This is a genomic window from Vibrio sp. 10N.222.52.B12 (assembly GCF_002875385.1).
GTDB classification, from domain to species: domain Bacteria; phylum Pseudomonadota; class Gammaproteobacteria; order Enterobacterales; family Vibrionaceae; genus Vibrio; species Vibrio jasicida.
This window is the reverse complement of the sequence record NZ_MDAW01000113.1, coordinates 1-57,671: the sequence shown is the minus strand read 5'-3', so window position 1 is coordinate 57,671 and position 57,671 is coordinate 1. Positions and strand designations below refer to the sequence as shown.

The following is a 57,671-nucleotide window of genomic DNA, read 5'->3' as shown; positions in this document are numbered from 1 at the left end:
TTCTTAGTGGCGAAATACGCAGGTTGGATGTAGTCATACCGCTTTAACAATCGACAGATAAACAAAAGGGATGCCATCATGGCATCCCTTTTTGGTGTTTACTTTTAGCGCTTGTTTGCGTTAACTTACTTCGCGAGATATTCGTTGATCGACTTCTCAATGCCCTTCGCGTCTAAGCCAAGTTCTTCATGAAGTTCGTCTTGTGTGCCTTGAGGAATAAAGCGATCAGGCAAGCCAAGATTTAGCACAGGCTTGATGATCTTATCTTGCATCATAAACTCAATCACACCCGCACCCGCACCGCCAGCAATTGCGTTTTCTTCTAGCGTGACTAATACATCGTGCTCAGACGCTAGCTGGCGAATCAATTCTTCATCAAGTGGTTTCACGAAGCGCATGTCTGCGACGGTTGCATCCAGATTTTCAGCCGCTTTTAGCGCGTTACCTAAGAAGGTGCCGAAGTTTAGAATCGCGACTTTTTCGCCTTTACGAAGCACACGGCCTTTACCAATCTCAAGTGCAGTAAATTCTGGCTCGATTTCTGTGCCCATGCCGCTGCCGCGAGGGTAGCGCACTGCACTTGGTCCAGTGTGTTTATGACCGGTGTACAGCATTTGACGACATTCGTTTTCATCACTTGGTGCCATGATCACCATGTTTGGGATACAACGCATGAAGCTAAGGTCGAACGCGCCTTGGTGAGTTTGACCATCTGCGCCAACCAGACCTGCACGGTCGATAGCGAACATGACAGGTAAATCCATGATCGCCACGTCGTGGATTAACTGATCGTAGCCACGCTGCAAGAAGGTTGAGTAGATAGCGACGATCGGGTGATCGCCGGCAATCGCCATGCCTGTTGCTAGCGTCACAGCATGCTGCTCTGCAATTGCAACATCAAAGTACTGTTCTGGGTACTCTTTCGAGAAACGAACCATGCCAGAGCCTTCACGCATCGCTGGCGTAATCGCCATTAGCTTAGGGTCTTGCGCGGCCATATCACATAGGAAGTCACCAAAGATCTTAGAGAAGGTCGGTTTACCGCCACTGCTCTTCGGCAAACTGTTATGTGATGGGTCGAATTTTGGAACTCCATGGTAGCCGATAGGATCTTTTTCTGCTGGTTCATAACCTTTGCCTTTCTTGGTCATGATGTGCAGGAATTGAGGACCTTTCAGCTCACGCATGTTTTTCAGCGTTTTGACTAACTCGTTAACATCGTGACCGTCGATAGGACCGATGTAGTTAAAACCAAGCTCTTCGAATAATGTACCAGGAACAACCATGCCTTTAAGGTGCTCTTCTGTACGACGAACCAACTCTTTAATTGGAGGAACGCCAGACAGCACTTTCTTCCCGCCTTCACGGATAGAGGTGTATAAGCTACCAGAAAGGACTTTAGCAAGGTGGTTGTTCAATGCGCCAACGTTTTCTGAAATCGACATTTCGTTGTCGTTTAGAATCACTAGCATATCAGGATGAACGTCACCAGCATGGTTCATGGCCTCGAATGCCATACCTGCTGTGATTGCACCATCACCAATAACACTTACCACCTTTCGACCTTCATCTTCTTTTTGTGCACTGATTGCCATACCGAGCGCTGCACTGATAGAAGTCGATGAGTGGCCAACAGATAGCGTGTCGTATTCGCTCTCTTCACGCCATGGGAATGGGTGAAGGCCGCCTTTTTGGCGGATGGTTGGCATTTGGTCACGACGGCCAGTAAGAATTTTGTGTGGATAAGCCTGATGACCCACGTCCCAGATCAATTGATCCACTGGGGTGTTGTAAACATAATGCAGAGCAACGGTTAGCTCTACTGTGCCTAAGCCAGACGCTAAATGTCCGCTAGACTGACTCACTGAATTTAGCAGATACGTGCGTAATTCATCGCACAAAGTTGGCAATGTTTCTTTCGGAAGAAGACGCAACTCTTCCGGTGTATTTGCTAACGCCAGTGTTGGGTACTTTGAAATATCAAGAGTCATATAAATGCGCGCTTATAGTGTTAGTTCTTGCGCTCGATGACATATCGGGCGAACTCTTCGAGTAACTGAGTATTGTATGGGATTGCCTCCAATGCTTGAAGTGCTTCTTGCAGCAGAGTGTGAGCTTTCTCCATAGCTCCCTCTAACCCCAGTAAAGATGGGTAAGTGCTCTTGTTTAGCTCTTGGTCTGAACCTTGAGGCTTACCCAATGTTTCTGTATCACTAATTATATCAAGAATATCGTCTTGAACCTGAAACGCCAGACCGATCGCTCTAGAGTAGCGCTCAAGGTGAGGCATAACCTCTAGGCCCTTATCGCCAGCGGCAAGTGCGCCTAGTTTTACGGCACAGTTAATCAGTGCACCAGTCTTATTGCGATGAATTTCTTCCAATTCTGCGAGAGACACTCGACGATTTTCTGCACCTAAGTCCAATGCTTGACCAACGCACATGCCATTCGCACCAGAACTTTGTGCAAGGGCTTGCACCATCTTTATACGGTGGCTTTCTGCGTTCGGATTCAGTTCGCCTTCTGCAAGGATCGTAAATGCGAGGGTTTGCAGTGCGTCACCGGTCAGAATGGCTGTCGCTTCATCAAATTTGATGTGGCAAGTCGGTTGTCCACGGCGCAGGTCGTCGTCATCCATAGCAGGTAGATCATCATGGATAAGAGAGTAGGCATGGATACACTCAATCGCAGAAGCCGGTGTATCTAGGTCTTCAGGTTCACAACCCAGCATTTGACCAGTGATGTAAACAAGGAAGGGACGAACACGTTTACCGCCGAGGAGTAGGCCGTATTTCATGGCTTGAATCAACGGCTGTTCTTGATGAGGTAATTGCTCAAGCCATTGATTTAACTGTTGGTTATTTCTTTGTTGATAAGACGTCAATGTCTCTTGCATCACATTGCTCACTACTGATTTATTATTCTGACTCAGGGTTGAAGTCACTCAGTGGTGCTTCATCATCTTCGCTTAGAAGAATGCTAACGCGATGTTCGGCGTCGCTCAGTTTCGTTTGACCAGCACGAGCGAGTGCAATGCCACGTTCAAATTTACGTAGAGCATCATCTAGAGCAAGGTCACCGTTCTCTAGTTGATCAACCAAGCTGTCTAGCTCATCGATGGTTGCTTCAAAGGTCATGTTTTCTGGTTTCTTAACCGCCATCTTTTATCTGCCTTAATCAAGCCTCTAATAGAATGCACGCAAGTTACCTTAGCCTAGTAACTTGGTCAAATTTAACCTTATATAATTGTCACAAATTTAGCGTTCAACGGGTCTGATGAGACGAAGACCATTAATAAGTTAAGGTATTAACGATCTTTTTGTGATGTATTAACCAAGATTTTTCTAAAAATTCTGCTCTAGTTGTCGATACAAGTAATAATTCGCCTGACTGGGCAATGTTTGAGTATAGCGTGAGGAGTGCTTTGTGGATTTAGCAACCCTAATAGGTTTGATTGGTGGTTTTGCATTCGTCATTATGGCGATGGTGCTTGGTGGCAGCATTGGCATGTTCGTAGACGTCACCTCAATCCTAATCGTCGTTGGTGGTTCAACGTTTGTAGTATTGATGAAGTTCACCATGGGGCAATTCTTCGGCGCGACCAAAATTGCGGGCAAAGCGTTCATGTTCAAATCGGACGAGCCAGAAGATCTGATTGCTAAGATCGTAGAAATGGCAGACGCAGCGCGTAAAGGTGGCTTCCTAGCATTGGAAGAGATGGAGATTAATAATAGCTTCATGCAAAAGGGCATCGACTTACTGGTGGATGGGCATGATGCGGATGTGGTGCGTGCTGCTTTGCAAAAAGACATTGCACTGACCGATGAGCGCCACTCGCAAGGCACGGGTGTTTTTCGAGCATTCGGTGATGTCGCTCCGGCAATGGGTATGATCGGTACCTTGGTTGGTTTGGTTGCCATGCTTTCAAATATGGATGATCCAAAAGCGATCGGCCCTGCGATGGCCGTTGCACTTTTAACCACTCTTTACGGTGCAATTCTTTCTAACATGGTGTTTTTCCCAATTGCGGACAAGCTTTCACTACGCCGCGATCAAGAAACACTCAACCGTCGTTTGATTATGGACGGTGTACTCGCAATTCAAGATGGTCAGAACCCACGTGTTATCGATAGCTATCTGAAGAACTACCTCAACGAGGGCAAACGCGTCCTTGAGATTGACGAGTAATCTGGAGGTCATCTAATGGATGAAGATAACAAATGTGATTGTCCGCCACCTGGCCTCCCCCAATGGATGGGGACGTTCGCTGACTTGATGTCCTTGTTGATGTGTTTCTTCGTATTGTTACTTTCGTTCTCGGAAATGGACGTACTGAAGTTCAAACAGATCGCTGGCTCTATGAAATTTGCTTTTGGTGTTCAGAACCAACTTGAGGTTAAGGACATACCTAAAGGCACCAGCATTATTGCGCAAGAGTTCAGACCAGGTCGCCCAGAGCCAACACCGATTGATGTCATCATGCAGCAGACCATGGACATCACTCAGCAGACGTTGGAGTTTCATGAAGGGGAATCTGACCGAGCTGGTGGCACTAAGCGTGACCAAGGGAAGTTAACCGGTGGTCAATCACCAGAAACGTCAACGCAAAACAACCAATCAGCGGAATCAGACATGCAACAACAGCAGTCTGAGCAAACCTCGCAAGAGATGGATACCTTGATGGAAAGTATCAAGAAAGCGTTGGAGCGTGAGATTGAGCAAGGAGCAATAGAGGTCGAAAACCTTGGCCAACAGATCGTGATTCGAATGCGAGAGAAAGGGGCATTCCCTGAAGGCTCTGCGTTCCTCCAGCCGAAGTTTAGACCGCTGGTGCGTCAGATTGCGGAGTTGGTGAAAGATGTACCGGGCATCGTACGAGTTTCTGGCCATACGGATAACCAACCGTTGGATTCTGAGCTGTATCGCTCCAATTGGGACCTGTCGTCGCAACGAGCGGTATCGGTTGCTCAAGAAATGGAGAAAGTACGAGGCTTCTCGCATCAACGCTTACGCGTGCGTGGTATGGCGGATACTGAGCCATTGGCACCAAATGATTCGGATGCGAACCGAGCGCTTAACCGCCGCGTCGAAATCAGCATCATGCAAGGTGAACCACTCTACAGCGAAGAAGTGCCGGTAATTCAATAACCGAGTATTTATTCTTATACTAAAGCGAGCGTCAAGCTCGCTTTTTTTGTCATTCCATTTCGCTTGGGTGTATAATCTTGCGCCTTTAAAAGTGAGCTCAAAAGTTTGAGTGTGACATGCGCGATATTTTTACGTATGAACACCTAGTGCGGAGTATCACTCATTGTTGATTGCGAAACTAACCTGCGAACTAGACTATGAAATTTATTGTAAAGCCCCATCCAGAAATTTTTGTAAAAAGTGAATCTGTGCGTAAGCGCTTCACAAAGATTTTAGAGTGCAACATTCGTAACATCGTTAAGAGCCGTACGGAATCTGTCGCGGTATTCAACCGTCGTGATCACATTGAAGTGACCTCTGAGAGTGACGAGTTTCACGCTGAAGTTTTAGAAGTTCTGACTCATACCCCTGGTATCCACCATGTTCTTGAGGTGAAGCAAACTGAGTTCAAAGACTTGCACGATATTTACGAGCAAGTGTTGGAGTTAAGCGGTTCACTGATCGAAGGTAAGACTTTCGTCGTGCGTGCTAAACGCCGTGGTAAACATGATTTTACTTCTATTGAACTAGAGCGTTACGTAGGTGGCGGTCTTAACCAAGCGGTAGAAAGTGCTCGTGTTAAGCTAAGCAAGCCAGACGTAACGATTAACGTTGAAGTAACCAATGACAAGCTAAACCAAGTGTTGGCTCGTCACAAAGGCCTAGGCGGCTTCCCTCTAGGTACACAAGAAGACGTACTAAGCCTGATCTCTGGTGGTTTCGACTCTGGTGTTTCAAGTTACCTGCACATCAAGCGTGGTTCAAAAGTTCACTACTGTTTCTTTAACCTAGGTGGTCCAGCACACGAGATCGGCGTTAAGCAGGTTTCTCATTACCTATGGAACAAATACGGTTCTTCTGCAAAAGTTCGCTTCATCTCTGTTGATTTCGAACCAGTAGTTGCTGAAATCCTAGAAAAAGTCGACGACGGCCAAATGGGCGTGATCTTGAAGCGCATGTTCATGCGTGCCGCTGGTATGGTGGCAGAGAAGTTTAAGATCGAAGCATTGGTTACGGGTGAAGCTCTAGGCCAAGTATCAAGCCAAACACTGACTAACTTGCGTCATATCGATAATGTGACTGACACCCTGATTCTTCGTCCGCTTATCAACTGGGATAAAGAAGACATCATCAACCTAGCGCGTGACATTGGTACTGAAGACTTCGCTAAGACGATGCCTGAGTACTGTGGTGTTATCTCTAAGAAGCCAACAGTGAAAGCGGTAAAGGGCAGACTGAACGCGGAAGAAGAGAAGTTTGACTTTGCGATTCTTGAGCAAGTTGTGCAAGAAGCTCGCGTGATGGACATTCGTGATATCGCAAAAGAGTCTGAGCAAGCAGCACCAGAAGTAGAGCAGGTTCAAGCTGTAGAAGAGCACGCTATCGTTTTGGATATTCGTAGTCCTGAAGAGGAAGACGATAATCCATTAGAAATCGATGGTGTGGACGTTAAGCACATTCCATTCTACAAGCTAGGTACTCAGTTCGGAGACTTAGACCAATCTAAGACTTACCTTCTGTACTGTGACCGCGGTGTGATGAGCCGTCTACAGGCATTGTACTTGCAGGAGCAAGGTTTCAACAACGTGAAGGTTTACCGCCCATAGAATCGTTGTAAAACAGAAGATCACAAAAGCGCAAATTGAGAAATCAGTTTGCGCTTTTTTCGTTTTAGCGCGCGCAAAATGGAGTGTATTAAAGTGGTAGTATTGCGTTAAATCACACGTTTCGAAATTTGTATTGATATAACGATAGATAATCCGAAGTGAGGATGAAAAGTGACGTTGATGCCAATTTTTTATAAAAGAAGAAATGTGGATGGTCTAGATAAAAAAACACCGCCTAATTAGGCGGTGCAAGAAATTTGACAGACAGGTCAAAATAAATACAGGAAGTATATGTTTTGTCACAGGGAGTGTGGACAAAACATCATGGTAGAATTCTACCGAACTCGAAATACGAGTTTGCAAACACAACATCGCAACAACGAAGCCAATTGATTCACAAATGGAATCAAGCCGTTCAGGCTCGTGTTGCGGGATGAAATATAGAATTTATCTGGCTGTTCGGCAACGGACATTTTATAATGTTTCAGATTAAAAAAACTAATCCTACTTGAGGTCCCATAATGTCTCGCAGATTGCCTCCGTTAAATTCGCTTCGCGTTTTTGAAGCGGCTGCTCGCCATCTTAGTTTTACCCGTGCTGCTGAAGAGTTGTTTGTTACTCAAGCCGCAGTGAGTCATCAAATTAAAGCGTTAGAAGAGTTCTTATCGCTGAAACTTTTCCGTCGTCGTAATCGTTCGTTATTACTGACGGAAGAAGGGCAAAGTTACTTTTTAGACATTAAAGATATCTTCACTTCCATTGCTGAAGCGACCGATAAGGTATTGGAACGTAGTGAAAAAGGTGCGTTAACCATCAGTTTGCCACCGAGTTTTGCCATCCAATGGCTAGTGCCTCGTTTAGCCGATTTTAACGCGCAAGAACCAGACATTGATGTGCGCATTAAAGCGGTGGATATGGATGAAGGTTCACTGACTGATGATGTTGATGTAGCTATCTATTATGGTCGTGGAAATTGGCCTGGTTTGCGTGCCGATAAACTCTACCAAGAGTTTTTGATCCCACTTTGTTCACCATCGTTACTTTTAGGTAACAAACCATTAGAATCTCTAAGTGACCTTAAATTACACACCTTGTTACACGATACTTCTCGTAAAGATTGGAAGCAGTTTGCTCGCCAACAAAATATCGAAGGTATCAACGTAAACCATGGTCCAATCTTCAGCCACTCAACCATGGTGTTGCAGGCGGCGGCGCATGGGCAAGGTGTTGCACTAGGAAACAACGTACTTGCTAAACCTGAAATGGAAGCGGGACGCTTGATTGCACCATTTGATGAGGTGCTGGTTTCTAAGAATGCCTTCTACGTGGTGTGTCACGAACAACAAGCGGATATGGGACGTATCGCGACGTTCAGGGATTGGATGTTGGCGACCGCACGAAAAGAACAAGAGGAAGTACTAGATGAGCCATTGGATAGCTGAAGGGCCTGAGAACGGACCACTGTTTATTTTTGCTCACGGCGCAGGTGCCGGTATGGAGCATGACTTCATGATTGCTGTAGCCAAAGGATTAGTTGAGCAAGGTATTCGTGTGGTGCGTTTTAATTTCCCTTATATGGTTAAGCGAGCAGAAGATGGTAAAAAACGTCCGCCAGATCGTGCGCCAAAGTTACTGGAAGCATATGAAGAAGTGATCACTCACTTTACTTCACAGCCTATTGTCATTGGTGGTAAATCGATGGGTGGCCGTATGTCGAGCCTGCTTGCAGACAATAACCTAGTAGCAGGCGTTGCGTGTCTGGGCTTTCCGTTCCATCCGCCAGGCAAACCTGAAAAGTACAAAGGTGAGCATCTCGCGACGATCAATAAGCCGACGCTTATTTTACAAGGGGAGCGAGATACCTTTGGCAAGCGAGAAGAATTCGATGGCTTTGCTCTTTCTGACCAAGTAACGGTGAGTTTCTTGCCCGATGGCGACCATGGATTCAAGCCTCGTAAACGTTCCGGCTTTACGGAAGAAGGCAATATTGCCTTGACGGTAGAGCAATTAGCGACATTTATTAAAGAGGTATCCAATGAAAAGTAAGTGGTTACTTTCTTTTACAGGACTTTCTGGTTTAACTTCTGTTGCGCTAGGAGCGTTTGCTGCTCATGGTTTAAAAGCAACGCTCTCGCCTTATTTACTCGGTGTGTTTGAGACCGGTGTTTTGTACCAATTCATCCATACTTTGGCTATCGCGCTTTGTGCCATTTTGCTCGTACTAAATTTGGGACAAAAAGCACAAAAGTATTTTTTCATCGCGGCGATTTGCTTTATCATCGGCATCTTTTGTTTTAGCGGCAGTCTTTACGCGCTGGCGCTGACAGGTATCAAGTGGTTTGGACCAATCACCCCTATGGGAGGATTCTTGTTCATGATCGGTTGGTGTTTGTTCTTTTTTGCTGCGTTTAATATCAAAGAGGTCTCCAAGTGAAACAACTAATGCTCTATTGCCGTTCTGGCTTTGAGAAAGAGTGTGCTGGTGAAATTCAGGACAAAGCAACAAAACTTGAAGTGTATGGCTTCCCTCGTGTGAAGAAAAATTCAGGTTATGTTGTCTTCGAGTGTTACCAAGATGGAGACGCAGATAAGCTAGCGAAAGGTCTAGATTTCAGCGCATTGATTTTTGCTCGCCAAATGTTTGCCGTTGCTGCTGAATTTGAAGCTCTGCCAAGCGAAGACCGTATCAGTCCAATTCTTGCTGAACTGTCTGAAATGGAAGAATTCCCACGTTGTGGTGATCTACGTATTGAAACCCCAGACACCAACGAAGCGAAAGAGCTATTGAAGTTCTGCCGTAAGTTCACGGTACCAATGCGTCAAGCGATGCGTGGTAAAGGTCTGATGTGGAACAAAGACAATGCGAAGAAGCCTGTGTTGCATATTTGCTTTGTGGCTCCTGGTCATTGTTACGTAGGTTACTCATACCCAGGTAACAACTCTCAGTTCTTCATGGGCATTCCTCGTTTGAAGTTCCCTGCAGATGCACCAAGTCGTTCTACTTTGAAGCTAGAAGAAGCGTTCCACGTGTTTATTCCTCGCGAAGAGTGGGATGAGCGTTTAGCACCAGGCATGTGGGGCGTAGATCTCGGTGCGTGTCCAGGCGGTTGGACTTACCAATTGGTGAAGCGTTCGATGTTCGTTCACTGTGTCGATAACGGCATGATGGCAGACAGTCTAATGGAAACGGGACAAATTAAGCACCACATGGTGGATGGCTTTAAGTTTGAACCAGACCGCAAGAACGTGACTTGGATTGTATGTGACATGATTGAGAAGCCAGCACGCGTTGCTCACTTGATGGGACAGTGGTTACTGAAAGGTTGGGCAAAAGAAGCCATCTTCAACCTGAAACTGCCAATGAAAGGTCGCTACGACGAAGTACTGCAAGATTTGGAAAACCTAAAAATGTTCCTGATTGAGAACAAGGTGAAGTTCAAGCTGCAAGCTAAGCACCTGTACCACGACCGTGAAGAAATCACGATTCACATTCAGTGCCTATCGAACATTTCTCCGCATTAATCTACGCGTTGATATGCGATAGAGTAGAAGCAAAAAAGCGCCTGCAATAGGCGCTTTTTTAGTGTTTGAAGTCGATGGCTATTCCGCTTTGTTTGGTCCGGTAAAGCGAATGTCTTGTAGGTTGAAACCTAGTTCAATATCGCATTTAAGTGCTGCTACACGTTTGCATAAGCGCGCCGACTCAATATGTTCATCAAACTTCTTACGATATTTCGGTACCAGTTCTTCGCTAGCGTAAGCGGCTTCAATGTCTTCGAATTGAGTTAAGATCTCTTTGGCTGCTTTAGGGCCAACACCCGGAATACCCGGAACTTGGCTTGAGCTGATTCCTGTCAAACCCCAATAATCCGCGAGCTGAGATGGTTTTACGCCAAACTCTTTTTCGATAAACGGTTCATCGAGCCAACGGTGTTGGAAGTAATCTCGGATCTGAAGAGTCGGGGAGAGCAGCTGGCAGTAGCCTTTGTCGGTCGAGACAATCGTGACCTTTTCGCCGTGGCTCGCCACTTTAGTTGCCAGTGTTGCGACTAAATCATCGGCCTCATCGCCTTCAGACAATAGTGAATCAATGCCTTCTTCCCACCAAGCTTGTTGGATGGCATCCAATCCCCGCATTAGCGGCTCTGGCATAGGTTTACGATTTTGCTTGTAGTTCGGAAGAATTTCAGCGCGCCAGCCTCTATCTTGCTCATGATGATCAAACACCGCGATGATGTGCGTAGGTTGAGCTTCAGAAAGGATGCGAGTTAGCGTTCGTCCTGTCGTCGTGATGGTTCTTGCTATGTCGGTCGGATCGGGTTGTGCAGAGTGCACGCGACGAATCAGGTTTAGGGCATCAATAATAACAAGATGAATAGACATAATGACTTAGCAATAAAAAAGGGGCGTAATGCCCCTAGTGTAACCAAAGCTGAGTTATCTATCGACCACCATTTTCCTGATGGGCAATTCGGTAACATGGCTCATAGGCCGTTCCGCCTGGTAGTTTCATGCGGTGTTGTTCAACAAAGTCTTTCAGTAACTTATCCAGCTTCTTCATTAGCACGGGATCGCCGTTGATGGTAAATGGACCATGACGTTCGATTTCTTGAATGCCTTCTGCTTTTACGTTACCCGCAACAATGCCAGAGAAAGCCTGACGTAAGCTCGCAGCCAGTACCTGTGGTTGCTGATTCAAGTGCAAATCTAGGCTTGCCATCGCATCGTGAGTTGGCTCAAAAGGCAATTGGAATTCTGGTTCGATCTTCATTGACCAGTTAAAGCTGTAGGCATCGCCTTTTTCTTTGCGGTGTTGACGAACATCCTCCATCGAACGCTTCATGATACGAGCGACTTCGGCCGGATCATCAATAACGATTTGATAGTGTTTCTGGCCTTCTTCACCCAGCGTATCTGCAATGAAAGCATCGATTGAGCGGAAGTAAGCTTCGCTTTCTTTTGGACCCGTTAGCACGATTGGCATTGGTTGGTCGGCGTTATCTGGGTGCATCATGATGCCCAAGATGTACAGCAACTCTTCTGCCGTACCCGGACCACCAGGGAAGATCACTATGCCGTGCGCCATACGTACAAAGGCTTCGAGACGCTTCTCGATGTCTGGCATGATCACCAGTTCATTCACGATAGGGTTTGGTGGCTCTGCAGCAATGATTGAAGGCTCTGTCAAACCAAGGTAGCGCTGCTCAGTGTAACGCTGTTTGGCGTGACCAATCGCTGCCCCTTTCATTGGTCCTTCCATTGCACCAGGGCCACAGCCTGTACAGATGTTCAGCTCACGAAGTCCAAGCTCGTTACCTACTTCGCGAGTGTATTGGTATTCGGTTGCATTGATTGAGTGGCCACCCCAACACACGACAAGATTTGGCTCGATGCCCGGAGTTAGGGCGCCCGCATTGCGCAGAATGCCAAATACAAGGTTGGTAATGTGCGTAGCATTGGTAAGATTAAGGCGTTGGTTGTCCGCTAAGTGCATGTTCACGTACACGATGTCACGTAGAACAGAGAATAGATGCTCTTGAATACCTTTAATGATTTCGCCATCGACAAATGCATGCTCAGGCGGATTCGCTAATTCAAGCTTGATGCCGCGCTCACGTCTAACCACGTTCACATCGAATGAAAGGTATTTGTCTAATAGCTCTTTTGAGTTATCGGTGTGGCTGCCGGAGTTGAGGACCGCGAGCGTGCAGTTACGATAGAGTTGGTATAACTCACTCGATGCGGTTTTCTTAAGACGTTCAACTTCCAGTTGGGATAGCAAATCCATGCTACCTGCGGGGCTTATATGGGTAATCATAAGGCCTCCTTGCTAATGCATTCTTTTGAGGGAAGAAACCAACTCACCTGTCAGTTTATACGTATCGTTTTACTCAGTGGTTGGCAGACTTTGTTTTATAGCGTTTAAACAGCTTAGCAGACTGATAAGGGAGAAACGTGATAACTCGTTGAAAATTTGAGGCAATATGACAAAACAGCACGTAAAAAGCGTTCGTTTGGTTGTTTTTTGAACGCTTTTTAGTTCCAGTTCACCTGACTGTTACCACGCTGCTTGGCATCTCTTAGCATGTTACCAAGACGATCTAAGACGTACTCAGGGTTGTCTGCTTCTTTGAAGGAAGTGGAAACCGCCGTCAGCGTAATCATGATGTTTTGTTCGCGGAACTTGAATGGCAACTTACTGATATCACGCTGAATGTGCTTCATCAATTCAAGCGTGTATTCTTCTGATTGCTCAGGGATAAGCATGATGAACTCTTCACCGCCAAATCGAGCGACGGTTTCGGTATCGGCGATGCGCTTGCTCATGGTGCGAGCAATAATCTTCAATGCTTTGTCGCCAGCAGTGTAGCCATAGCTGTCGTTAACGGCTTTGAAGTTATCGACATCAAACAGTACAACACGAAGGTTTTGTTGTGAGCGAATCCAACGACGATATTCTAACTCTAAACGATCATTAAAAGCCGCGCGGTTATATACCTTGGTCAATGGGTCTAGCAGCATGCGCTGTGCTTGATCTTCCAAGCGACGACGATAATCTTGCGTTGATTCAAAGACGGCTTCAAGCTGGTTTTTGCTGTAGCTTAAGCGTTCTTGAAGGGCTTGTTCGCGCTCTTCGGTCATTCTTAAGCGCTCAGTCAAAGAGGCCATCTTGGCCAGCAATGGTGATACTTCACCTTTCAACTCTTCGAGATCTTGTGCATGTTCCAGAGATTCTTGGCTGCGTTCCACCAAGGTAGTCATCTCTGAATTCAATTCTTGGCGATGTTCGAAGTAGGTTTGATGCTGATCGACGTTCTGATGAACAGTTTTCAGATTGCTTGAAAGCGAAGTATTGAGTTGCTCTAGGAACTGTTCTGATGATTTACGCTCGTACTTAGTGGCTTCGACGACCAGTTTAAGCGTATTTAACGTCAGCTCAATCAGTGACTCAGCGTTCACACCCAAAAGTAGTTTGGCACGGATATCCAACAGTTGATCACCCGATTCGCCTTCAAAGTCGAGCTCGGTAATCGTGTGCTGGAGGTCGCTGGCTAAACATTCCAGTTGTGATTTATCTGGCCCGTTTTCTAGCTCGCCAAGGTTAAGGCGTGAGTTGGATGTGATGATCTTGAGCGCACGCTCATAAATGCTCAGTAGCTTGGTTGCTTGGTCAACTTTTTTACCCGCATGAACTTCAGAAAAGCTCATGAGATTTCGCAGTTCGCGTTTTAGCTGCGCAGGCAAACCTGTGATGCGCTGAAGCGTCTCACCACTGTGTTTGATTTGTTCGTCGAGATAGCCGTTTTGTTTTTCCATCGCCTTAGACTGCTGTTTGAGCATTCTTTCTAGCACTGCTAAACGAGGGATCAGCGCGCTGACATCTTTTTGATGTTCGAGTTCTTGCTGAATTTCGAGCAGGTAGTTGGTTACTTGAGAGTTTGAACCCTGACAAGCAGAAGACAATGATGCCACAACTCGCTTCAGAACTTGCTGCTCACGTTTAAATTTGAGCGAAGTATCACGATGAGTCAGCCTGAGTTGGTCAAGTTGACAACTCAGCTGATGAAGCTGCGACTGAATATCGGATTCCAAGATTCCCATGAAGTGACTACGGTTAAGTCCATGTACTACTGACGATTATTTGATAATAACAAAAAACTTTATAGCGTCATCACTGATTATGCTCAACCGTTGGTTAATTATCCGTTTTTTAATATTTTTTTGATGTCGTCCTCATTCTTGTACGAAGAATGAATCTTTATTAGCCCTTGGTTGATGGCATGTTGGCAAGCGGTTCTTATGTTACCGGTTGCAAAGCTTGCGGCGGGCGCGTTATCAATCGCCTTCAAGAACACCCAATGGCTGTGTTTATCTTTTAAGCTGACCTCACGGGCAATGTGCGTAGCGAGCAATAATAAGTCGAGCAGTTCTTCATCATTAATGGCGGTGTAGGCACGTGGCAAGAATGGGTAATCACTGATACCCATACGAATCGTGCGATTCACATGGTGTTTGGCCGCAAACTCATCCACCCAACTTTGGAATTTGTTGAATGTGGCTTCCGCAGAAGCATCGCGATCAGCATTGGGTTCGATGTACAGTAAGTTTGCATCTGAGAAGTGGTACAAACGTGTTGGTTTCTGGATACGTTCTGCCAAGAACTCACCAAAAGCCCGCTCTAGTTCCAAACCAGCTTTGTAGCCGTGTTGTACGTACATACTTCGTAAGAATGGTAAGTCGATCATCACAAAGCGTAGGCGGTCGTTGAGGGGCTCGTGGATCAGTTCGCCCATTTGCCACTGTTCAAACGTATCGCTCGATTTCTTCAACGAACGCGACAGTTTCACGTTCAACATACGTAAGTTACGTAGACGCGAACGCGAGTGGGTGAAGAGATCATTACGTAGCTTGTCGATTTGTGATGTTTGACGCTGCATGATCACACCACGACGCATGATGAATAAGAACATCACCAGCACAGTAATGAACAGGGCGAATGAAATCTTTTGGAACTTGCGATGTTCCATCTCAACTTGTGCAAGCTTGTCCGCTTGGCCGACATAATGAATGCTTTGTTCGGCAAACTCTTTTTGCTGGCGAAAGGCATCCTCACTGATTTGGTTAAGTTGCTTTTGCTCTAATCGCACAAGACTGGTGTACTTTTTGTAGGCTTGTAACGACAGTTGGTATTCGCCTGCTTGCTCATACCCCAAGCCCAGTAGGCGGTAAGACTGCTGTTTGATAAAGCCTGTATCGTCCGGTGCCTTCTCGATCAGGTCGAGTGCTTTTTTCGCATTATTTATGACATTTTTACTTTCATTTTGGTGGTAAGCCAATCCCGATTGCAGTAATGCCGCTTTCGCTTCTAGTTGTGGTAGGTCTGCGTATGCAAGCAAATCCATAGAGCGGTCAAGGTACTGCTCTGCTAATGCGTAGTTATAAAGCTGGAGATAGGTTGCCGCTAAGCTCAAACGGATCTTGATAATGCGGTTGATATTCTTACTTGTGCTGTCATGGTCCAGTACGTTGAAGTAGTGCACTAAAGCCAGATTAAATTTGCCTTGGTAGAAATAGATGTCACCCATTTGCTCTAGCACGTCGGCCAAAATCGGTGAGCTTGGGTAGCTATCGTAAAAGTCTGCGGCCTGAGAGAGGTACTCGATCGCTTTGTCATACACGCGGCGTTCTTGAAACAGGCGCGCCAATAAACGATTTACTTTTGCTAAGCGTGCACCGCTGTCGCTCTCGATTGACTGCCAATAGCCGTATAGCAGTTCAGAAAGGGCGAGGTTGTACTTTTTATCATTGAGATAAAATTCGCCTACGGCGGTGTGGTAATCAATTAAAATCAGGTCCGAGCGGTTATCTTTCAGCATGGTTTTAGCTTGTGCGTATAAACGGTCGGCGTTAACGCTATCACCACTGTTTGCTGCCAGTAGCGCACGCTGCATCACCAAGCGATAATGCACGCTGTCGGTGCGTTGCAATACAGGGTTGGCGTCTTCAATCTGTTTTTCGATTTGATCGAGTTTTTCTTCTGCGGCTGCGTAGTTTTTGTCATACATCCAAATCATTTGGTTGCGCATTAGCTGCACGTCCAGATTCATGTATGGCAATTGGTATTCTTTGGCAAGACGTTCGGCTTCATCAAGGTTATTGATAGCAGAACGAATGTTCCCCATGGTGTAATCGGCTTGGGCAATGATCTTGTGTGCTTCGATGGTACTGCTTGGCGTGCGGATACTGCGATCGGTCTCTTCACGAGACATAGCAGAGGGGCTTCCGTTCTCTTGACGTTCTGTCAGCTCGCGTTGCAATAGGTAGTTTTTGGCCGCTTGTTTGGCTTGTGAAGGTTCGATCTCAGCCAATTGCTGAGCTTCATTGAGCAAAGCGGAAGATAAAATGGTCGCGTGAAGTGGCTGTGCTAACAATAAGCAAAGAAAGCCAATCAGCCTTAATAGACGCGAACTGTCCCAAAACATCCTTTTCGTTCCCTCGAACTGTGTCGTTTTTGAATAAACAATATTAGAGAAAAACGCCCAGCAATCCAACAGATAGCTGGGCGTTTTTGAGTATTTAAGCAATTAGTTTTTGAGTGTGGAACTCAAGCACTTTTGATTCTCTACTCAGATTACTGACGCGCCATGCGGTTATTGTGCGCGGGCTTGTCTTGTTCCGTTGAACGGTAAGGGTTGATATCCAAACCACCACGACGTGTGTAACGTGCAAATACCGTCAGTTTTGTTGGCTGACAGTACTTCATCAAGTCAGTGAAAATGCGCTCAACACATTGCTCGTGGAACTCGTTGTGCTCACGGAATGAAACGAGGTAACGAAGCAACTTCTCACGATCAAGCTTGGCGCCTTGGTAGCGAATTTCTACGCTGCCCCAGTCTGGCTGGTTGGTGATCAAACAGTTCGATTTTAGTAGATGGCTGTGAAGAATTTCTTCTACTTGCTCATCACCAGCAGCTCCTTCAAGCAGTGCAGCATCAAAATCGTAGCTGGTGATTTCGATGTCTTGAGCGTCAATACACTCGCCTTCCATCGTCACGATAGGTTGGTTGGTGTAATGAGTTACTGGGTTTACTTCCACAAGTACTTGCTCACCTGCGCATGCCGATAGGTCTTGCGTCAAACGCTCAGTCACTTCTTCCCAAGTAGCGAAACGCGTTTGGTTGTAGCTGTTTAAGTACAGTTTGAACGACTTTGACTCAATCAAGTTTGCGCTAGTTGCTGGAATGTACACTTCGCCAACCGCAACTTGAGGCAAGCCTTTGCTGTTTAGCCAAGATAGCTCGTACAGCGTCCAAATGTCGTGGCCCATAAACGGGAGGCTGTCGCCAAGTTCAAGGTCGTCACGGTTTAAGCTGCGAGGAACAGGTTGCAGCAAGCTCGCGTCGTATTGGTTTGCGTACTCGGTCTTTTTACCCAGAGTCAGGCCAGCAAGCTCTTTAGCGTCAGAATATTTGCTCATACTTTGTGGTCATTTTCGATTAGAATGGCGAGAATTTTACTGAATCCGCTGATTAATTGCCATCCGGCAGATACCGCAACCTGATAAAAACAAACCAGGAGACCTTCATGACCCAAACCGTTCCTCAGGCTCTACAGGATTTTAGCCTGCGCTACCAACAAGCTTGGCAAGACAAACACAACGAACTGCCACGCAGTGAAGAGCTTGCTGATCTTGTTTCTCCATGTGTAGAAGAGAAACGCGATGAGGTCGTTTTGTGGAAATCGGTTCCACGTGAAGAGATGGCAGACTTCACCAACGTTGAGAATGCAATTGAATTGACGTTGCATGAAGACATTAAGCTTTTCTATGGTTCGCAATACAGTGCTGATATGGACGCGACTTGGCAAGGCAATGAACTGACACTGCTGCAAGTTTGGAGTGACGATGACTTTACTCGTCTGCAAGAGAACATTCTTGGTCACCTGGTGACTCAGCGTCGTCTAAAACTAAAGCCGACGGTATTTATTGCAGCGACTGATGCCGAGCTGGATGTGATTTCAATCTGTAACTTAACGGGTAATGTGATTCTTGAGCGCTTGGGTTCTGATAAACGTGACGTATTGGCTGAAACACTGACCGAGTTTCTAAGCAAACTTGAGGCAGCGGTGTAAGCATGTACGTTGTTGAGTTGCAATTTGAGTGTTTTGATAACACTACCGTAAGCGCCGTAGATAAAGCGATTAATGGTCTGATGGACGCACTGCGTTACAACGGACAAGTTCTGGGTCGTGAATTTCCTATCGTAATGGGTGATGGCGAGTTTTATGTTCGCGTCGTTTGCCCAGAGCAAGACAGTTTGCATCCTCGCTACCATTCTGATTTCGTCAAAGTGTGCATGAATCGTTTGTCGGAAGCGTCGTTGCTTGCGCCGAAAATGCGCATGTTGGGTCGTGATTTGAATTCAGAAGAAGCGGCTGAAGAAGAGACTCCAAGTTGGCAAGTACTTTACACCACTTACGTGCATACCTGCTCTCCACTGCGCAGTGGTGAGACGCTGTTGCCAATTCCACTTTACCGTAATGGGGCAACACTGAATGGTGACCATAAAGCGGTGGTGAAATGGCAAACCGAATGGCAAGCGTGTGATGAAATCCAAATGGCGGGTGGTTGCCGCGCTGAACACGCTGCGCTGCATGAAATTTGCGACTCAGACAGTGTGTTGTTCCGCCGTGGTTGGGATTTGCGTGGCCGTATTGAATACATCACCAAGATTCCAACGTACTACTACCAATACCGCGTCGGTGGTGAGTCACTTGAAGCGGAAAAAGCGCGCAAGTGTCCAAAATGTGGTGGTGACTGGTTACTCGACGAACCGCTGCACGACATTTTCTACTTTAAGTGTGACGATTGCCGAATTGTCTCCAACATCTCTTGGGACCACATCAAGTAGTCTATTCTTTAAAGCTGGCGTCTATGCCAGCTTTTTTCTATCGATATAAATGAATCAAACCTGATCAGTAAAATTATCTATTATTGATTTTATCAATATATTGATTCAAAAAGCATTTTCACTGACCATTCCTCTCATCCCCTTGATTGTGATCTTTGTTCATATTCAAAGAAAAATGTAACTCAGTTGCATGCTTTATAAGCATTGAAACGTTTGCTTCTCAAAAAATTAAAATAACATCCATATCCTTTTTAAGGTTTTGGGAAGAGGGCCCCTTCCGAAAATATATATAAAAAAATAATCTGGAAGGAATTGTGATGACATTATTTAAACGAAGCCTCGTCTGTATTGCTGTTGTCGGCCTGATGGCTGGCTGCAATGACGACGATACGAAATACGTAGAAGTTCCATCGGACTACAGCCCTGTAGTCGCAGAAGGCAAAACACTGACTAACACGCCTGATGTGGTTGTGAAAGGTGAAGCGACACAAGCGGATGAAGTCACCATCGCTATTGCGGCTACATCTGACCTACATGGTCGTTTATTCGGTTTTGACTATGCATTGAATGCGGAAGATGACGACGCTGGTATTACGCGAATTGCGACTCTGCTTGCTGACCAAAAAGCGGCGCACCCAAATATGATCCTGATTGATATCGGTGATACGGTTCAGGGCAACTCCGCGCAGCTATTCAACGATGATCCAACTCACCCAGTAGTCGAGAGTATGAACTCTCTTGGTTTTGATGTTTGGGTACCTGGCAACCATGAATTCAACTTTGAGCGTTCGTTTGTCGATCGCAACCTCGATCATTTTAATGGTGCGGTACTGTCTTCAAACATCAAATGGGAAAGCAACGATGTGAACTACATTCGTGCGTTCCAAATGTTTGAAGTGGAAGGCGTGAAAGTGGCGATCGTTGGTCTAACGCCATCGAACGTCCCGAACTGGGAAGCGTCTGCGCCGGATCACTTCAAGGGTTTGAAGTTTGAGAACGAATTGGATGCCACTAAAGAAGCGGTTGACCAACTGGTGTCTAAATACAATCCAGACGTGATTGTTGGTGCACTTCACCTTGGTCGCCAAGAAGATGGTGGTGTGGGTGTTTACGAAATCGCGTCAGCAATGGCGGATAAATTCGATGTCATCTTAGCGGGTCACGAACACGCGAACTACATCGAGCAAGTGAATGCTGATGGCACGGTTACCCCAATCAGCAAATCAACATCAGAAATCGGCGGTGAAAATACGTTGATTGAAGACAAAACCAAGTCTGGTGAATACAACCAAGACAACCGCGTGCAAAGCGTCAAAATCATTGAGCCGGGCAAGTGGGGTGCTTACCTTGCGAAAGCTGAGATTCAACTGAAGAAAGTTGATGATAAGTGGACAATGGAAGACACCACATTGACCAACATCGGTACGAAGAAAGTGGAACAAGAGCAAGCGCTGCAAGCGAAATTCCAATACGTGCATGATATCTCGGTTGAAGACGCAACTCGTGAGCTTGGTCGTGTAACGGGTGACTTCACACCAAGCGCAACTGGCTTTCCAGATGAAGCGACAGCGACGGATTACAACTACACCGCAGAGCGTCTGTACTCGACGATTCACCTTGCGAAAGTTGTTGATACACCGTTGATGGACGTGATTAACCAAATCCAAATGCAGAAAATCGAAGATGCGGTCGGTGAAGGTAATGGTGCGGTTGTGTCTGCTGCGTCGCTGTTCTCTGATCAATCTAACCTGATCGATGGCGAAGTGTACACCAAAGGCAAATCGACCAACTTGTACAAGTACGATAACACCTTGCTTGGCGTTGAGATGACAGGTGCAAACCTGAAACGCTTCATTGAGTGGTCATACTCTTACTTCAACCAGTATCAACCGGGTGACATTACGGTGTCGTTTAAGAAAGGCGCGCCAGCTTACCTATACGACCAATTTGATGGTGACATCGAGTTCACTGTGGATCTAAGCAAACCGTCGCTAGAGTTGGATGAAAACAACACGGTGACTAATGAAGGTAGCCGCGTGAATATCACCAGCATTGGTGGCGAGCAGTTCGATCCAAATGCGACTTACAAAGTGGCGATGAACAGCTACCGCTTTGGTTCGCAAATCCAGAAGTTTGGTTGGGCGAGCAAAGACGATGTGTTCTATGACTCAGTGAATGAACAAGTGTACGCAATTCGCGACATGCTGACGGAGTATGTTGAAGAGAACAAAGGTATCAACGTGGCAGATTTCAGTGGCAGCGTGGGTAACTGGTCATTCACTCAATACCTACCAAGTGGTGACATCACGACACTGCGTGAGGGCGAAGGCAAAGCGCTGTGGGATCAATTGAAGAACATGGAAATCTGTGTCTCGATTGACTTGGAAAACCCAAAGTACCCAGCGATTGTTAAGTCTGTGAACATCAATGATTCGTCTAGCTACTTTGTTAACCCTAACAAAGACGCGGCGACCCTTGATGAGAAAATAGCAGGTTGTAATCAAACTCATTAATCCTGCATGTGGGCGCGGTAGTTTACCGCGCCTAATTTTACTCGCTTAAGACAAAACCGGTTTGAGTGAGTGATGTAGAAGAGTGCTTCATGATCAAAAGAATCTATAACCGATGGGGTTTCACCCTACTGATTACCCTTATCTCCACGCTTATCTTCCAGTTTTCTTCTTCGTGGAGTGAAGATTTCCGTCCTAAATCTCGTCAGCAACAAGAGTTTGTTGAAGCGACCGTCACGCGTTCGCTCTCAAACCATGTTGCGCCAGATCCGCTCGTGCCGGATGTGATGACAGGTAAGCAAGTCTTCATGGCAAAAATCCTTGAGGGAGAGAGTGAAGGCTTAGAGGTGGAAGTCACCAATCCTCTTAGTCGCCAGCACAACGTGTATGTCAGTGAAGGCGATACCTTCATCATGATGATCCGTGAAACCACCAATGGCACCGTCTATTGGGCGTATAACCACAAACGATCAGACGCGATTTACCTGATGCTTGCGCTGTTTTGCGCGCTGCTGCTGAGCTTTGGCAAGAAAGAGGGCATCAACTCAATGGTTGCTCTTTATTTCACTGCCGCCTTGATCGTTGGCGTATTGGTGCCGAGTATTTTTGCAGGTTGGAATCCGATGTTGATCAGCATCTTATTGATGGTGGTGATCATCGTGGTCAGCTTTATTCTCGTCTCTGGCTATAACCGGAAGAGTTTATGTGCCATGGGCGGCACGTTACTGGGTGTGATCGCTGCGGGTGTAATGGCACAGTGGTTTGGCGAAATGGCGCACTTGTCGGGCATTTACCTCGACAAAGGCGAAGACGTTATTTATCTAACGTCGGTGAAGATGGGCATTCGCTGGTTGATGTTCGTGACGATTGTCGTTGCTGCGCTTGGCGCTGTTATGGACGTTGCGATTTCGATTGCATCGGCGTACGCGGAGTTGCAACAAACTGATCCGAAACTCAAGCCAAAGCAGTTGGTTAGAGCATCGATGAACATTGGTCGAGACATCATGGGAACCATGACTAACACCTTGATCTTGGCGTTTGCTGGCGGCTCATTGACGACCATCATGATGGTGTGGGGGCTTAACATGCCAGCGAGCCAGTTTATGAATATGCCGTTGGTAGGACTCGCCGTGGTGAATGCGTTAGCGGGCAGTGTAGGCATTGTGCTTACTATCCCTTTTACTGCATTTTTAGCGCCTTATGTGTTTAAACATCCGCAAGTGGATACGCAGCCAGAACAGGAGCAAAAGAAGGTTGAGCAAGACGAAATTCAGCTGTTTTAACGATATAAAACCGCAATGAAAACAAATGCAAAAAGGGCGCTCCGATGAGCGCCCTTTTTAAGTTTCAAGTGTTGTAGAAAGAGGGGATTACCAACCTTTAACTACGCCACCTTTGAAGATGTCTTTCGCTGCTTCGTAAACTTCATCTGTTTGGTATGCCTTAACGAAGTTTTGTACGTTAGCGGCTTGCACGTTGTCTTCACGAGCAACGATTAGGTTTACGTATGGAGACTCTTTGTCTTCTACGAAGATACCGTCACGCTCAGGTGTTAGGTCGATTGAGCTTGCGTAAGTCGTGTTGATGATAGAAATCGCTACGTCATCAAGAGAACGTGGAAGTTGTGCTGCATCTAGCTCCACGATAGTGATGTTTTTTGGGTTACCAACGATGTCACGTACAGTTGCTTGTAGACCAACGCCATCACGCAGTTCGATCAGACCTTGTTGCTCAAGAAGTAGAAGAGAACGACCAAGGTTTGTTGGATCGTTTGGTACCGCGATACGAGCGCCATCTTCGATCTCATCAACCGATTTAACTTGCTTAGAGTAACCCGCAATTGGGTATACGAAAGAGTTGCCAGCCGTTACTAGCTTGTAGCCACGGTCAGTTACTTGCTGGTCTAGGTATGGCTTGTGTTGGAACGCGTTTGCGTCGATTGAGCCATCATCTAGCGCAGCGTTTGGTGTAACGTAATCAGTGAACGTCACCAACTCAACATCCAAGTTGTATTTCTCTTTCGCAACTTTTGCTGCTACTTCAGCAACTTGAGCCTCTGCACCCGCCATTACGCCAACTTTTACTTTGTTTGCGTCGACTTCTTTATCACCACAACCTGCTAGAACAAGTGCAGAAGCGGCAGTGGCTACAGTCAAAAGACTCTTAAGGCTAAATTTCATCTTTATCTCCTTATAATTGGTATTTTCAATTCTTATCTGTGGTCTACACGGCGTACGATTGCATCACCGATAGACTGAATAATTTGTACTAACACAATTAGCATCACGACTGTCACGGCCATGATAACGACATCATAACGGTGGAAGCCATAACGGATGGCTACGTCACCAAGACCGCCGCCGCCTACCGTCCCCGCCATTGCTGAATAGCTTACTAGTGTTACTAGGGTAATGGTCACTGAGTTAACAATAGTCGGCATTGCTTCAGGAAGCAGAACTTTTGTGATGATTTGAGTTGGGGTTGCGCCCATAGACTGAGCTGCTTCCACTAGGCCTGTCGGTACTTCCAGTAAAGCACCCTCGATCAGACGTGCCACAAATGGGATTGCACCAATCGTGAGTGGAACAATCGCTGCCGTTGTACCAATAAACGTACCGACAAGCAGCTTAGTTACTGGAATAATCGCAACCATCAATACTAGGAAAGGCACTGAACGGCCAATGTTGACTATCGCGCCAAGAACGCCATTTAGCTTGGTGTTTTCAAGCAAGCCACCTTTTTTAGTGGTGTGCAGAATTACACCAAGAGGGATGCCAACCGCGAAACCAACGATGCCAGCAACTGCCACCATGTAAAAGGTTTCCCACGTTGCGCCCAAAAGTAGGTTGCTGTTTAAGCTCAGCCATTCAGAAATCGTATTAAAGGACATAGCCAAGTACCTCTACTTTCACGTTGTGCTCACGCAGGAATTCAATTGCTGCGTTATCATCTTCTTCGCTACCAAACAGTTCTGCGACCATCATGCCGAACTTCACGCCGCCAGCGTAGTCCAGATCGGAACTTAGGATGCTCACGTCGATGTTGTACTTACGAGCGATTTGCGTCATCAGAGGGGCATCCACGGTTGCACCAGTAAATTCTAGGCGAACCAACGGGTAGCTGTTTTCTACGCGCGTAGTTTGTAAGCGAGCTTGGTAATCTTCTGGAATAGAAAGATCCAAAGTAGAGCGAATGAACTCGTGTGCCAGTGCTGTCTTCGGATGAGCGAAGATTTCACCCACGGTGCCTTTTTCCACAAGTTCACCATCACCAATGATCGCCACTTCGTGACAGATGCTCTTAACCACTTCCATTTCGTGAGTGATAAGCAGAATCGTGATATCCAGTTTGCGGTTGATTTCTTTTAGAAGTTCTAGGATTGACTGCGTCGTTGCAGGGTCGAGTGCGCTGGTCGCTTCGTCACACAACAAAACACTTGGATCAGAAGACAGAGCACGTGCAATCGCCACACGCTGCTTTTGACCGCCACTTAGGTTTGCTGGGTAGCTTTCGTGCTTGTCAGAAAGGCCAACCAGTTTAAGCAACTCAGTCACTTTTGTTGTGATTTGAGATTTGTCTTTGCCTGCTAGCTCAAGAGGGAGTGCGACATTATCAAAAACGGTGCGAGACGATAGCAGATTAAAGTGTTGGAAGATCATCCCGATGTTACGGCGGGTTTCTCCCAGTTGTTTCTTGTTGAGTTTGGTCAGGTCTACGCCATCAACAATGATGGAGCCTGATGTTGGGGCTTCCAGCATATTCACGCAACGGATCAGAGTACTTTTACCCGCGCCCGATGAGCCGATAACACCAAAGATGGTGCCCTTCGCGATATTTAAGTTAATGTCCTTAAGGGCAAGAATTTCCTTACTGCCTTGGTAGAACACTTTATTGACGTTTTTAATTTCTATCATGTTTCAACCTGCACAGAGATACTGGGAACTTCGCTGTTAAAAACGGCTTTTAACAGGAGTAAATTTTGAACTCTATCTCAATTCTCAGTTGATGCTATGGGTTAAGCAGTAGTAAGTCAATAGATATTTTTACGTCTAGACGTCTAAAAGTATGGATGTTTTGTTAGGAAATAAAGCAAGAAGATGTTTGGCGGAACGGGATATAAAAGAGGGATATTCAAGATTTACCGATTCTCGGGTGACAAATCAACTGTTTTGTCACTTCCTCATACCAATTAGATAGTGTGAGTGCTTATAAGGTATGTAATAATCTGATGAAACCGAGTAAATAGAGAAATACGTTTTGGCAAAACCTGCTGTTTTTATCGATCGTGACGGCGTGATCAACGTTGACCATGGCTACGTTCATGACGAACATGATTTTGAGTACATTGACGGTGTCTTTGAAGCGACGAAAGCGCTGAAAGATAAAGGCTACCTGTTGGTGCTTGTGACCAATCAATCAGGCATTGCACGTGGTAAATTCAGCGAAGATCGTTTCATTTCTTTGACTCAATGGATGGACTGGAACTTTTCCGACAACGGTGTTGAGTTTGATGGCATCTATTACTGTCCTCACCATCCTGAACACGGTATCGGCGAATACAAACAAGATTGTGATTGTCGTAAGCCAAAACCAGGCATGTTCATCTCTGCTCGTGATTTTTTGAAAATCGACATGGCTAAGTCAGTGATGATTGGTGATAAAGCCGAAGACTTGATGGCGGCTGAAGCGGCTGGTGTTGGTACTAAGATTTTGGTTCGCACTGGTAAACCAGTTACCGAACAAGGCGAAGCGATTGCTACGGTTGTTCTCGACAGCATTGCAGACGTTCCTGCATACCTAAACAAGTAATCTTCATTACTGATTGAGATAAGGGAAGCCGCTGCTTCCCTTTTATTTAAATCCAACTTTTAGTTTGATCACTTATGAGCAAAAAACTCACTATTCTTGATATCGCGAAATTGGCAGGTGTTGGTAAATCGACAATAAGCCGTGTGTTAACCAATGATCCTAAGGTGAAACCGCAAACGCGAGAGAAGGTAGAAAGAATCATTCGTGAATCTGGTTATGTACCTTCTAAGTCTGCACAGTCGATGCGTGGGGGCAGCCAGAAAGTGATCGGGGTGATTATATCTCGTTTGGATTCCCCTTCAGAAAACCGTGCCGTCGGCACTATGCTCAATGCTTTGTATTCAGCAGGGTATGACGTGGTGATCATGGAAAGTCAGTTCGATCGTGAAAAGACCAACGAACATTTAAACGTACTTAAACGCCGTAATGTCGATGGTGTTATCGTGTTTGGTTTTACTGGGTGTGATGAGCAAGCGTTAGCGGAGTGGGGCAATCGCATTGTCGTGATCGCGATGGATACCAAGCTAGTCTCTTCTATTAATTACGATAACCAAGGCGTTATTGAGATGGCGTTGTCACACCTAGAGCAACAATCTATTTCTCGCATTGCTTATATCGGCGTTGATCCAGAAGACCGTACGACGGGGCTTGCTCGCCTGAAGACTTACCAATCTTGGTGTGAGAAAAAGCGCATCGAACCTTGTTTTCAAACCGGCAAGCTTAGCCATGAAAGTGCTTATCATCTGGTGGATCAAGTCGTTCAATCCGACACGCAAGCCATCGTTTGTGCTAGTGATACCATTGCTCTTGGGGTGATTAAGCGCCTGCAAGAAAGAGGGCGTGAAGATGTCGTGGTTACTGGTGTGGGTGGCAATGAGCTACTTTCCTTCCTTTTTCCAAATGTTTTCAGTGTGGACCCCGGTTACTCTCTCGCAGGTGAAAAGGCCGCTAACATGCTGATTAATCAATTAAATGGTGATGAGTCTGTGGTGCACTTTACCCAGCAGCCAGTTCGTTAATAATCCTCCTTTCGATGGTTTGCTCTAAAATTATACTGTGATCGTTCTCAATTAATGGGACTGTTCCCATTTTGTTTTTGAATGCGGAGTGGCAATATAAAAATCACCGAATGGGAATGTTCCCATTATAAAAATAAAATGATGAATTGAATGTATCCAATACAGGGTGGACAAAGTTATGAGTAAGATTGCGCGTCAAGATGTACAGCGTCTTATTGAACTGGTCGGGGGATCGGACAATATTGCCAGTGTAAGCCACTGTTTAACTCGCTTGCGTTTCGTGTTGAATGACACTGACAAAGCCGATATTGAACAATTAGACGCATTACCTATGGTAAAAGGCTGCTTTACTAACGCAGGTCAGTTCCAAGTGGTGATTGGTACTGAAGTTGATGAGGTTTACAAAGTACTGATCGAGCTGACGGGTAAAAGTGAAGCGAGCAAAGACGAATCAAAAAACGCAGCTCGTCAAAACATGAACATTGTTGAGCGTGGTATTTCTCACCTTGCAGAAATCTTTGTGCCATTGTTACCGGCGATCATCACTGGTGGTCTGATTCTTGGCTTCCGTAACGTGATTGGCGACATCAAGATGTTTGATGGTCAAACGCTAACGGAAATCAGCCAGTTTTGGGCAACGGTACACTCTTTCTTATGGCTAATTGGTGAGGCGATTTTCTTCTTCTTACCGGTTGGCGTGTGTTGGTCAACAGTCAAAAAACTCGGTGGTACTCCGATTTTGGGGATTACATTAGGTGTGACACTGGTTTCGCCACAGTTAATGAACGCCTATCTGATTGGTAAGCAAGTGCCAGAAGTGTGGGACTTTGGCTTATTCGCCATCGAGAAAGTGGGGTATCAAGCGCAAGTGATTCCGGCCATGTTAGCGGGTGTTGCCTTGGCATTCATAGAAACTAATTTAAAGCGAATCATTCCTTCATATCTTTACCTCGTTGTGGTGCCGTTTGTCTCTATCATCGTATCTGTGATTCTTGCGCATTCTATTATTGGTCCATTTGGTCGTATGTTGGGTGACGGCGTTGCTTTCGCAGCAAAAGCAGCCATGACGGGTGACTTCGCGATGATTGGTTCAACCATCTTTGGCTTCCTATACGCACCTTTGGTGATTACGGGTATTCATCACACTACCAATGCGGTTGACCTTCAACTGATGCAAGAGCTAGGCGGTACGCCAATCTGGCCATTGATTGCACTATCAAACATTGCTCAAGCTTCAGCGGTAGTCGGCATCATTATCATCAGCAAAAAACACGGCGAGCGCGATATCTCAGTGCCTGCGGCTATCTCTGCTTATCTTGGTGTAACAGAACCTGCAATGTACGGTATCAACTTAAAGTACAAGTTCCCAATGCTGAGCGCGATGATCGGCAGTGCGATTGCCGCTGCTATCTGTGGCAGCGCAGGTGTGATGGCGAATGGTATTGGTGTGGGCGGCTTACCGGGTATCTTGTCTATCCAACCACAGTTCTGGGGTGTTTTTGCTCTGGCGATGTTGGTGGCGATTGTGGTCCCAGTAGCGCTGACGCTTGTGTTGTATAAGCGCGCACAGATGAAAGGCGAGTTAGAAACCGCTAACGCGTAATTCAAACCGAGGCAGCGATTTGGCTGCCTCGTTTATCTCCTCTATTTTTTAAGATTTTTAAGTTTCCGTTTAATGGTAAGTGAGCGTTAGAAATGGCAATGACCAAGCATGATGAGAGCTGGTGGAAAACCGCAACCATCTACCAAATTTACCCAAAAAGCTTTTGTGACAGTGGAAGTAAAGGCACGGGCGATATTAAAGGGATCATTTCTAAACTGGATTATCTAAAACACCTTGGTGTGGATGCGATTTGGCTGACGCCGGTTTATCAATCGCCAATGATCGACAACGGTTATGACATTTCTGATTACTATGCGATCAACCCAGATTTCGGCACCATGCAAGATTTCGATACCCTGTTGGCTGAGGCTCACCAACTGGGTATTCGAATCATCATGGATATCGTGGTCAACCATACTTCGACAGAACACAAGTGGTTTCAATCGGCACTGGGTGACAAAAACAGCCCTTACCGTGATTACTACATCTGGAAAGATCCTGTTGATAGCGCAGAGCCAAACAACTGGCAATCTAAGTTTGGTGGCAACGCTTGGGCGCTGGATGAAAAAACGGGTCAGTACTATTTGCACCTTTTTGCTAAAGAGCAAGCGGACTTAAACTGGGAAAACCCGGTAGTGCGTGAAGAAGTGAAAGAAGTCATCAGCTTCTGGGCAGAGAAAGGTGTCGATGGTTTCCGTCTTGACGTTATCAACCTGATTTCCAAGCAGCAAGATTTCCCAAGTGACGATATTGGTGATGGTCGCCGTTTCTACACGGATGGTCCACGTGTGCACGAATACCTTCAAGAGATCAGTGAAGCCGTATTCCAGAAATATGGCAGTGTGACGGTAGGTGAAATGTCTTCCACCACGCTAGAGCATTGTCAGCAGTATTCAGCGCAAGATGGCAAAGAGCTGTCGATGGTGTTCAACTTCCACCACCTGAAAGTCGATTACCCGAATGGTGATAAGTGGACGAAAGCGCCGTTTGATTTCATCCAACTGAAACAGATCTTCAATCATTGGCAAACCGGCTTAAATGGCAAAGGGTGGGGCGCGCTATTTTGGTGTAACCACGACCAACCACGCGTTGTGAGCCGATTAGGTAACGACGAACAATACCGTGTTGAATCTGCCAAAATGCTTGCGGCATCGGTACACATGATGCAAGGCACGCCTTATGTTTATCAAGGTGAAGAGATCGGCATGACCAACCCGGGCTACACCGAAATCAGCCAATATCGCGATGTTGAAAGCACGAACATGTACGACATCATGGTTAATCGCGATGGTGTATCTCACGACGATATGATGGCGATTTTGGCGCAGAAGTCGCGTGATAATTCACGTACCCCAATGCAATGGAACAGCGCGAAACATGCGGGTTTTACTGAAGGCACGCCGTGGCTAGAGGTGGCTCAGAACTATTCTGAGATCAACGCGGAAGCCGCAATTGCCGATTTGAACTCGGTGTTCTACTTCTACAAGCGCTTGATTGAACTGCGTAAACAGGTTCAAGTAATCACTGATGGTCGTTACGAGGACTTGCTGCCAGAGCACAAACGTATTTTTGCTTACGCTCGCCAGAACGACAAGCAAGCGTTGTTGTGTATTAACAATTACTACGGCGAAGAAGTGGAGTGTGTGTTACCAGAGCGCTTTGATATGAGCAAAGCCAAGAATCTGCTTGCCAACTATCAGAATGCGACCAGCGCGATTGCTTCCAATCATCAAGTTCTACGTCCTTACGAAACACGCATCTTGCTGATTGAGTCTTAAAGGCAAATAAAAAATACCCCTAAGGATTTCGATCCTAAACAAAAGGCTTTGGAGTGCTCCCCAAAGCCTTTTTTCTATGAGATAAGACTGCGGCTTATGCTTTCTCGATCTTGCTCAGTGTCGCTTTCTCTTCACTGATTTGAGTCTGTTCTGCTTTCAACAGTTCAACTTGTTCAATCAACCCTAGTGCAGGGTTGAACCAGCGCTCTGCGGATGTCTCAAACTCCATTGAGTCCATCTCGTCACATCTTAGGTTATAAGTATTCGTTTCGGTTAGGTAGGCGGCTTCAATTGATTTACCAGACACTTTGAAAGTTTTGCGTGCGCCTGTTTCGGTGATTTGTTGGCTCCAGCCCGCTTTACAGTTTGCCTCATTTGGCAAAGTTTTTACCCATTGGTGATCATCAAAATCATTCAGTAGGTTTGCCACTTGTTCACCATTTAGATTTAAAATGACTGAGACCGTGTTTACGCTGATATCAATGTTCGGATCTTTCTCCTTAACTGTCGAACCTTCCAAGCGAAATACTGGGCTGCTGTTCATGATGGGTACGATAAAGCGATGATCAACGAGATAGGTGTCCGTGATTTCATGCAGTGCGCCATCCGTACCGGCAAAGTAAATCGACTTCTCTTCTTCGCCGCTCTCTTCCACTTGCTGTGATAGGTAAAACTGAGTGATACCGTTGTTGACTAAGTCATGGATAACTTGTTGCACTGGAGCTGATTGTGGGATCAGAGTTAAAGCGTCAAGAAGTTCTTGGCTGCTCATTGGATCAAAATTCATCAGCACCGAGCCCACTTGTTGCCCGTCTGCAGAAATGGCGTAGTTCAGTTTTGTTGTTACTACTGGGGAAAAAGATGAGTTTTGGATCGGGTAATCGATGCTATTTTGTGGGCCTTTATTGCCGCTTGATGAGCCGGAAGAAGAGCCGCCGCCACAGCCGTAAAGTGCGATCGTAGCTGCTGCGATAAGCGTCATTTTTTTAAGCATGAGTTTACATTCCTAGTTGGTAAAGGCTGATAAATCGAGCCGTTATTTGAATGTCGCCATGCTAAGTTTTGAGTGAGAAAAAGGGCAAAAAATAAAAGCTAATAGAGTTAAATGAAAGCTTAATTTTATATTTAGGTCTTTGTTTTATCTGGATTAATATCTGCCTCGATATTGGTGCAGTATTCTTCAATTAATGCCTTCCAACGCATCACTATTTCCTTTTCCTTAATACTGACACGCAATTTCTTCCAAGGCTGTAAGCAGGTTTCTTTGGATTCTGGTTGTGACAAGCGACTAAACAATTCTTCAGAAGGCATTACGCGCAGCAGAGCCACCAAAGACTCCATATAATTGAGGCGGAATTGGTCAAGCTTATTCTGCTTGTAGGCGATATGAGAGACAAAAGTGTAAATCAGGGCATTTTGAATCAATGAATCTCCTGCCGGTGTCGTCAAGAAAGTTTTCGCCTTATCGAGATTACCAAGTTTGTAGTGGAGAATCCCCATCCATAAATTTAACTCATCAGGTAAGGCGTCAAACCCGGATTGTACTTGATAAAGAAAACCTTCGAGTTCGGCTTTATTTTGTTCGTATAAAGCTAAATGTCGAGCAATCGTGATGGCGGCAAATTCATCCATGTTTTTGATATCAGTCGTTGAAAATGCTTTTCCAAGCAGCATTTTCTTGTGGGCGTCACTCAGATGCCAAGTGCTTTTGGACGGTTCTGGTAAGTTGAAGTATTGGGCAATGTCCGTGTGGAGCTTAAACAAATCCGACTGTAAGTGTGCGGTGCGAAGCATGTATTGGTTACGAAAGGCCAGTTTACCCGTAGCAGGGTAAATCAAGTTCATTTTTGCCTTTAAAACACCTTCGGTCGGACCATCTTTGAGTTCAATATTAAGTTGATAATCGCTGGTTTGCATGTTGCGAGCGCCAGGGAAGTAAGGCGTCTCGTTGATTGGATCGAGGAAATAGCTCGGTGCATCTTGGTTAGCGATGTCCGTATATGGGTACTCAACTTGTTGTTGCAATAATATCGCTTTCACCATGGTGCGGTATTCCCTTGCCTCTGCACCTAAGGCATCAACACGGTTAAGCAGTAGCTCCACTTTTGGAATCAGTAGTTGGTTACGAGTTTGCTGAGTGGAGACTCCTTGCTGTTGCCAGACAATAACGGAAAGTATCACGCAAGAGGCAGCTAGCAGAGTACAAAGGCAGTAGGCGATAGGCCATTTCAATGACGAAGTCGTTTTTTGTGGGTTTGCCACCTTCGCTTTACGTTTGTCGGCTCTCGCTGGTGGTATTAACTGAATGTTGGCTGGGTTGAAAAAGTAACCTTTACGCGGGTAGGTCACCAATAGTTTGGCGGCATCATGCTCTGGTAAGTGCTCTTGTAGCAAGGCCCGAAGTGTACTGATTCGATTGGTAAGTACGTTCTTTGAAATGAACTTACTTTGCCAAATGGTCTCTATGATGGTTTCTGCAGACAGCGGGTGGCCAACACTGGTGAGCAGCAGTTCTAATAACTCGATGCTACGCGGCTCAAGATCGATAACGACCGCTTGTTTGTGAAGGGTTTGAGTCTCTGGGTTGTAGATCAGCTCGCCAATAACAATCTGACTGTTGGTTTGTTTGGCTCGTTGTAGGAAGTCGCGCATACCATCATGAGTGATTAGGAAATGGCGAAGTATTATATAGTCATTGGAGCGCAAAATCTTATAAATTGCGCTCCAATTATCACAGAAAGGTTATGAACCGTAGCTCACAGAATAGCGATGTGGTTTGTGGTTCATCGCAAGCACTAGGTTCAGTGCGAATGCACCAAGAATCGAGAGGCCGATAACCCAAGGCGTGACGAAGAAGAAAGACGCAAATAAGATGCAAGCGTCAATCGCCATCTGCGATTTGCCAACAGAAATGCCAAACTTGTCTTGAATGAATAAGCACAGTACGTTGAAGCCACCCAAGCTTGAACGATGACGGAATAAGATCAGCATACCTAAACCCATCAGTAAGCCACCGGCTACCGCACAATAAACCTCGTTAATCGATTCAAGTGAAATCAGCAAATACAGGTTGTCCGCAAAGATAGAAACCAAAGCGCCAGAAATTGCACTATTAATCGCAAAATGACGGCCAAAGCGTTTCCAAGCCAGCAAGTAAAAAGGACAGTTGGCTAAAAAGTACAGCACACCAAACGTAAAAGGTGTAAATTGGCTAATAAGCAGAGCCAATCCAGTGGTGCCTCCCGTTAAGAGGTTCGCGGATTGGAGAAAGAAAACGCCTTGAGCTACCAAAAAGGTACCTGTAAGAATTGCCATCCAGTCTTCTTTTCTTGAGTGTTTTTCCATCTAATATGCAGTCGTTGATGATAAATCGGGCATGCATAGTAGTAAAAAGATGATCTTTTCGGTAGCTAGAGGGTAAAATTTGCGGTAAACCTATGTAATTGTTGTTTTACAGGGTGTAAAGCACAAATTTGACAGTCAGTGGATCATGGTTGAACGATTGCAACATCGTCATGATAATCCTTACTTGTCATCATGAAAAAACTGCATGAGAAAAATTGTAAATTTCTCTTTATGACCTAGATCAAATTATGTAGAATGCGCGCCATTACGGTGACGAAAACGTTTGCGTTGGGTCATTTAGTCGGTTTTTTTGCAACTTTCAGTACCAATCTGAGTCAGGAGATACAGATGCTTAAGCGTGATATGAACATCGCAGATTACGATGCGGAACTGTTCGCAGCTATCCAGGAAGAAACACTTCGCCAGGAAGAACACATTGAACTTATCGCTTCTGAAAACTACACAAGCCCACGTGTAATGGAAGCGCAAGGTTCTCAGCTAACGAACAAATACGCTGAAGGCTACCCAGGTAAGCGTTACTACGGCGGTTGTGAGTACGTAGATAAAGCTGAAGCACTAGCTATCGATCGTGCATGCCAACTGTTTGGTTGTGAGTACGCGAATGTACAGCCTCACTCAGGTTCTCAAGCAAACAGCGCAGTTTACATGGCGCTTCTAAACCCAGGCGACACAGTTCTAGGTATGAGCCTAGCGCACGGTGGTCACCTAACTCACGGTTCACCAGTAAACTTCTCTGGTAAGCACTACAACGTGATTCCTTACGGTATCGACGAAGCAGGCCAAATCAACTACGACGAGATGGAACAGCTAGCGCTTGAGCACAAGCCTAAGATGATCATTGGTGGTTTCTCTGCTTACTCACAAATCGTTGATTGGAAGCGCATGCGTGAAATCGCAGACAAAGTTGACGCTTACCTATTCGTAGACATGGCGCACGTTGCTGGTCTAATCGCAGCAGGCGAGTACCCAACACCAGTTCCACACGCTCACGTAGTAACAACGACTACGCACAAAACGCTAGCGGGTCCTCGTGGCGGTCTTATCCTTTCTAACGAAGGTGAAGAGCTGTACAAGAAGCTGAACTCAGCAGTATTCCCTGGCGGTCAAGGTGGCCCTCTAATGCACGTTATCGCTGGTAAAGCAGTAGCGTTCAAAGAAGCGATGGAACCTGAATTCAAAGCTTACCAAGCTAACGTCGTGAAAAACGCGAAGGCAATGGTTGGTCAATTCCAAGAGCGTGGCTACAAGATCGTTTCTAACGGTACTGAGAACCACCTGTTCCTTGTTGACCTAATCGACAAAGATATTACTGGTAAAGATGCAGATGCGGCACTAGGTGCAGCAAATATCACAGTAAACAAGAACTCTGTACCAAACGACCCACGCAGCCCATTCGTTACGTCTGGTATTCGTGTAGGTACGCCAGCAATTACTCGTCGTGGCTTCACTACTGAAGACGCGAAAGAGCTAGCAAACTGGATGTGTGACGTTCTAGATAACATCGGCAACGAGGAAGTTATCGAAGCAACGAAACAGAAAGTTCTAGAGATCTGTAAGCGTCTACCAGTTTACGCATAGTTCTCTGTGTAAATTCGCTTTCTTTGAAAATAACTCAGGCGAACTCGTTCTATTTCTGCGATTCGGTTTGATTATTTGATTGATGAAAGGTCCTCATTTGAGGGCCTTTTTGTTTTTCTAGCGTATGGAAATATCAGCTTAGAGTGCGCTGAAATCAGATTTCTGATATCGCCTAGGATCTTCGGAATGACGCTGCTTTTGGTTCTGAGAAATAGGCTTATTGTCCAAATGATGGTGTTTTATGTTCGACAGATACAAAAAAGGCTGGCGCTGAGCCAACCTTTCTCTTCAAAACAAGCGAGCGCTTATTTAATCTCGATACCTTGAGCCTGCATATCGGCATGGTAAGAAGAACGAACGAATGGACCACACGCCGCGTGCGTGAAGCCAAGTTCTAGTGCGATCTCTTTTAGCTCGTCAAACTCTGATGGTGGAACGTAACGCTCTACTGGCAGGTGGTGACGGCTTGGTGCTAGGTACTGACCAAGTGTCAGCATTGTTACACCGTGTGCACGTAGGTCTTTTAGTACTTGGACGATCTCTTCTTTCGTTTCGCCAAGACCCATCATAACACCTGATTTGGTCGGTACATTTGGGTGCTGCTCTTTGAACTTTTGCAGCAATTGTAGTGACCACTTGTAGTTCGCGCCTGGGCGAGCTTTACGGTACAAACGAGGTGCCGTTTCTAGGTTGTGGTTGAAGACATCTGGCGGGTTGTCTTTCATCAGATCAAGTGCGACATCCATACGGCCACGGAAATCAGGTACAAGCGTTTCAATCTTGATGTGTGGGTTCAGTTCGCGGATTTCACGGTTACAGTTTGCAAAGTGCTCTGCACCGCCATCACGCAAATCATCGCGGTCTACTGAAGTGATAACGACGTATTTCAGCTTCATGTCTGCGATGGTTTTAGCCAGTTTCTTCGGCTCTTCAGCTTCTACTGCAAGCGGACGGCCATGGGCAACGTCACAGAATGGACAACGGCGAGTACAGATAGCGCCAAGGATCATGAAAGTAGCCGTACCGTGGTTAAAACATTCCGCTAGGTTAGGGCAAGAGGCTTCTTCACATACTGAGTGAAGGTTGTTCTTGCGCATCGCTGATTTGATGTCTTGAATACGTTGGCTGTCGGCTGGTAGCTTGATCTTCATCCAATCAGGCTTACGTAGCACTTCTTTCTGCTCTGTAGGCATGTTCTTTACGGGAATCAATGCCATTTTGTCAGCGTCGCGGTATTTGACGCCTTTTTCCATCTGGATTGGTTTGCTCATGCTTTGTTACCTTGAGAAGGTGCTTCTGTGCTGAATTCTACTTGCTCGTAATCAAGCAAAGTAACGAGTTCTTGTATTAGTTGTTTTTCCACGGCTTCGATATCTTCAGGGCCGCCAACTTGGCTAACCTGAACCATCTCCATTCCTTCATAGCCACAAGGGTTTATACGTAAAAACGGACCTAAGTCCATATTGACGTTCAACGCTAGGCCGTGGAATGAGCATCCTTTGCGAATGCGAAGGCCGAGAGAACATATTTTTTTACTGTCGACATAAACACCTGGGGCATCTGGTCGCGCAGCAGATTCGATATTGTATGCCTTTAGGGTGTTGATCACGAGGTTCTCGATGTGCGTAACGAGATCTCGCACCCCTAATTTTTTACGACGCAGGTTGATCAGAAAGTAAGCGACAAGCTGACCAGGACCATGGTAGGTCACTTGACCCCCGCGATCGCTTTGTACAACAGGAATATTACCAGTGTTAATGAGGTGTTCGGCTTTACCCGCTTGACCTTGTGTAAATACTGGGTTGTGTTCTACCAACCAAACTTCATCAGGCGTGTCGTCTGTGCGTTGATCAGTGAACTCATGCATCGCCTTCCATACAGGCTCATAATCTTGGCGTCCAAGTCGTCTTACAACAAGTTGGTGTTGCATGGGGATTCCTGTCACTAATATATAAAGTTTTTGGATTATAAACCGGATGAGTTTGATGCTCTACAGTTGAGTAACAGATTTTTAACTGAAAGAGTCAGTGGTTTTCATTATCTACATGATAAATAAAAAGAAAGCAGCCGAAGCTGCTTTCAAAAAAAATTTAATTTATCAAAAAATTATAGAACCATGCGTACGATGTCGATTTCACCCAGTTCTTTGTAAAGGGTTTCAACCTGCTCGATAGAGGTAGCAGTAATATTGATAGACACCGAGTGGTAGTTGCCCTTAGCACTTGGTTTTACTGCTGGGCTGTAGTCACCTGGAGCATGACGCTGGATTACTTCAAGAACGAGTTCTGGAAGTTCAGGTTTTGCATGCCCCATTACCTTGTAAGTAAATGAACAAGGGAACTCAAGCAGGTCTTTCAATTTTGCATCAGAGTTGATGGTTAGCATATCGGTAACTCCAGTTGGTATTCGTTGCGGTGCGAAATAGTACAGTCAAATTAGGGTGAACTCAAGATCATCCCCAAGCATCTTAACGTCGCTTGAGTATAGATAACAAAGCCGCCCTAGTTGGCGGCTTTGCGGACTTGTTTGTTGTTCAGAAGCGACTGTTAGAAGAAGCTCTTAAACAACAATACGATGTAGTCCCACATACGGCTAAATAGGCTGCCTTGGTCTACAGTTTCTAATGCCATTAGTGGGTACTCAGCAATATCTTCACCATCAATTTGATAGTATAGCTTACCAACTACATCACCTTTATTAATTGGGGCTTCTAGCTCTTTTTCAAGTACAAAGCTTGCCTTTAGATTCTTTGCTTCACCACGAGGTAGCGTTACGTAAGTATCTTGGTCAAGACCCAGAGCAACCGTATCTTTGTTACCCATCCATACTTTTTCTTCTACAAACGTTTCACCCGCTTTATGTGGCGCAACGGTTTCGAAGAAGCGGAAGCCGTAGCTCAGTAGCTTTTTGCTTTCTGATTTACGAGCGTTTGCATCTTTGGTACCCATCACCACTGCAACTAGGCGCATTTGACCTTCAGTTGCTGAACTTACTAGGCTGTAGCCCGCGTTGCTAGTATGGCCAGTCTTGATGCCATCAACGTTCATGCTCTTATCCCACAATAGGCCGTTACGGTTGTACTGTGTGATGCCGTTGTAAGTGAATTTTTTATCTGAGTAGATACGGTACTCATCAGGAACGTCACGGATCAATGCTTTACCAAGCAGTGCCATGTCATAAGGTGTTGAGTATAGATTTGGGTTATCTAGGCCGTGCACGTTAGCAAAATGCGTGTTGCTCATGCCAATTGTGTTTGCCCATGCGTTCATTAGGTCTACGAATGCATCTTCAGAGCCTGCAATGTGTTCAGCCATTGCGACACAAGCGTCGTTACCTGATTGAATAATGATACCGCGGTTTAGGTCTTTCACCTTAACTGTGGTGCCAACTTCAATGAACATTTTTGAAGAATCAGGGAAGTTTTTCGCCCATGCGTTCTTACTGATGGTTACATCATCGTCTTCTGAAATATTACCACGCGCTAGCTCTTGGCCAATTACGTAGCTGGTCATCATTTTTGTCAGACTAGCAGGAGACAACTTTGTGTTCATCTCTTTCTCAGCCAGAACTTTACCTGAGTTGTAATCCATCAAAACGTAGCCTTTCGCTGCGATTTGAGGTGCGTCTGGGACAACAACTGGTGAAGCAAAAGCAGATTGAGCGATGGTTGCAGTTAGCGCAACCGAAGAAACGAGAATAGATTTCACAAACTTATTTTTATTCATGGTAATTCAAATTTTTTGGTTAACTGTCGACATCTTAACAGAATCCCTGCTTATGTAAGAAGGGCTCTGCATAGAAATTCATGACACCAAGGTCATTTGTCAGTTTTGTGTTTTTTAATAAATGCGGACGAATAGCCGAGCAACTTTACTTTATCCAGTGTTGCTTGCGTCAGGGAATAGTCAGTAAATGGCCCTAGCAACAAGCGGTGAGTTTCTTTCGTGCTCTCCAAGAAAGTTTCTGTATCCAGCTTTTGACCAAGCTCTTGGCCTAAAGTTCGCGCTCGATCTTCATATTTTGAAGAAGCAACTTGAATCACGTATTTTGGGTGCGCAGCTAAAGACTTTTCATCGGTTGGCTTATCAATGGTGATGACTTCAATTTGTACGTTCGCTGTGCCTGTTTTCACGACGTCGAGCTTATGAGCGGCGGCGTAGCTTAAATCAATAATACGGCCGTCATGAAATGGGCCACGGTCGTTAACTCGTACAACGGTTGATTTACCATTGTCGGTATTGGTGACTTTAACGTAGCTCGGTAATGGCAGCGTTTTGTGTGCGGCTGTCATTGAGTACATATCGTAAATTTCACCGTTGGACGTTAGGTGACCTTGGAATTTTTTTCCGTACCAAGAGGCACGGCCTTTTTCCGTAAAACCTTTTGCGTTACGAACGATTTTGTAGTCGGAACCTCGTAGATTGTAATCGCTGTTACCACCTAAGCTGTATGGTTCATATTTAGGATGCGCATCCTCAATGTGCTCGACCGATAGAGGTTTATCTGGTGCTACATCGGATTCAAGTTCATAACGGCCTTCTTGTGTTTTTTGGTCGGTAGAAGAACAGCCCGCCAAAATAACAGCAGAAAAAACTAAGGAATATAAAGCGCGTTTTTGCATGGTCTAGGTCGCCTTAGAGAATGCTTTTCGGTGCGTGTGGATCGACATCAAAATGCCAAAACCAGCCATCAGTGTCACCATGGAAGTGCCACCATAACTGATCAACGGTAAAGGTACGCCTACTACGGGTAGGATGCCACTTACCATGCCGATATTTACAAAAATATACACGAAGAAGCTGAGTACAATACTGCCTGCCATCATTCGGCCAAACGCAGTTTGTGCTTGGCTTGCGAGGTAGAGACCTCGTCCAATAATAAAGAGATAGATGGTCAACAGGCAAAGGAAGCCAATCATACCCCATTCTTCAGCAATTACTGCAAAGATAAAGTCAGTGTGACGTTCAGGAAGAAATTCTAACTGTGATTGAGTGCCTTGCAACCAACCTTTGCCGGAAATACCACCAGAACCAATCGCAATTTTACTTTGGATGATGTGATAACCGGCACCGAGAGGGTCTGATTCAGGGTTGAACAGAGTACGAACGCGCACTTTTTGATACTCACGCATCAAGAAGAACCACAAAACGGGAATGAAACCACCAAGCGCCAGTGCGGCACCAGCAATGATTTTCCAACTGATACCCGCAAGGAAGATAACAAAGATGCCTGATGCAGCGATCAGAATCGAGGTCCCTAAGTCAGGTTGCTTTGCGATGAGAATGGTTGGCAAGCAAACCATGATCAACGCAACGATGAGGGTTTTGAACGTCGGGGGAAGTGGTTGACGACCGATATAGCGCGCGACCATCAAGGGTACGGCGAGCTTGAGAAGCTCAGAAGGTTGGAATCGAACAAAGCCAAGATTTAGCCAGCGCTGTGCGCCTTTGGAAGCTTCACCAAAGAAGAGCACGCCAAAGAGCAGTATGACACCACCGACAAACATGAGAGGCGCGAGGCTTTCGTAAGTTCTGGGCGAGATCTGTGCTAAGACGATCATCACGACTAATGATAGGGCCATGCGCATGGCTTGGCGGTCCATCATCGCCAAGCTCTGGCCACTGGCGCTGTACATGATGACCAAGCCAAAGGCCATTAGTGCAAAGATGCCGAGTAAAAGCGGCAAGTCGATATGGAAGCGTTCAAACAGGGCTCGGTTCTTACCTGTAGAGGGATCCATTTTCATCACTGCGTTACCTCTTGTTTCTCTTTGGCTTGCTCATCGTCTGGTTCGATTTTTTCTGGCCCAACGATCACTCGGTCGAAGATCTTTCTTGCTACTGGTGCGCCATTACTTGAACCACCACCGGCGTTTTCAAGTACGATTGAAACGACAACTTTAGGATCGTCAAATGGCGCAAAACCGGTAAACAGGGCGTGGTCGCGTAGATGTTCTGCGACTTCGTCTGCGTTGTATTCTTCGTCTTCACCTAGACCGAAGACCTGAGCAGTACCTGATTTACCACCCGTTTGGTAATCCATATTGTAGAAAGAGCGACGAGCCGTCCCTTTCGCACCATGGTTTACCAAGCGCATGCCTTCTTTGGCCATGTTCCAGTATTTATCCGGCACATTTTGAATTGGCGGGTAGGTGACGTATTCAGAGGTCTTTTGCTCTTCAAAATCACCGCCATTATCAATTGTCGCTTTGAGCAAATGTGGCGCGGCTACGGCGCCTTCGTTGACCAACACCGATGTTGCTTTGGCAATTTGCATTGGTGTTGCTGTCCAGTAACCTTGCCCGATACCAACAGGAATCGTATCGCCTTTGTACCAAGGGGTTTTATGGCGAGCCATTTTCCATTCACGCGTTGGCATGTTTGCTTTGCTTTCTTCGTAAATATCGATGCCGGTATAGTCACCAAAACCAAACATCATCATCCAATTCGAGATACGGTCGATACCCATGTCATAAGCGACTTGATAGAAGAAAGTATCAACGGATTCTTCTATCGACTTGATGATATCTACGCGACCATGGCCCCAACGCAGCCAGTCACGGAATGGGCGAGTATCGGAGTTTGGAATGCGCCAGTAGCCAGGGTCATTACGCGTTGTTTTTGGTGTTACTACACCCTCTTCCAAAGCTGCAACGGCCATAAATGGCTTAATGGTGGAAGCTGGGGGGTAAATACCTAGCGTAGTTCGGTTTACAAGTGGACGGTTTTTGTCGTTCAAGAGGGCTCGGTAAGCTTTGCCTGAGATACCGTGGACAAACGAGTTTGGATCGTAGCTCGGGCTTGAAACCATCGCGAGCACACCATTGTCTTTAGGATCCAAAACCACCGCACTACCACGACGCCCATCTAATAATTGGTGAACGTATAGTTGTAAGTTGATGTCGAGGTTTAACACGATGTCTTGACCCGGAATCGGCGGGACATACTTTAAGGTACGAATTACTCGGCCACGGCTGTTGACTTCGACTTCTTGGTAACCCGCGGTACCGTGCAATAAATCTTCGTAGTATTTTTCAATACCTAGTTTGCCGATATCACGAGTGGCTTGGTAGTTCGCGTCTTTTTCTTCACGAACTAGGCGTTGCATGTCACGATCGTTGATGCGTGATACGTAGCCAATAACGTGGGTCAGTACTTCACTAAATGGGTAGTAACGCTTCAATGTTGCGCTGATTTCAACACCCGGAAAGCGGTATTGGTTTACTGAGAAAACAGCAACTTGGTTTTCATCTAACTGAGTAAGTAGTGGTACGGATTTAAAGCGACGCGTACGTTTACGTTCACGCTGGAAACGTTCAATTTGCTCTGGCGTGATTTCAAGAATGGTTTGTAGCTCTTCGATGGTGCCGTCAATGTCTTTGATTTTTTCTGGAGTAAGCTCCAAGTTGAAGACAGGGCGGTTTTCAGCGAGCAAAATACCGTTGCGGTCGTAAATAAGACCACGGTTTGGTGCGATTGGAACGACTTTGATACGGTTGTCGTTAGAGCGAGTTTGGTAATCTTGGAACTGGTTAACCTGTATGTTGTACATGTTAGCAACCAGTAACCCCATCAAAATGACGATACCCAAAAAAGCAAAAATAGCGCGACTGGAAAACAGGCGCGCTTCAGCTTGGTAGTCTCGGATTTGACTGCGGCGTTTACGAATCATTAACGCTTGTCTCTACGGCTAAGCAGCGATTATTCGCGGTGATAAGGGTGGTTAGCAGTAATGCTCCACGCTCGGTATAAACTCTCCGCCATGACAATACGCACAAGTGGGTGCGGTAAGGTCAATGCAGACAAAGACCAACTTTGATCAGCGGCGGCTTTACATGCAGGAGAAAGCCCTTCTGGGCCACCAATTAAAATAGAAACGTCGCGAGCATCTAATTTCCAAGCTTCTAACTGTTCTGCCAGTTGTGGGGTATCCCACTTTTTGCCTGGGATATCCAATGTCACGATGCGGTTGCCTTTTGGGACTGCTGCCAACATAGCTTCGCCTTCTTTTTGAAGAATACGTGCAATGTCGGCATTTTTTCCACGTTTCCCTGCTGGGATCTCAACCAACTCAAGTGGCATATCATGAGGGAAGCGACGACGGTATTCTTGGAATCCCTCTTCGACCCATTTGGGCATTTTAGTGCCTACAGCAATCAGTTGAATTTTCAAAAGATTAACCCCAAAGCTTTTCTAGCTGGTACAGGTTACGGTGTTCATCTTGCATGACATGAAGCATGGCATCGCCCATATCGAGAACAACCCATTCACCTTCTTTCTCGCCTTCCATACCTAGTGGTTCTAGACCAGCTTTCTTCACTTCAGATGCGACGTGATCAGCAATAGATGAAACGTGACGTTTAGAGGTGCCAGTACAAATGATCATGTAATCTGTCACGCTAGATTTGTCTTCTACATTCAGAATTACAATCTCTTCTGCTTTCATGTCGTCAGCTTTATCAGCTAAAAAGTCTTTAAGTTCTTCGCGAAGCACTCGGTTTTCCTCGGTTTTCTTTTCAATCTGTGGGTGTTTTGAATCATATTAATCAAAACTGGCCGCGCACTATATCACGCTTTGAATTCTAAATTGCCAGCTTAATATCAGGTGAACAGGTTTCTAAGCTCAACTGGTGAATCGTTGGCCACACAGATTCTTCATATTGGGTTTTCGCTTTTATCTCGGCGTGAGCCAAAAGAGATAAAAGCGCACAAATGCGGCTTGTTGACAGACGTGTCAAAGCTGCGTTGTAAAATGGGCGTTTGTTTTGCCACACACGATGCTTTTCAAATACCTGGATCATACCCATTTGGGTTAAGTCGCGGTGCATGTTCAGCAGTTGATTAAACTCTTTCTGTACACTGCGGATCAGAATGATGGTTTCGACGCCTTCCGCTTCTAATTGACGCAGTATACGTTGTGCACGATTGGCTTTACCCGCTAACAGAGCGTCGATCCAGTGGAAGGTCGTAAAGTGGTTATGGCGACTTAAGGCTGCTTCCAATCGCACCACAGTTAACTCACCATCTGGGTAGATTAGAGCAAGTTTCTCTAAGCTTTGTGAGAGCGCAAACAAATTACCTTCATGCCATTGTGCCAACACTTGCAGTGATTGTTGGTCCGCCTTTAGACCAAGGGCACGGCAGCGAGTTTGCACAAACATGGGTAAGCGTTGTAAATCGGGTGTTAAGCAACTCACCCAATCACCCTTTGCACTCAGGGCTTTAAACCATTTTGCGTTTTCTTGTGCTTTGTTAAGTTTGCTGCCAATGACGACTAACATGATATCGTCATGCAGCATTTCGCATAGGCTGACTAGCTCTTTACTGATCGCTGCGTTTGCGCCGGCTTCTGGTAACTCTAATTCAATTAACTGACGGCTTGAAAACAAACTCAATGCTTGGAAACAGTCGTAAACTTGGTTCCAATCTAGACTCGCATCCACAGCAAAGCGATGTCTTTCTTCAAAACCGTGCTGGCGCGCGGTGTGCTGAATCGCTTGTCGGCTTTCTTGAATCAATAAGGGTTCATTACCGAAAATTAGATAAACCTGCTTTACGTGTTTTGCTAAATGGTCGGCCAGCTTATCGGCATAAATTCGCATTTTGATTAAGAGTCAGTTTTGTTGTCGTTAGTGTTTGTCGCATCAGGGATAATATGGCCTTGTTCGTACTCTGCACGAACTCGACCTAGCTGACGCATCATTTGGCTTGCGGCTTGCTGACGCATTTCATCTTCGATAACGTCGCGCTCTACTGACTTAGCTAGGGCAGTGAGTGGGTTATCAAGATAGTTACGGTTTACTGTTGTTGTGAAGGCTTTTGAACCGAACTCAGGAATTGTAACGCGGTATTGCACTACATAGGTCAGCTCTTTTTCTGCAGCACGACTGTTTTGATACAGCGACAGCGTACGTTCGTCAATGGTTGCTTCAATTAGGTGTAGGTTTGGTGTGTTAGCAGAAGGCTGTACCAAGTCCACTTTATTCAGTTCAAGTTGAGCTCGTACATATCGAGTCAAAGGACTGTATTCATCATAGCTAGTGAATGACATGGTGTGCAGTTCTTCCGGAACGGAATACTCGCCACGAAGGTGAAAACCACAGGCAGAAAGAAGCCCCGCTAATACCAATACCACTGGTAGTTTAATCAAAGAGAAAAAGCGCATTGATTGTATTCATCCTAAATTTAAGGGGTTATTTACCTTAAACCACTCATCGTGAATGGTTTGAGGTAAATAAACAGGGTGAGGACTCACCCTGTTAGAAAACTCATGCCGAACGAATCAGTTCGCTCGGCGTTGAGTTCTTGCAAGCTGCATTTCGTTGGTAACGAGCGGCTAGTTTGCAACGATGTTCAATAGTTTACCTGGTACGTAAATCACTTTACGGATAGTTAGACCATCTAGGAACTTCTTCGCGTTCTCGTCGTTTAGACCAAGCTCACGAACTTGCTCTTCTGAAGCGTCAGCAGCAACGGTTAGCTTCGCACGTAGTTTACCGTTGATCATCACAACGATAGTTTTCTCGTCTTCAACCAGAGCTTTCTCATCAAACGTTGGCCATGCCGCGTTGTCGATGTCTGCCTCACCTAGCGCTGCCCATAGTTCGTAAGAGATGTGCGGAGTGATTGGGTAAAGCATTGCAACTACAGCTTTAAGTGCTTCATCAAGGATTGCACGGTCTTGTACAGATTCTTGAGGCGCTTTCGCAAGCTTGTTCATCAGTTCCATGATCGCTGCGATTGCTGTGTTGAATGTTTGACGACGAGCGATATCGTCCGTTACTTTCGCGATAGTTTTATGAACGTCACGACGAAGTGCTTTTTGGTCGCCAGAAAGTGCGCTTGCATCAACTGACTCAGCTGCACCTTTTGAAGCGTGAGCGTGAACCAGTTTCCAAACACGTTTCAGGAAGCGGTTAGCACCTTCTACGCCAGACTCTTGCCATTCAAGGGTCATGTCTGCTGGTGAAGCAAACATCATGAATAGACGTACCGTGTCAGCACCGTACTTGTCTACCATTTCTTGAGGGTCGATACCGTTGTTTTTCGACTTAGACATTTTGATCATGCCTGAGTGCGTTACATCACGGCCTTCATTGTCTTTCGCTGAAGTGATACGACCTTTACCGTCACGTTCAACAGCAACATCTGTTGGGGCAACCCACTCTTTACCGCCTTTTTCGTTCTCGAAGTAGAACGCATCAGCCAGTACCATGCCTTGACACAGCAGTTGCTTGAACGGTTCGTCAGACGTTACGTAGCCTGCGTCACGTAGCAGTTTGTGGAAGAAGCGAGAGTACAGTAGGTGCATACAAGCGTGCTCGATACCACCGATGTACTGGTCTACCGGTAGCCAGTAGTTTGCTTTTTCTGGATCTAGGATGTCGTCAGCTTGTGGTGAACAGTAACGTGCGTAGTACCAAGAAGACTCCATGAACGTATCGAACGTATCTGTCTCACGTAGAGCAGGTTCGCCGTTGAATGTTGTCTTCGCCCATTCTTTGTCTGCTTTGATTGGGCTTGTTACGCCGTCCATTACCACGTCTTCTGGAAGAATAACGGGTAGTTGGTCAGCGGGTACTGGGTGAACTTCGCCGTCTTCAGTGGTTACCATAGGGATTGGTGCACCCCAGTAACGTTGACGAGATACCCCCCAGTCACGTAGACGGAAGTTAACTGTCTTAGTGCCTTTGCCTTCTGCTTCTAGCTTCGCTGCGATTGCATCGAACGCCGCTTGGAATTCTAGACCGTCGAATTCACCTGAATCGAACAGTACACCTTTCTCGGTGTATGCCGCTTCAGAGATGTCTAGCTCACTGCCATCAACCGGTTTGATGACAGGAACGATGTCTAGGCCGTATTTCGTTGCAAATTCGTAGTCACGTTGGTCGTGTGCAGGAACCGCCATTACTGCGCCTGTGCCGTAGTCCATCAGTACGAAGTTTGCTACGTAAACTGGCACTTCACGACCGTTCAATGGGTGAATAGCAGTAAGGCCAGTAGCCATACCTTTTTTCTCCATTGTCGCAAGCTCAGCTTCTGCTACTTTGGTGTTTTTACATTCTTCGATGAATGACGCTAGCTCTGGGTTGTTCTGAGCTGCGATAGCCGCAAGAGGGTGACCTGCTGCGATACCAACGTAAGTCACACCCATTAGTGTGTCTGGACGCGTGGTGTAAACTTCTAAATCTTGTTGACCGTTAACTTCAAACTTGAGTTCCACGCCTTCAGAACGACCGATCCAGTTACGCTGCATGGTCTTAACCATTTCTGGCCAACCTTCAAGTTTGTCTAGGTCGTCTAGTAGCTCTTGAGCGTATTCAGTGATCTTAATAAACCACTGTGGAATTTCTTTTTGTTCTACCGGAGTATCACAACGCCAGCAACAGCCGTCTTCAACCTGTTCGTTTGCAAGAACAGTTTGATCGTTTGGACACCAGTTAACAGAAGAGGTCTTCTTGTAAACCAGACCTTTCTCGTAAAGCTTAGTGAAGAACTCTTGTTCCCAACGGTAGTACTCTGGCGTACAGGTTGCGAATTCACGATTCCAGTCGTAACCAAAACCAAGAAGCTTAAGTTGGTTCTTCATGTATTCAATGTTTTCGTAAGTCCAAGGCGCCGGTGCAGTGTTGTTTTTTACTGCCGCGTTTTCCGCAGGTAGACCGAATGCATCCCAACCGATTGGTTGCATTACGTTTTTGCCTTGTAGGCGTTGGAAACGAGATACTACGTCACCGATGGTGTAGTTGCGCACGTGACCCATGTGCAGTCGACCACTTGGGTATGGGAACATGGATAGACAGTAGAATTTTTCTTTGTTTGGGTCTTCACTTACAACAAAGGTCTTGTTGTCATCCCAGTGCTTTTGAACTTTTTGTTCAAGGTCTTGTGGATTGTATTGTTCTTGCATCGATGGTATCCGGTTATCTTGGAATTTGTGAGTTCGGTTAGAACAGACTTAAATAGATCGTCATAGAATACCTAAAGCTAGGGATCACAACAATAGCCAATCTGTACCCATGCGCCTAGAAGTGACGCTTGGTAGTGGAAAGATGGAGGTCAGTTATGCCTAAACGTAAAGCAGGTTATGAGGAAATGCTCGAGGATGTGATGGAAACCTTGAAGCACAGTCCGGATGAAGTTAACAAAGTATTCGAAACGTCGGGCAAAGTCGTGGATGCCGCTAACGACATGACCAAAGATGAGCTCTCACTAATTTCAGCTTACGTAAAAGCCGATTTAAAAGAGTTTTCCGACAGCTATGAGGAAGGAAAAAGCGGGCCTTTTTATCTCACCATTGCCGATTCAATCTGGCAAGGTTTACTGGATATTACCGATAAAACTAAAGTTGAGTGGGTTGAGTTGTTCGATGATTTAGAGCATCAAGGCTTGTATGAAGCGGGCGAAGTCATCGGGCTCGGGACATTGGTCTGTGATGAATGTGGTCATAAAACCACTTACAACCATCCAACGGTCATAATTCCATGCATCAAGTGTAATCATACTGGTTTTAGTCGCCAATCTCTCAAGCCATAACATGCAGTCAAAAAATACAACGCAATAAAAAAGAGGCTACCAGAGCCTCTTTTTTTGATGTTATTTGCGTTTTCTTGGTAACCACCAAGCCAATATAAGGCTCAGTGCTGCCCAGATATATAATGGCCAAGTACCAAAGGTGCGATAAGGTGTTTGTCCGTCTGTCGGAACCAACTCTGCGCGCAATACCGCTGTCTCAAACTGAGGGATTTGCTCGATGATCTTACCTTTATGATCAGTAACAGCTGTCAAACCATTATTGGTTGAACGAATCAGCGGTTTTCCAAGCTCCAATGCACGCATACGTGCGATTTCCATATGTTGTAGTGGACCAATGGAGTGACCGAACCAAGCATCATTTGATAGCGTTAGTATGAAGTCAGTATCGTCTGTGACGTTCTGACGAACTTGTTCGCTAAAGATGATCTCGTAGCACAAAGCCGGGTCCATATGTTTACCATTCGCCACAATGTTTGGTTGTACGAAATCGCCACGGCTGAACGATGACATCGGTAAGTTGAAGAAGGGCGCTAATGGACGTAACACCTCTTCAAATGGAACAAATTCACCAAATGGAAGTAAGTGATGCTTGTGATAGCGTTTGTCTAAATCAAAGCTGTAATCGCCGTATGGATTCACACCCAATGAGAGAATGCTGTTGTAGAACTGGCCGTCTTCTCCTTGGTTAACCACGCCGGTGATGATCGCGCTGTTATTCATTTTCGCCGCAGCATCGATGTTTCTCAAGAACGACGGGACTTCGATTTCAAATGCCGGAATCGCAGCCTCAGGCCAAACGATGATGTCGGCATCCCAGTTTTCACGCGTTAAGTCGGCATACTTCATGATGGTTGGCCAGCGCTGGCTTGGTAGCCATTTTAGGTTCTGATCAACATTACCTTGGATTAAGGCGATTTTGGTTGTGTCTTCCGGACGAGGTGTCACCCAGTCGTATTGGCTGATGCCAAAACCTGCGCTGAGCAAAACCACAGGGATAATGACCATCAGCCACTGCTTATGCACCCAAGCGTAAGCCAGAGAACCAGCACTCATTAGTATGAATAAGGTTAGGAGTTCTACACCACCAATAGGTGCGAAGCTGGCCAATGGGCCATCAATTTGGCTGTAACCCAGCCACAACCATGGGAAGCCGGTCATAACCCAACCGCGTAGCCAATCAGTGACTAACCACAGAGCAGGAGCGGCTAATAATGCTTTAGTGAGAGTAAGTTGTGGGAAGAACTTATTGCTAAGCCAAGCGAATAGGCCGGTGTAAATCGATAAGTAAGCAATCAGCAAACCCATCAGGAATAGATTTGCAATGAGCGGCATCCCGCCAAAGCCAGCGATGCTGACATAAACCCAACTAACGCCGGTGGAGAATTGGCCGAGTCCCCACGCATAACCGATCCAAAGTGCACGCTTAGGTGATTGGTTTGCAAGAAGAATAAGAAGGATAGCAGGGCTGAGTATGGCAATAGGCCATAACTGGTAAGGGGCAAATGCTAGGGTAGTGGAAGCGCCAACAAAAGCGGCCACTAAGGGCCGCTTTAGGCGATGAAAGAGTACATTCATCATTATATTTTTCTGATATTCCCGTTGTTAGGGTATCGCGTTACTCTTGAGTGGCTTCAACCAGCGTTTCTTCGTCTGGAATCGTCACTTGGAGTTGAATGACACGACGGTTATCGGCAGCGGTGACTTTGAAGTTATAGCCTTCAATTTCGACCAACTCACCACGAGATGGTAAGTGACCAAAGGCAGTCATTACCATACCACCTACAGTATCCACTTCTTCATCGCTGAAGTCGGTACCGAATGTCTCATTAAACTCTTCAATGGTTGTCAGAGCTCTGACAGCAAAGGTATGCTTGCTTAGCTTACGGATATCGGTTTCTTCTTCGTCATCGAACTCATCTTCAATATCCCCTACGATTTCTTCAAGGATATCTTCGATTGTTACTAGACCAGAAACGCCACCGAATTCGTCGACAACAATCGCCATGTGATAACGTTCTTCACGGAATTCTTTTAGCAGGCGGTCGACACGTTTACTTTCCGGTACAACCACTGCTTGTCGAATTACTTCTTCGATATCAAATGGGTTACTGCCTGAGCCCAAGTATTTGAGTAAGTCCTTCGCTAATAGAATGCCTTCTACATGGTCTTTATCTTCGCTAATCACAGGGTAGCGAGAGTGTTGAGCATCAGTAATTAGAGCGATCAAAGTATCAAGATCGTCTGTGCGCTCAACCGTAACCATTTGCGAACGCGGGATCATGATGTCACGCACGCGCATTTCAGAGATTTCCATAACACCTTCAAGCATGTCGCGGGTGTCGTGGTCAATCAGGTCGTTGATTTCTGAGTCGCGGATAACATCCACAAGCTCTTGGCGGTCTTTTGGTTCGCCTTGAAATAGTTGACCTAGACGTTCAAAGAAGGACTTTCTACTCGGACCTTCTGCCTTTTCTTTCTTGCCTTCATTAGAAGAGGGAGAATTATCTTCGTTCATTGTTTCTCAATTAAGTAACGCTATCAGATGTGTGATAGCTCACATAGAAAAGCGATCACGAGGTCGCACCTAGGTGGTTCGCTTTTCCCTGTCGAGCAACCAAAGTTACTCTTTTTCAGCAATGTACGGGTCTTCGTAACCCATGCCTTGCATGATTTCTGTCTCGAGGGATTCCATCTCTTCAGCTTCATCATCCTCGATATGATCATAACCTAGCAGATGCAAGCTGCCATGTACAACCATATGCGCCCAATGTGCTAGTAGAGGCTTGTTCTGCTCAATTGCCTCTTTTTCAACTACTTGGCGACAGATTATCAAATCGCCTAGGAGATCCATTTCCATACCAGGTGGTACTTCGAATGGGAAAGACAGCACATTAGTCGGCTTATCTTTACCACGGTATTCGTGGTTTAGCTCGTGACTTTCTTGCTCGTCGACAATACGAATCGTCAGTTCCGCTTGAGGCTGAAATAGAGGAATAGTCTTATCTAGCCACAATTGGAAATCTTGCTCAGAAGGTAAACCTTCTTCATTTTCGACTGCCAGTTGCAAATCAAGTTCAATTGCCATGTTTATTCCTTACTCGCCGCGACTTGTGAACTCAGCTCTGCTTTTGCTGCTTCTAGCAATTTAGCATCACGTTCTTCGCGTCGGTGTTTTTCAAACTCTTTGCGCTCTTTTTGGTCTTGCGCTTCCCACTTCTCATAAGCATTAACAATACGAGCAACCACTGGGTGGCGCACGACATCGTCTGCTTGGAAGAAGTTAAAGCTGATGTCATCAACTTCACTCAGTACTTCAATTGCGTGGCGAAGACCTGATTTTGCACCGCGTGGTAAGTCAATCTGGGTAACGTCACCAGTCACAACGGCACGAGAGTTGAAGCCGATACGGGTCAGGAACATCTTCATTTGCTCAACCGTGGTGTTTTGACTCTCATCAAGAATGATGAAAGCGTCGTTCAAAGTACGACCACGCATGTAAGCAAGAGGCGCAACCTCTATCACGTTACGTTCAATCAGCTTTTCTACGCGCTCAAAACCCAGCATTTCAAATAGGGCATCGTAGAGAGGACGTAGGTATGGGTCGACTTTCTGGCTCAAATCACCAGGTAGGAAGCCCAGTTTCTCACCTGCTTCAACCGCAGGGCGAGTTAATAGAATACGACGGATCTCTTGACGCTCTAGTGCGTCAACGGCTGCTGCAACCGCGAGATAGGTTTTACCTGTACCCGCAGGACCGATACCGAAAGTGATATCGTGCGTCACCATGTTCATCAAGTATTGACCTTGATTCGGTGTACGCGGCTTGATCACGCCTTTTTTGGTTTTTACGAAGACTTCTTTGCCGTGCTCGAACGTTGATTCTGTCGTCTGTTCCAGTACGCCTGATTCTTTGATTGCCAGATGGATCTGTTCTGGCTCAATGTCAGGTGTTTCACCACGAACGGGTGCTGTTTCTACGTATAGGGTTTTGAGAATATCCAGCGCAGCTGCCGCGGTATGAGGTTTACCCACGATGGTGAAAAGATCGCTACGGTGGTTGATTTCAACGCCTAAACGACGTTCTAAATGCTTGATGTTGTCATCGAAAGGACCGCACAGGCTTGCAAGTCGGCGGTTGTCTGAAGGTTCTAGATTGATTTCTAGCGTTACGATTTTATTGCTCAATGTTGCCTCTCATTTTATGCCACTTAACGAGAGCCTGACAACGACCAGGCTCTCAATGGCTATTTGTACGAGCTTATGGCGTAAAAGTAGCTACACCTAGCTCATCTTCGCGACGTGTTTTCGCCATCATTTGCATTGGTGAAATCACACTACGAAGGTCCATGTCTTTTTCTGTACGTACTAGCTCACCACGTAGTGAGTTAGCAAATACGTCCGTAATCTTCACGTCAACGAACTGACCGATTAGGTCTGCGCTACCTTCAAAGTTTACTACACGGTTGTTTTCTGTACGAGCACGTAGCTCCATTAGGTTCTTTTTAGAAGGACCTTCAACCAGAACGCGTTGCTCAGTGTCTAGCATTAGACGAGAGTAGCGCATTGCTTGTGTGTTTACGGTTTGTTGCAGCTCGTATAGACGCTCTTTCTTCACTTGCTCTGATAGATCACAAGGGTAATCTGCCGCTGGTGTCCCTGGGCGTGGAGAGAAGATAAAGCTGAAGCTCATGTCAAAGTCTACGTCTTTGATTAGCTTCATTGTGTCTTGGAAATCTTTGTCTGTTTCACCAGGGAAACCAACGATAAAGTCTGAACTGATTTGGATATCAGGACGTGCTTTACGTAGCTTACGGATGATCGACTTGTATTCGATGCCAGTGTGAGGACGTTTCATCATAGTCAGCACTCGGTCACTACCACTTTGTACTGGTAGGTGAAGGAAGCTTACTAGCTCAGGTGTGTCTTCGTATACTGCGATGATGTCATCAGTAAATTCTAATGGATGGCTTGTTGTAAAGCGGATACGATCAATACCATCGATAGACGCAACCAAACGAAGCAGTTCTGCGAATGAACAGATCTCACCGTCATGCATAGGACCACGGTACGCGTTTACGTTTTGGCCCAGTAGGTTCACTTCGCGGACGCCTTGTTCTGCTAGTTGTGCGATTTCGAACAGTACGTCATCCATTGGGCGGCTTACTTCTTCACCGCGAGTGTACGGTACTACACAGTAAGTACAGTACTTAGAACAACCTTCCATGATAGAAACGAACGCTGTCGCACCTTCAGCACGAGGCTCTGGTAGACGGTCGAACTTTTCGATCTCTGGGAATGAAATGTCCATGACTGGTGCTTCATCCGATTGAGATTGCTTAATCATCTCAGGAAGACGGTGAAGGGTTTGTGGACCAAAAATTACGTCAACGTATGGAGCACGTTGACGAATGTGATCGCCTTCTTGAGTTGCTACACAACCACCAACGCCGATAACCACGCCAGGTTTTTTATCTTTTAGTGTTTTCCAACGACCAAGCTGGTGGAAAACTTTCTCTTGCGCCTTTTCACGGATCGAACAGGTGTTAAGTAGAAGTACGTCTGCTTCCTCTGGCTCTTCGGTCAGCTCATAGCCGTTTGCAGCATTAAGCAGGTCGGCCATTTTTGATGAATCGTATTCGTTCATCTGGCAGCCCCAGGTTTTAATTAGCAGTTTCTTACTCATCTCACTTTCGCTCGTTCAGTTGTACTTAAATCGGAGAGCTATTGCTCAAATTATAGCCGCCATCTCGGCGGTAAGCGGCGTATTGTACTGCTTTAAAAAGCACCTGACTAGTGATCTGACGAATTCTCTGCAAACCCTGATGAAATCTAGATTTTTACCCCATACGAAGCAAGGTTTTGTATTAAAGAATTTTGTAAAAATAGCCGTGGAACGTACAATTAAAAAACGCCAAATAATCAATACGATGAAGAGCAAAAAATGAACAAGTATGATATCGCCGTAATCGGTGGCGGCATGGTCGGTGCAGCGATGGCTGTCGGGTTTGCTAAGCAGGGCAGAAGTGTTGTGGTTGTGGAAGGTGCTGAACCTAAGGCTTTTGAAGCTTCTCAAGCCTTGGATATTCGTGTTTCAGCAATCTCACACCAATCAGTAAAGTTACTTGATTCATTAGATGCGTGGTCAGCAATTGAGAGCATGCGAGTGTGTCCTTATCGTCGTTTGGAAACGTGGGAACACCCAGAGTGCCGTACTCGTTTTCACTCTGATGAACTGTCATTGGAGCAGCTAGGCTATATCGTTGAAAACCGACTAATCCAACTTGGTCTTTGGCAAGCTTTCGCACAATACGACAACTTAACGGTAATGTGTCCAGAGCGACTAAAAGACATTGAATTTGCCGAGGTTAACCGTGTAACACTAGAAAGTGGCGAGCAGTTTGAAGCTAGCTGGGTGATTGGTGCCGATGGCGCGAACTCGAAAGTTCGGCAATTGGCGGGTATTGGCGTAACCGCGTGGGATTACCGTCAACACTGCATGCTGATCAACGTGAAAACCGAACTTCCTCAACAAGACATCACTTGGCAGCAATTTACTCCGTCAGGTCCACGTTCGTTCTTGCCGCTATGCTCATTAACTGAAGATGGTAAAGAAGTGGGGCAGGGTTCGCTGGTGTGGTATGACTCACCAAAACGTATTAAGCAATTGTGTGCGATGACGAAACCCCAGCTAAAAGAAGAGATCTTACGTCACTTCCCAGCTGAATTGGGCGATATCAACGTTTTACAGTTTGGTTCATTCCCACTGACTCGTCGTCATGTTCAAAGTTATTCAAACAAGAATTGCGTGTTAGTGGGCGACTCTGCCCATACAATTAACCCACTTGCTGGGCAAGGCGTGAATCTTGGCTTCAAGGATGTTGATGTCCTGCTTTCAGTGACGGATCAGCAAGAGCAACTTAATGATTCATTACTCGCCAAGTATGAGCGCGCTCGTCGACCAGATAACTTACTAATGCAAACTGGCATGGATGTGTTCTACAAAGGCTTTAGCAATGATTTAGGGCCACTGAAGTTCGCTCGTAATGCGGCATTAAAGTTAGCAGAAAACTCAGGGCCGATTAAAGCTCAAGTATTGAAGTACGCATTGGGTATGTAAGTCTGGATACCCAATGCGTCAGGTAGAAAAGCAATAGATAGAAAAAAAGCGAGCCATGAGCTCGCTTTTTTAATTCGATAAATCAGAGATCTACCGAGTCCAGAATCGGAAAAAAGAAAAAACCCAGCAAATTAATGCTGGGTTTTTCAATCATGGTGCGGTCGGAGAGACTTGAACTCTCACACCTTGCGGCGCCAGAACCTAAATCTGGTGCGTCTACCAATTCCGCCACGACCGCATCGTGTTTTTTTAGTTACTAAGGTAATTGGTATAACCTTAACAACGTTTTGTAATGGCAGGGCTACCTGGATTCGAACCAGGGAATGGCGGCATCAAAAGCCGCTGCCTTACCGCTTGGCGATAGCCCTACAGGTCTTAGTCTTTCAGCTAAGTGCTTCCCAATCAAGGAAAGTATGGTGCGGTCGGAGAGACTTGAACTCTCACACCTTGCGGCGCCAGAACCTAAATCTGGTGCGTCTACCAATTCCGCCACGACCGCGCTTTAATACTTCTGATCAATAGTCGTAAGTATAAACTATTTATCTGAATAAATGGTGGCTACGACGGGATTCGAACCTGTGACCCCATCATTATGAGTGATGTGCTCTAACCAGCTGAGCTACGTAGCCAACAATATGTTTTAACAACATATGTATTCTTTTAATTAAGATGGTGCGGTCGGAGAGACTTGAACTCTCACACCTTGCGGCGCCAGAACCTAAATCTGGTGCGTCTACCAATTCCGCCACGACCGCATCTTAATTGTTGTTATCGAGAGAATTGGTAAAACCTCAATAACGTCCCTTTAAAGGGATAATATGGCAGGGCTACCTGGATTCGAACCAGGGAATGGCGGCATCAAAAGCCGCTGCCTTACCGCTTGGCGATAGCCCTACAATGCTCTAATAAAAGAGACTTTAATAATGGTGCGGTCGGAGAGACTTGAACTCTCACACCTTGCGGCGCCAGAACCTAAATCTGGTGCGTCTACCAATTCCGCCACGACCGCATAACTACTGAGTAAACTCAATAATTAAAATAGTGGCAGGTCTACCTGGATTCGAACCAGGGAATGGCGGCATCAAAAGCCGCTGCCTTACCGCTTGGCGATAGACCTGCAGGCAATAAATATATGGTGCGGTCGGAGAGACT

50 protein-coding genes and 8 tRNA genes (1 of these 58 running past the window's edge) are annotated in these 57,671 nt (G+C 45.9%); 19 read left to right on the top strand and 39 right to left on the bottom strand.

The features are described 5' to 3' along the window. On the top strand, positions 1–33 hold the end of the coding sequence (gene pgpA / locus BCT11_RS10570) for a phosphatidylglycerophosphatase A (RefSeq protein ID WP_038865424.1). Its footprint begins 471 nt before the window's first position; 33 of the gene's 504 nt are visible here — the last part of the coding sequence; its start codon lies beyond the left edge, outside the window; its stop codon occupies positions 31–33. A 92-nt stretch (positions 34–125) separates the two neighbouring features. Here the strand turns inward: pgpA and dxs are convergent, their stop codons facing one another. From dxs to xseB, 3 genes are read right to left on the bottom strand one after another with little or no spacing between them, the layout of a single operon-like run. Further along, positions 126–1,991, bottom strand: coding sequence for a 1-deoxy-D-xylulose-5-phosphate synthase (gene dxs, locus BCT11_RS10565; protein WP_102388293.1), 1,866 nt, complete (start codon positions 1,989–1,991; stop codon positions 126–128). Positions 1,992–2,011: 20 nt separating this feature from the next. Then, entirely contained in the window at positions 2,012–2,896 is an 885-nt protein-coding gene (ispA, locus tag BCT11_RS10560; RefSeq protein WP_045404911.1) for a (2E,6E)-farnesyl diphosphate synthase, read from the bottom strand. A gap of 22 nt (positions 2,897–2,918) precedes the next feature. After that, positions 2,919–3,161: an exodeoxyribonuclease VII small subunit gene (gene xseB, locus BCT11_RS10555; protein WP_038865420.1), complete on the bottom strand. Its 243-nt coding sequence runs from the start codon at positions 3,159–3,161 to the stop codon at positions 2,919–2,921. A gap of 265 nt (positions 3,162–3,426) precedes the next feature. Here xseB and pomA point away from each other — a divergent pair, with 265 nt between their 5' ends. The 7 genes from pomA to rlmM all read left to right on the top strand — a co-directional run bounded on the left by pomA (position 3,427) and on the right by rlmM (position 10,316). Further along, on the top strand, positions 3,427–4,188 hold the full coding sequence (pomA, locus tag BCT11_RS10550) for a flagellar motor protein PomA (protein ID WP_038865419.1): 762 nt from the start codon (positions 3,427–3,429) through the stop codon (positions 4,186–4,188). Positions 4,189–4,203: 15 nt separating this feature from the next. After that, entirely contained in the window at positions 4,204–5,148 is a 945-nt protein-coding gene (locus BCT11_RS10545; protein WP_005440148.1) for a flagellar motor protein MotB, read from the top strand. A 197-nt stretch (positions 5,149–5,345) separates the two neighbouring features. Beyond that, a complete protein-coding gene (gene thiI, locus BCT11_RS10540) occupies positions 5,346–6,794 on the top strand; it encodes a tRNA uracil 4-sulfurtransferase ThiI (RefSeq protein ID WP_038865418.1) in 1,449 nt (482 codons plus the stop codon). A 521-nt stretch (positions 6,795–7,315) separates the two neighbouring features. Beyond that, entirely contained in the window at positions 7,316–8,236 is a 921-nt protein-coding gene (locus tag BCT11_RS10535; RefSeq protein WP_005447583.1) for a transcriptional regulator GcvA, read from the top strand. Further along, complete coding sequence (locus BCT11_RS10530; RefSeq protein ID WP_038875574.1) at positions 8,217–8,840, top strand: alpha/beta family hydrolase; 624 nt, start codon at positions 8,217–8,219, stop codon at positions 8,838–8,840. The genes BCT11_RS10535 and BCT11_RS10530 overlap by 20 nt, the downstream gene beginning before the upstream one ends. Then, complete coding sequence (locus BCT11_RS10525; RefSeq protein WP_038865415.1) at positions 8,830–9,228, top strand: DUF423 domain-containing protein; 399 nt, start codon at positions 8,830–8,832, stop codon at positions 9,226–9,228. The genes BCT11_RS10530 and BCT11_RS10525 overlap by 11 nt, the downstream gene beginning before the upstream one ends. Next, entirely contained in the window at positions 9,225–10,316 is a 1,092-nt protein-coding gene (rlmM, locus tag BCT11_RS10520) for a 23S rRNA (cytidine(2498)-2'-O)-methyltransferase RlmM (RefSeq protein ID WP_038865414.1), read from the top strand. Before BCT11_RS10525 ends, rlmM begins: the two co-directional genes overlap by 4 nt. 78 nt (positions 10,317–10,394) lie before the next feature. Here the strand turns inward: rlmM and xni are convergent, their stop codons facing one another. From xni to queF, 5 genes are all read right to left on the bottom strand, one after another. Continuing rightward, entirely contained in the window at positions 10,395–11,177 is a 783-nt protein-coding gene (gene xni / locus BCT11_RS10515; protein WP_102388292.1) for a flap endonuclease Xni, read from the bottom strand. 58 nt (positions 11,178–11,235) lie between these two features. Then, entirely contained in the window at positions 11,236–12,612 is a 1,377-nt protein-coding gene (gene ppnN / locus BCT11_RS10510) for a nucleotide 5'-monophosphate nucleosidase PpnN (RefSeq protein WP_038865411.1), read from the bottom strand. Between the two features lie 218 nt (positions 12,613–12,830). After that, positions 12,831–14,396: a GGDEF domain-containing protein gene (locus BCT11_RS10505; RefSeq protein WP_038875579.1), complete on the bottom strand. Its 1,566-nt coding sequence runs from the start codon at positions 14,394–14,396 to the stop codon at positions 12,831–12,833. Positions 14,397–14,494: 98 nt separating this feature from the next. After that, the gene (locus BCT11_RS10500) at positions 14,495–16,777 is read right to left on the bottom strand and encodes a hypothetical protein (RefSeq protein ID WP_102388291.1); all 2,283 of its coding nucleotides are present in this window, start codon (positions 16,775–16,777) and stop codon (positions 14,495–14,497) included. A gap of 149 nt (positions 16,778–16,926) precedes the next feature. Further along, positions 16,927–17,772 carry an NADPH-dependent 7-cyano-7-deazaguanine reductase QueF gene (gene queF / locus BCT11_RS10495; RefSeq protein WP_038875582.1) on the bottom strand — a complete coding sequence of 282 codons (846 nt, stop codon included), beginning with the start codon at positions 17,770–17,772 and terminating at the stop codon, positions 16,927–16,929. A gap of 107 nt (positions 17,773–17,879) precedes the next feature. Here queF and syd point away from each other — a divergent pair, with 107 nt between their 5' ends. From syd to BCT11_RS10475, 4 genes are all read left to right on the top strand, one after another. After that, entirely contained in the window at positions 17,880–18,425 is a 546-nt protein-coding gene (gene syd / locus BCT11_RS10490; RefSeq protein WP_005440129.1) for a SecY-interacting protein, read from the top strand. Positions 18,426–18,427: 2 nt separating this feature from the next. Next, entirely contained in the window at positions 18,428–19,204 is a 777-nt protein-coding gene (locus BCT11_RS10485) for a Zn-ribbon-containing protein (protein ID WP_038865405.1), read from the top strand. A 317-nt stretch (positions 19,205–19,521) separates the two neighbouring features. Continuing rightward, entirely contained in the window at positions 19,522–21,717 is a 2,196-nt protein-coding gene (locus BCT11_RS10480) for a 5'-nucleotidase C-terminal domain-containing protein (RefSeq protein WP_102388290.1), read from the top strand. 89 nt (positions 21,718–21,806) lie between these two features. Beyond that, the gene (locus BCT11_RS10475; protein ID WP_102388289.1) at positions 21,807–22,997 is read left to right on the top strand and encodes a YibE/F family protein; all 1,191 of its coding nucleotides are present in this window, start codon (positions 21,807–21,809) and stop codon (positions 22,995–22,997) included. 87 nt (positions 22,998–23,084) lie between these two features. On the opposite strand, the gene BCT11_RS10470 is transcribed toward BCT11_RS10475, so the two are convergent. Genes BCT11_RS10470 through metN form a run of 3 tightly spaced genes read right to left on the bottom strand, consistent with a single transcriptional unit; the run spans position 23,085 to position 25,628 of the window. Continuing rightward, on the bottom strand, positions 23,085–23,894 hold the full coding sequence (locus BCT11_RS10470) for a MetQ/NlpA family lipoprotein (protein ID WP_038865401.1): 810 nt from the start codon (positions 23,892–23,894) through the stop codon (positions 23,085–23,087). A 32-nt stretch (positions 23,895–23,926) separates the two neighbouring features. Next, on the bottom strand, positions 23,927–24,604 hold the full coding sequence (locus tag BCT11_RS10465) for a methionine ABC transporter permease (protein ID WP_038865400.1): 678 nt from the start codon (positions 24,602–24,604) through the stop codon (positions 23,927–23,929). After that, on the bottom strand, positions 24,594–25,628 hold the full coding sequence (gene metN, locus BCT11_RS10460) for a methionine ABC transporter ATP-binding protein MetN (protein ID WP_038865399.1): 1,035 nt from the start codon (positions 25,626–25,628) through the stop codon (positions 24,594–24,596). Before metN ends, BCT11_RS10465 begins: the two co-directional genes overlap by 11 nt. A 343-nt stretch (positions 25,629–25,971) precedes the next feature. On the opposite strand from metN, the gene gmhB reads away from it, so the two are divergent. From gmhB to treC, 4 genes are all read left to right on the top strand, one after another. Then, positions 25,972–26,523 carry a D-glycero-beta-D-manno-heptose 1,7-bisphosphate 7-phosphatase gene (gene gmhB, locus BCT11_RS10455; protein WP_038865397.1) on the top strand — a complete coding sequence of 184 codons (552 nt, stop codon included), beginning with the start codon at positions 25,972–25,974 and terminating at the stop codon, positions 26,521–26,523. Between the two features lie 74 nt (positions 26,524–26,597). Continuing rightward, positions 26,598–27,542, top strand: coding sequence for a trehalose operon repressor TreR (treR, locus tag BCT11_RS10450; protein ID WP_045419253.1), 945 nt, complete (start codon positions 26,598–26,600; stop codon positions 27,540–27,542). Positions 27,543–27,720: 178 nt separating this feature from the next. Next, on the top strand, positions 27,721–29,145 hold the full coding sequence (gene treB, locus BCT11_RS10445) for a PTS trehalose transporter subunit IIBC (RefSeq protein ID WP_038865395.1): 1,425 nt from the start codon (positions 27,721–27,723) through the stop codon (positions 29,143–29,145). Between the two features lie 92 nt (positions 29,146–29,237). Continuing rightward, complete coding sequence (treC, locus tag BCT11_RS10440; RefSeq protein ID WP_045419251.1) at positions 29,238–30,923, top strand: alpha,alpha-phosphotrehalase; 1,686 nt, start codon at positions 29,238–29,240, stop codon at positions 30,921–30,923. A gap of 94 nt (positions 30,924–31,017) precedes the next feature. Here the strand turns inward: treC and BCT11_RS10435 are convergent, their stop codons facing one another. The 3 genes from BCT11_RS10435 to BCT11_RS10425 form a co-directional block, all read right to left on the bottom strand. Further along, on the bottom strand, positions 31,018–31,917 hold the full coding sequence (locus BCT11_RS10435) for a hypothetical protein (protein ID WP_102388288.1): 900 nt from the start codon (positions 31,915–31,917) through the stop codon (positions 31,018–31,020). Positions 31,918–32,048: 131 nt separating this feature from the next. Further along, positions 32,049–33,575, bottom strand: coding sequence for a winged helix-turn-helix domain-containing protein (locus BCT11_RS10430; protein WP_102388287.1), 1,527 nt, complete (start codon positions 33,573–33,575; stop codon positions 32,049–32,051). Between the two features lie 90 nt (positions 33,576–33,665). Continuing rightward, entirely contained in the window at positions 33,666–34,268 is a 603-nt protein-coding gene (locus BCT11_RS10425) for a YitT family protein (protein ID WP_038865389.1), read from the bottom strand. 348 nt (positions 34,269–34,616) lie between these two features. On the opposite strand from BCT11_RS10425, the gene glyA reads away from it, so the two are divergent. Beyond that, positions 34,617–35,867: a serine hydroxymethyltransferase gene (gene glyA, locus BCT11_RS10420; RefSeq protein WP_038865388.1), complete on the top strand. Its 1,251-nt coding sequence runs from the start codon at positions 34,617–34,619 to the stop codon at positions 35,865–35,867. A 305-nt stretch (positions 35,868–36,172) separates the two neighbouring features. Here glyA and lipA read toward each other — a convergent pair whose 3' ends face one another. The 12 genes from lipA to leuS form a co-directional block, all read right to left on the bottom strand. Next, positions 36,173–37,138 carry a lipoyl synthase gene (gene lipA, locus BCT11_RS10415; RefSeq protein WP_038875607.1) on the bottom strand — a complete coding sequence of 322 codons (966 nt, stop codon included), beginning with the start codon at positions 37,136–37,138 and terminating at the stop codon, positions 36,173–36,175. Continuing rightward, positions 37,135–37,797 (bottom strand): lipoyl(octanoyl) transferase LipB, encoded by a 663-nt coding sequence (lipB, locus tag BCT11_RS10410; RefSeq protein ID WP_039973735.1) that lies wholly within the window; start codon positions 37,795–37,797, stop codon positions 37,135–37,137. The genes lipA and lipB overlap by 4 nt, the downstream gene beginning before the upstream one ends. Positions 37,798–37,973: 176 nt before the next feature. Beyond that, the gene (gene ybeD, locus BCT11_RS10405) at positions 37,974–38,252 is read right to left on the bottom strand and encodes a DUF493 family protein YbeD (protein WP_038865384.1); all 279 of its coding nucleotides are present in this window, start codon (positions 38,250–38,252) and stop codon (positions 37,974–37,976) included. A gap of 161 nt (positions 38,253–38,413) precedes the next feature. Next, entirely contained in the window at positions 38,414–39,592 is a 1,179-nt protein-coding gene (locus BCT11_RS10400) for a serine hydrolase (protein WP_038865383.1), read from the bottom strand. A gap of 92 nt (positions 39,593–39,684) precedes the next feature. Next, the gene (locus tag BCT11_RS10395) at positions 39,685–40,488 is read right to left on the bottom strand and encodes a septal ring lytic transglycosylase RlpA family protein (protein WP_038865382.1); all 804 of its coding nucleotides are present in this window, start codon (positions 40,486–40,488) and stop codon (positions 39,685–39,687) included. Between the two features lie 3 nt (positions 40,489–40,491). After that, on the bottom strand, positions 40,492–41,613 hold the full coding sequence (gene rodA, locus BCT11_RS10390; protein WP_038865381.1) for a rod shape-determining protein RodA: 1,122 nt from the start codon (positions 41,611–41,613) through the stop codon (positions 40,492–40,494). Beyond that, positions 41,613–43,538: a penicillin-binding protein 2 gene (gene mrdA / locus BCT11_RS10385; RefSeq protein WP_102388286.1), complete on the bottom strand. Its 1,926-nt coding sequence runs from the start codon at positions 43,536–43,538 to the stop codon at positions 41,613–41,615. The genes rodA and mrdA overlap by 1 nt, the downstream gene beginning before the upstream one ends. A gap of 29 nt (positions 43,539–43,567) precedes the next feature. Then, positions 43,568–44,038, bottom strand: coding sequence for a 23S rRNA (pseudouridine(1915)-N(3))-methyltransferase RlmH (gene rlmH, locus BCT11_RS10380; protein WP_038873801.1), 471 nt, complete (start codon positions 44,036–44,038; stop codon positions 43,568–43,570). Between the two features lie 4 nt (positions 44,039–44,042). Next, positions 44,043–44,360, bottom strand: coding sequence for a ribosome silencing factor (gene rsfS, locus BCT11_RS10375; protein WP_038875827.1), 318 nt, complete (start codon positions 44,358–44,360; stop codon positions 44,043–44,045). A gap of 88 nt (positions 44,361–44,448) precedes the next feature. Next, positions 44,449–45,468 carry a DNA polymerase III subunit delta gene (gene holA, locus BCT11_RS10370; RefSeq protein WP_102388285.1) on the bottom strand — a complete coding sequence of 340 codons (1,020 nt, stop codon included), beginning with the start codon at positions 45,466–45,468 and terminating at the stop codon, positions 44,449–44,451. Between the two features lie 5 nt (positions 45,469–45,473). Further along, positions 45,474–46,031: an LPS assembly lipoprotein LptE gene (gene lptE / locus BCT11_RS10365; protein ID WP_102388284.1), complete on the bottom strand. Its 558-nt coding sequence runs from the start codon at positions 46,029–46,031 to the stop codon at positions 45,474–45,476. 171 nt (positions 46,032–46,202) lie between these two features. Continuing rightward, positions 46,203–48,776, bottom strand: a complete 2,574-nt coding sequence (leuS, locus tag BCT11_RS10360) for a leucine--tRNA ligase (protein WP_042601004.1) — start codon at positions 48,774–48,776, stop codon at positions 46,203–46,205. Between the two features lie 155 nt (positions 48,777–48,931). Here leuS and BCT11_RS10355 point away from each other — a divergent pair, with 155 nt between their 5' ends. Further along, on the top strand, positions 48,932–49,402 hold the full coding sequence (locus BCT11_RS10355; RefSeq protein ID WP_038873812.1) for a zinc ribbon-containing protein: 471 nt from the start codon (positions 48,932–48,934) through the stop codon (positions 49,400–49,402). A gap of 60 nt (positions 49,403–49,462) precedes the next feature. Here BCT11_RS10355 and lnt read toward each other — a convergent pair whose 3' ends face one another. The 5 genes from lnt to miaB all read right to left on the bottom strand — a co-directional run bounded on the left by lnt (position 49,463) and on the right by miaB (position 55,085). Further along, positions 49,463–50,980, bottom strand: coding sequence for an apolipoprotein N-acyltransferase (gene lnt, locus BCT11_RS10350; RefSeq protein WP_102388283.1), 1,518 nt, complete (start codon positions 50,978–50,980; stop codon positions 49,463–49,465). Between the two features lie 37 nt (positions 50,981–51,017). After that, positions 51,018–51,917 carry a CNNM family magnesium/cobalt transport protein CorC gene (corC, locus tag BCT11_RS10345; RefSeq protein WP_038873816.1) on the bottom strand — a complete coding sequence of 300 codons (900 nt, stop codon included), beginning with the start codon at positions 51,915–51,917 and terminating at the stop codon, positions 51,018–51,020. A gap of 105 nt (positions 51,918–52,022) precedes the next feature. Continuing rightward, positions 52,023–52,487: an rRNA maturation RNase YbeY gene (gene ybeY / locus BCT11_RS10340; protein ID WP_038875833.1), complete on the bottom strand. Its 465-nt coding sequence runs from the start codon at positions 52,485–52,487 to the stop codon at positions 52,023–52,025. 2 nt (positions 52,488–52,489) lie between these two features. Beyond that, a complete protein-coding gene (locus BCT11_RS10335; protein ID WP_102388282.1) occupies positions 52,490–53,587 on the bottom strand; it encodes a PhoH family protein in 1,098 nt (365 codons plus the stop codon). A 73-nt stretch (positions 53,588–53,660) separates the two neighbouring features. Beyond that, complete coding sequence (miaB, locus tag BCT11_RS10330; RefSeq protein ID WP_038873822.1) at positions 53,661–55,085, bottom strand: tRNA (N6-isopentenyl adenosine(37)-C2)-methylthiotransferase MiaB; 1,425 nt, start codon at positions 55,083–55,085, stop codon at positions 53,661–53,663. Positions 55,086–55,343: 258 nt separating this feature from the next. On the opposite strand from miaB, the gene BCT11_RS10320 reads away from it, so the two are divergent. Beyond that, positions 55,344–56,519, top strand: coding sequence for a 2-octaprenyl-3-methyl-6-methoxy-1,4-benzoquinol hydroxylase (locus BCT11_RS10320; RefSeq protein ID WP_102388281.1), 1,176 nt, complete (start codon positions 55,344–55,346; stop codon positions 56,517–56,519). A gap of 153 nt (positions 56,520–56,672) precedes the next feature. On the opposite strand, the gene BCT11_RS10315 is transcribed toward BCT11_RS10320, so the two are convergent. The 8 genes from BCT11_RS10315 to BCT11_RS10280 form a co-directional block, all read right to left on the bottom strand. Next, positions 56,673–56,757, bottom strand: a tRNA-Leu gene (locus tag BCT11_RS10315). A gap of 55 nt (positions 56,758–56,812) precedes the next feature. Beyond that, positions 56,813–56,887 (bottom strand) — tRNA-Gln (locus BCT11_RS10310). Positions 56,888–56,933: 46 nt separating this feature from the next. After that, positions 56,934–57,018: transfer RNA gene (locus tag BCT11_RS10305), tRNA-Leu, on the bottom strand. 53 nt (positions 57,019–57,071) lie between these two features. Continuing rightward, positions 57,072–57,148, bottom strand: a tRNA-Met gene (locus tag BCT11_RS10300). Positions 57,149–57,189: 41 nt separating this feature from the next. Then, positions 57,190–57,274, bottom strand: a tRNA-Leu gene (locus BCT11_RS10295). A 64-nt stretch (positions 57,275–57,338) separates the two neighbouring features. Next, a tRNA-Gln gene (locus BCT11_RS10290) sits at positions 57,339–57,413 on the bottom strand. Positions 57,414–57,443: 30 nt separating this feature from the next. After that, positions 57,444–57,528: transfer RNA gene (locus BCT11_RS10285), tRNA-Leu, on the bottom strand. Between the two features lie 33 nt (positions 57,529–57,561). Further along, positions 57,562–57,636, bottom strand: a tRNA-Gln gene (locus tag BCT11_RS10280). Positions 57,637–57,671 lie beyond the last annotated feature (35 nt).

What these genes read in the sequence shown, in the direction of transcription:
- BCT11_RS10485 (WP_038865405.1), top strand. Translation starts at nt 18,428, where the DNA reads ATGTACGTTGTTGAGTTGCAATTTGAGTGTTTTGATAACACTACCGTA.
- BCT11_RS10395 (WP_038865382.1), bottom strand. Translation starts at nt 40,488, where the DNA reads ATGCAAAAACGCGCTTTATATTCCTTAGTTTTTTCTGCTGTTATTTTG.
- BCT11_RS10320 (WP_102388281.1), top strand. Translation starts at nt 55,344, where the DNA reads ATGAACAAGTATGATATCGCCGTAATCGGTGGCGGCATGGTCGGTGCA.
- ppnN (WP_038865411.1), bottom strand. Translation starts at nt 12,612, where the DNA reads ATGATTACCCATATAAGCCCCGCAGGTAGCATGGATTTGCTATCCCAA.
- metN (WP_038865399.1), bottom strand. Translation starts at nt 25,628, where the DNA reads ATGATAGAAATTAAAAACGTCAATAAAGTGTTCTACCAAGGCAGTAAG.
- BCT11_RS10505 (WP_038875579.1), bottom strand. Translation starts at nt 14,396, where the DNA reads ATGGGAATCTTGGAATCCGATATTCAGTCGCAGCTTCATCAGCTGAGT.
- xseB (WP_038865420.1), bottom strand. Translation starts at nt 3,161, where the DNA reads ATGGCGGTTAAGAAACCAGAAAACATGACCTTTGAAGCAACCATCGAT.
- ispA (WP_045404911.1), bottom strand. Translation starts at nt 2,896, where the DNA reads ATGCAAGAGACATTGACGTCTTATCAACAAAGAAATAACCAACAGTTA.
- xni (WP_102388292.1), bottom strand. Translation starts at nt 11,177, where the DNA reads ATGTCTATTCATCTTGTTATTATTGATGCCCTAAACCTGATTCGTCGC.
- BCT11_RS10355 (WP_038873812.1), top strand. Translation starts at nt 48,932, where the DNA reads ATGCCTAAACGTAAAGCAGGTTATGAGGAAATGCTCGAGGATGTGATG.
- ybeD (WP_038865384.1), bottom strand. Translation starts at nt 38,252, where the DNA reads ATGCTAACCATCAACTCTGATGCAAAATTGAAAGACCTGCTTGAGTTC.
- treB (WP_038865395.1), top strand. Translation starts at nt 27,721, where the DNA reads ATGAGTAAGATTGCGCGTCAAGATGTACAGCGTCTTATTGAACTGGTC.
- lnt (WP_102388283.1), bottom strand. Translation starts at nt 50,980, where the DNA reads ATGATGAATGTACTCTTTCATCGCCTAAAGCGGCCCTTAGTGGCCGCT.
- BCT11_RS10545 (WP_005440148.1), top strand. Translation starts at nt 4,204, where the DNA reads ATGGATGAAGATAACAAATGTGATTGTCCGCCACCTGGCCTCCCCCAA.
- mrdA (WP_102388286.1), bottom strand. Translation starts at nt 43,538, where the DNA reads ATGATTCGTAAACGCCGCAGTCAAATCCGAGACTACCAAGCTGAAGCG.
- BCT11_RS10435 (WP_102388288.1), bottom strand. Translation starts at nt 31,917, where the DNA reads ATGCTTAAAAAAATGACGCTTATCGCAGCAGCTACGATCGCACTTTAC.
- BCT11_RS10480 (WP_102388290.1), top strand. Translation starts at nt 19,522, where the DNA reads ATGACATTATTTAAACGAAGCCTCGTCTGTATTGCTGTTGTCGGCCTG.
- BCT11_RS10470 (WP_038865401.1), bottom strand. Translation starts at nt 23,894, where the DNA reads ATGAAATTTAGCCTTAAGAGTCTTTTGACTGTAGCCACTGCCGCTTCT.
- treR (WP_045419253.1), top strand. Translation starts at nt 26,598, where the DNA reads ATGAGCAAAAAACTCACTATTCTTGATATCGCGAAATTGGCAGGTGTT.
- rodA (WP_038865381.1), bottom strand. Translation starts at nt 41,613, where the DNA reads ATGAAAATGGATCCCTCTACAGGTAAGAACCGAGCCCTGTTTGAACGC.
- BCT11_RS10500 (WP_102388291.1), bottom strand. Translation starts at nt 16,777, where the DNA reads ATGTTTTGGGACAGTTCGCGTCTATTAAGGCTGATTGGCTTTCTTTGC.
- treC (WP_045419251.1), top strand. Translation starts at nt 29,238, where the DNA reads ATGGCAATGACCAAGCATGATGAGAGCTGGTGGAAAACCGCAACCATC.
- lipA (WP_038875607.1), bottom strand. Translation starts at nt 37,138, where the DNA reads ATGAGCAAACCAATCCAGATGGAAAAAGGCGTCAAATACCGCGACGCT.
- queF (WP_038875582.1), bottom strand. Translation starts at nt 17,772, where the DNA reads ATGAGCAAATATTCTGACGCTAAAGAGCTTGCTGGCCTGACTCTGGGT.
- glyA (WP_038865388.1), top strand. Translation starts at nt 34,617, where the DNA reads ATGCTTAAGCGTGATATGAACATCGCAGATTACGATGCGGAACTGTTC.
- BCT11_RS10430 (WP_102388287.1), bottom strand. Translation starts at nt 33,575, where the DNA reads ATGCGCGACTTCCTACAACGAGCCAAACAAACCAACAGTCAGATTGTT.
- leuS (WP_042601004.1), bottom strand. Translation starts at nt 48,776, where the DNA reads ATGCAAGAACAATACAATCCACAAGACCTTGAACAAAAAGTTCAAAAG.
- lipB (WP_039973735.1), bottom strand. Translation starts at nt 37,797, where the DNA reads ATGCAACACCAACTTGTTGTAAGACGACTTGGACGCCAAGATTATGAG.
- BCT11_RS10530 (WP_038875574.1), top strand. Translation starts at nt 8,217, where the DNA reads ATGAGCCATTGGATAGCTGAAGGGCCTGAGAACGGACCACTGTTTATT.
- BCT11_RS10535 (WP_005447583.1), top strand. Translation starts at nt 7,316, where the DNA reads ATGTCTCGCAGATTGCCTCCGTTAAATTCGCTTCGCGTTTTTGAAGCG.
- corC (WP_038873816.1), bottom strand. Translation starts at nt 51,917, where the DNA reads ATGAACGAAGATAATTCTCCCTCTTCTAATGAAGGCAAGAAAGAAAAG.
- lptE (WP_102388284.1), bottom strand. Translation starts at nt 46,031, where the DNA reads ATGCGCTTTTTCTCTTTGATTAAACTACCAGTGGTATTGGTATTAGCG.
- dxs (WP_102388293.1), bottom strand. Translation starts at nt 1,991, where the DNA reads ATGACTCTTGATATTTCAAAGTACCCAACACTGGCGTTAGCAAATACA.
- holA (WP_102388285.1), bottom strand. Translation starts at nt 45,468, where the DNA reads ATGCGAATTTATGCCGATAAGCTGGCCGACCATTTAGCAAAACACGTA.
- syd (WP_005440129.1), top strand. Translation starts at nt 17,880, where the DNA reads ATGACCCAAACCGTTCCTCAGGCTCTACAGGATTTTAGCCTGCGCTAC.
- miaB (WP_038873822.1), bottom strand. Translation starts at nt 55,085, where the DNA reads ATGAGTAAGAAACTGCTAATTAAAACCTGGGGCTGCCAGATGAACGAA.
- BCT11_RS10465 (WP_038865400.1), bottom strand. Translation starts at nt 24,604, where the DNA reads ATGTCCTTTAATACGATTTCTGAATGGCTGAGCTTAAACAGCAACCTA.
- BCT11_RS10425 (WP_038865389.1), bottom strand. Translation starts at nt 34,268, where the DNA reads ATGGAAAAACACTCAAGAAAAGAAGACTGGATGGCAATTCTTACAGGT.
- BCT11_RS10525 (WP_038865415.1), top strand. Translation starts at nt 8,830, where the DNA reads ATGAAAAGTAAGTGGTTACTTTCTTTTACAGGACTTTCTGGTTTAACT.
- BCT11_RS10400 (WP_038865383.1), bottom strand. Translation starts at nt 39,592, where the DNA reads ATGAATAAAAATAAGTTTGTGAAATCTATTCTCGTTTCTTCGGTTGCG.
- BCT11_RS10475 (WP_102388289.1), top strand. Translation starts at nt 21,807, where the DNA reads ATGATCAAAAGAATCTATAACCGATGGGGTTTCACCCTACTGATTACC.
- ybeY (WP_038875833.1), bottom strand. Translation starts at nt 52,487, where the DNA reads ATGGCAATTGAACTTGATTTGCAACTGGCAGTCGAAAATGAAGAAGGT.
- thiI (WP_038865418.1), top strand. Translation starts at nt 5,346, where the DNA reads ATGAAATTTATTGTAAAGCCCCATCCAGAAATTTTTGTAAAAAGTGAA.